Here is a 57671-nt window from a genome sequence, read left to right as displayed (position 1 = left end):
GGTCCTGCTGTCGTAGGCGGGTGCAGGTGCCCGTTAATTGACTGTTGTCAATTCTGCGCGACAAAATCGTTGTTAGGGGAAGGGCAGATTACCGGAGCTGTCCCATTCGCACCTTACCGAAATTTCCCACCCTTCGTGATTTTCTTGGTTGGAGCGAAAGCACCGGCCAATTCCAGGCGGTGTCCGAACCCGTCTCTTTGCGCCACCAGATGACGGCCGTGCATCGCGCTGTTTTGGAAGCACAAGGGCCGGTTCTGCGGTTTGATTACTCGATAACGGCGCAGGGCGACCGATTGGATATTCCCGTCGTAGTCAACCTGTTCGGCACAGCCCGGCGTGTCGCCGCCGGGCTGGGCGTTGCGCCAGATGGCCTGGACGAATTGGGATCCTTTCTGGCGGCGCTGCGCAGCCCCGCGCCGCCGGATGGGTTGCGCGATGCCCTGTCACGCTGGCCGATGCTGAAAGCGGCGTTGGCAGCGCGTCCAAAAACCGTTCGGTCGGCGGCGGTTCAGGATGTTGTCCTCACCGGGACAGATGTCGACCTGTCTGCATTGCCGGTTCAGACCCATTGGCCGGGCGATGCCGGGCCACTGATCACATGGCCCGTGGTGGTGACCCGCCCGTATGACAGCGATGCCGGGGATGTCAGCCGCTACAATGCCGGCATCTACCGTGTGCAGGTTCTGGACCGGAGCCGATTGATCATGCGCTGGCTGCCTCATCGCGGCGGGGCGGGGCATCATCGCAGCTGGGTTCAGCGTGGTGAAAAAATGCCTGTGGTCATCGTTTTGGGTGCTGATCCGGCAACGCTGTTGTCAGCGGCGTTGCCGCTGCCGGAAACCGTGTCAGAGTTGAGTTTTGCAGGTGCCTTGAACAGCACACGACCCCGGATGATACCAGCCAAATCTGTGCCACTGTTGGTGCCGGCCGACGCCGAGATTGTGTTGGAAGGCTGGGTTTCCCCAACCGATACCGCCCCCGAAGGACCGTTTGGCGACCACACCGGATACTACAACCCGGCCGAGCCGTTTCCTGTGATGCATGTCACCGCCGTGACCCATCGTGAAGCACCAGTCTACCTGTCCACTTATACCGGTCGCCCCCCGGATGAACCTGCCATCATCGGCGAAGTGTTCACCCGGCTGTCATTGCCGACCATCCGCGCGCAGATTCCCGAAGTGCGTGACCTCTGGCTGCCACCTGCCGCTTGTTCGTATCGCATGGCGATTGTCAGTATAGACAAACGCTATCCCGGACAGGCGCGGCGGGTGATGATGGCGCTTTGGGGGATGTTGCCGCAATTCAGCTATACCAAGATGATCGTGGTCGTGGATGACGATATCGATCCGTCCAACTGGGACGACATCGCCTGGGCGCTGGCCACCCGAATGGACCCTGTGCGCGATGTGATGTTGCTGGAGAATACTGCCATGGATTACCTCGACTTTGCCTCGCCCCAACCCGGATTGGCGGGTAAGATGGGCATCGATGCCACCACCAAGATCGGCTCGGAAACCTCGCGCGAATGGGGTGAGGTCATGCGAACTTCGGATGCCGATGCGGCCTTTGCTGCTGATCTGTTGGGCCGGATCATGCCGGGGCTGAGCCAATGAGCGCTGCCCGTGTCATATTGGGGGTGTCCGGTGCATCGGGCGCAGCGCTAAGCCTTGCTGTGGCGGGCAATTTGTCGGGGTTGGGAGTTGAGATTGATCTGGTCGTCAGCCCGGCGGCCAATCTTACGTTGGCGCAGGAATGCGGCGCGGATGCGTTGGACGATCTGTGCAAGCTGGCGACCCGGCACCATGCCACCGGCGATGTGGGGGCAAGTATCGCTTCCGGCTCAGTCCCGGTTGCGGGCATGATTGTAGCGCCTTGTTCGATGCGCACGCTTGCAGCGATTTCGTTGGGTCTGGACGACAACCTGCTGACTCGGGCAGCCAGCGTGCAGCTTAAGGAACGCCGCCCTTTGATCCTGCTCACCCGCGAAGCGCCGTTGACGTTAGCGCATCTGCGCAACATGACCTCTGCAACGGAAATGGGGGCCGTAATCATGCCGCCTGTGCCCGCCTTTTACCTCAAGCCGCAAAATTTGAATGACGTGATCGATCAGATTGCTGCGCGGGCTGTTGATTCCCTGCGATTGAGTGCCCCCACCGCCGCGCGCTGGAATGCGAGTGCCTGAACAGGGCGCGATTTGGACGTTACGGAATCCATAATTCTGCCACTATGGTGCAATCTATTGGCGAGTATTGGATTTTTGGGATTCTCTTATTGTGAACGCTCTTTTTCCTGACATTTCGGCAGCACCAGTCAAAACACCCATTTTTAACGTTGAAACCGAATTGAATGGCGCCGTTCGGGCAGAGCTGCGCCAATTGGAGGCGCGCAAGCAGTTTGCGCTGAACCTGCTTTTTGCCCTGGCCTTGAGTGTCTGGGCTGCCATTTTCCTTGCTGAATCCGTGGGCACTTTCTTTGTTTCATGGCATTCGAATCTGGGCCTTTCGGCGGCTGGTGAACAACCTTGGACCGCGTTGTTCGTCGGGCTGCTATGCTTGTTCTTTGCGCGGTCGATCGCGTTGAAAGCAGGCAGTTTCTGGGCGATCTGGACGGGCCGCGCGCCTGTTATTCTTACCCCAACTGAGCGTGTGCCCGAGGCAGTGACTTATTCGATTGAGCAAGACCACGTCATCGCACAAGAGAAGGATTTCACCGAATCTTGGCATTTTGCGCATATCTCTAAACTTGAACGCAATGGGCGGTTCGTGATGTGGCGCAGCCCCGATATGCGGTTGCTTTTTATCCCCTTACCGACCGAGCAAGATGCCCAGCACCTGCTGCGCAAACTCAAACAGGAAAGCCGTTCGGGCAAAGGCAGTTTTGCGCTGCAAGACGCACCGGATGCGGCGTTGGTGCAGAATTTCTCGGCCCGGGACGCGTTTGAGGCGCTTGAAGGAGTCGCAAGGAAAACAGGAACCAAATGCCCCAATAGGTTGGATTCTGTTTTCAACTATTTGACCTTCTTGATCCTCACCGGGTTTGCTGCGCTTGGCCTGTGGTCCCTTGTTTAGGGTAATACCGTGCAGGCAGGTTTTCCGCTGTTCAATCAGCTGTGCGTCGTGCTGTTGGTCACCGCACTGATGGCGCATGCATCGTTTTTTCAAAGGCATCTGCCCCGTCTGCGGCATCTGCACTTTGCTCGGTACGGGCTTGTGCGCGGCATCGCCTGGGGACCGACCGCCGTGACCTGCGACACGTCAGGATTAGAGATCTGGCGGGAAGGCAGGGTTTTGCGCATCGGCTGGAACATGGTGCGCGCGGTACACTGCGAAAATTATCTGACTGTTGTTGAGCTGACCGACGATCAGGTTTTCGTCATCCCTGAAATCCCCTCGGCGACAAATCTGTTGGCTGCCCACCGTACATCGCGAGGATTGGGCCCATGGGATGGCGCCAGACACGCCACGGTACCGAAACAGGGAAAAAAGAAACGGTGGTGGTCGTTCCTGATCAGCAGTGTGGTCTGGTTGATTGTTTTCGTGACGATCTTGGGATTCATCGGCTGGCTTCAATCCAAACCCGCCGCAGCCGAGATGCTGCGAAATCCAACCCTGCCTGCATGGTACGAAGAGGTTTCGCCACAGGATCGAGGGGCCGCTTTGGCAGCAGACAGATCCGTGAGCCAACCCCTGTTTGATGAGAAAATGCGGGTCGAAGAGGCCGGGTATGAAATCGTCAGACAGAGATTTTTTGTTGTTCACGACCGGTCCAGTCTTGAGGATTTCGGTGAGGTTCGCCTGACGGTGGATCCGATTTTCGAACGCGCCACATTGCATCGGCTGCGGATACATCGGAACGGAAAGACATTTGACCAACTCGACTTGCCGTTTCGAGAATTGAGTCTGGAGCGTGAACTCAAATCCGGCGTGATGCAGGGCGATATTGAATATTTCGGCCAGATCGCCGATCTGCGCGTGGGGGATGGCCTTGAGATCATCTGGTCGAAAAAAGCGACAACACCGGTTTTTCCTGATCAGTTCCACTATTGGGCAGACAAGCCCAGAGTCAGCAGTTGGACGGAGAGGCGGATAAGTATCGACCTGCCAGCGTCGACCCGTTTTGGTCTGAATCATACCGAAGACTTCTCGATCAACCGTTACGAAGCCAATGGGCGCACGGTCTTGTCGTGGGCTTTTGGCGAGATTGAGGAGGAAGACGGAAACCTGCATGCGGCAGAGGCCTGGGATGTCTCGAATGACGGGATGCAGCTGTCCACGTTTCTCGATTGGGGACAGATCGCACAGCGCTTTGCGACAGATTACCGACCTCGTCCTGATCTTTTGCCCGATGATCTGATCGCGATACTTGAAGAGATCGCGGCGCAATCGGACGACCCCGAATGGCGCGCGACCCAGGCCCTGCGGCTGGTTCAGGACCGTGTGCGGTATTTCAGTGTTTCCATCGGGGAAGGCGGTTGGATACCCCGTACGCCGAATACGGTCTGGTCCACTGCTTACGGGGATTGCAAGGATAAGGCGCTGTTGCTGATTTCGATGCTGGCGCATCTGGGTATTCAAGCCGATGCGGTCATCGTGGATCATGAAATCGGACCTGCCTTGCCACGCATGTTGCCGTCGCCCTTTGTTTTTGATCATGCGATTGTTCGCATTCGCGATGTACAGGGCGATTGGTTTGTTGACCCCACCGACTTGTTGCAGGGCGGAGTCGGCCGGGCCATTTCGCTGACCGAATTCACCTGGGGGCTGCCGCTGTCACCGGACAGCACCGAACTGGTCGAGATTGTGCGGCATCTTCCAGCTGAGCCCACGTCCGAAGTTCTACAAGAGTACACTTTGTTGGATGAAGGTCCGGTGGCTGCCATTCTGGATGTGACCGAAACCTGGCGCGGTGTGAACGCAGATTACAGGCGGTGGCTTTTTGATCGTCAGGATGAGGAAAAGCGGCACAAGAATTACGAAGATTGGTATGCGGATCGCTTTCCCGGTGCCACGCATCCCGATGCGATGGTTGTTGAGGATGATCTTGACGCCAACGTCATTCGGCTGGTGCAGCGATATTCCCTGCCGCGCGACGGGTTCGAAGAAGATGGCCTTTGGGCGGACCTGAGCCATTTTGGCTATGTGGTTTCGGATCAGCTTTACGAGCTTGATGATGACGCGGCGTTGGCAGGGCAATCGCAGGTTAATAATCCGATTCACGCTGTACACACAGTGGTCATGCGCAATGTGCCGGCATCCTTGAACCAACCGGTCGGTCACAGCTTTGAAAACCGCTTTGTCGATTTTGAAACCAAGGGCGAGTGGAACGAAGCTGAGGCGTCCTTGCGCTATGAGTGGGTCCTGAAAACCAAGAAAACCACACTAAAACCCGGAGATGAAGACGCCTGGCGCGAGGCGGCTGATTACGTTGAAGATCATGACATTTACAACGTCAACCTGCTTCAAAACCTGTTCGGCCGAGTATTGGATAAGCCGGCCTATCTGGGGATGAACGCAATCCAGCTGATGGTTCTTCCCCTGCTTGTGTTGGTGGCCATGATGATGTTTTTGATGTTCCGCAGCGGTGTCCGAGCTGAAGTGGCAGCCAGCCGCGCAATGAGGGACGCGGAGCGGCGTTAAAGCCCGCCCCGCCCTTGTTATCCCTCTTGCCGGGAAGACAGGATCCAATCCCGCACAATCTCGGCCTTTGGTGTCAGGGGGCGAGTTTTGGACCACACCAGATAAAACCCTTTGCCCGTTTTCCAGGCCCATTCAGGACGCGCCGCCAGCATGCCCTGCCGCACCAGCGGAGCTACGACATGATGCCAGCCAAAGGCAAAGCCCTCACCCGCCATCGCGGCCTGCAAAACCAAGGCATAATCGTTCAGCCGCAGACCGGTACGAGGGGTGACCTCGGTGATGCCAAAGGTGCGAAACCACTGTTCCCATGTGGGGCGTTCACGGACCGGCTCCTCTAGGTGAATAAGCCGTTGATTCAGAAGGCCGGGCACATTCTTGAGCGTGACGGCGGCGGCCATGACGCGAGGTGAAGCGACGGGATAGATCACCTCATCCGATATCAAATGCGCGTCGCAATCGGGCCAATTGCCATCGCCCAACCGCACGGCAAGGCTGATGGTTTCCACATTCAGGTCCGGCTCGCGATCGCTGGATTGCAGGCGCAGCTCAATATCGGGATGATTTTGCTGAAACGATGCTATTCGAGGCATAAGCCAGTAGTTGTTGAATGCCGAGGAAGCGCTGAGTGTCACGTGATCATTGCTGGCAAATTGCCGGATCGAAGCTGCAGAATGCGACAGCAGCTCGAACGCGCGGGTGACATCTGAAAACAGACGGTTTCCTGCATTGGTCAAAGTGATCCTGCGATGGCTGCGCCGAAACAAAACGACGCCAAGTGAGGTTTCCAATTGCTTGATCGAGGCACTGACGGCGGGTTGCTGCACATTCAACTCCTCTGCCGCTTTGGTGAATGATCCCGTGCGTGCGGCAGCTTCGAAGACGACCAGATGGCGAGGTGAGGAGAGGAGGGACCAGGGTTTTTGCATAACTTCAGATTATGCTAAACATCAATATTTTCAACCGTCACAGAGATGTGGTTGAGCGCTATGGTTCTTGAAGAAACATGGCGATGAGGGTTTCAATGGCACGGCGCGCTCGGACATCCAGAAAACGGCAGGACACACATATCGCTGTGCCCGCCTCACCCTTTATTCAGCGCCAGGCCCCGTTTTACGATCTGCTTGACGAGGAGCAGGTCGTTCGTCTGGAACGTCAGGTGGATTGGTTTTTGCAGGACGTGGGCATCGCCTTTCGTGACGACCCCGAGGCGCTTGCGCTATGGAAGTGCGAAGGGGCACAGGTCGACGGTGATATCGTGCGCGCCCCTGCAGATTGGATTCGCGCCCTTTGTGCCAAGGCACCGCGTGAGTTTACTCAGTTGGCCCGCAATCGGGATCGATCGGTTGTCATCGGCGGTCGAAATCAGGTTTTCGCCCCGGTCTATGGCGCCCCTTTTGTGCGTGATCTGAAAGGTGGGCGGCGTTATGGCGATCTGAACTCCTTTGAGGACCTGGTGCGCCTTACCTACCTGCACCCAAACCTGCATCACGGGGGCTTTGTGACCTGCGAGCCGTGTGATGTTCCAGTCAGCAAGCGGCATCTGGATATGTTGCTGGCCCACATGACGCTAAGCGACAAACCGCATCTGGGCGCAATTACCGAGATGAGCCGCGCTCAGGACAGTGTCGACATGGCCGAGATCGTATTTGGCGCGGATGTGATGGCGGAAAACTGTGTCATCATGGGCAACGTGAACACCAATTCACCGCTGCTGGTTGATCGGGTGGTGACGGAATCCGCGCGGGTCTACAGCAGCCGGGGTCAAGGTATGATGGTGGTGCCGTTCATCCTGTCCGGGGCGATGGGGCCGGTATCGACCGCTGCCTCGGTGGCCCAGGCATTGGCCGAGGCGATGATGGTCTGTGCATATATTCAGCTTATCCGTCCCGGTGCGCCTTTCATACTGGGGAACTTCCTGTCTTCGATGTCGCTGAAATCCGGCGCGCCGACTTTTGGCATGCCCGAGCCGGTGATCTCGAATTATGCGATCGGGCAACTCGCGCGACGCGTGGGCCTGCCTCTGCGCTGTGGCGGATCGCTGACAGCGTCCAAGATCGAGGATGCGCAAGCCGCGTATGAAAGCGCGGATTCGATGCATTCGACCATGTTGGCCGGGGCGAATTTCGTGCTGCAATCGGCGGGTTGGCTGGAAGGTGGACTGTGCGCCGGATTCGAAAAGCTGATCATGGATGCGGACCGGCTTGGGTCTTATCAAAAGGTTCTGGATCTGGGGCTGGACACATCAGACGAAGCGCTGGCCAGTGACGCCTATGAGGAGGTTGGTCCCGGCGGCCATTTCCTGGGCTGCGGTCACACCATTCGAAATTATCAGGATGCGTTCTATGAACCCGCGCTCAGCCACAGCGAAAACGTCGAAAGCTGGGAGGATGAAGGGGCCAAGGACATGCGCACGCGGGCTTATGAACGTTGGAACCAGATGCTGAAAGATTATGAGGCACCTCCCATCGACGTGGCGTTGAAAGAAGAGTTGGAGGCTTTTGTTGCCAAACGCAAAGAAAGCTTGCCCGACGCCTGGTACTAAGTTCCCCGACCTTTCACTTATGCCGGTCAACCAAGGAAAACACGTATGCCCGAGATTCAAAAAGACGAAACAGCCACCGGTAAACCGTTGCCGTCCCACGCCAAGGTCGTTGTCATTGGTGGCGGTGTCGTTGGCTGCTCGATCCTGTTTCATCTGGCCAAATTCGGTTGGAAGGACGTGGTGCTTCTGGAACGAGATGAGTTGACCTCGGGTTCAAGCTGGCATGCGGCGGGGCAGATTCACACGATCAGCTCGGACCCGAATATCAGCCGTCTGCAAAGCTATACCATTGATCTGTATAAAGAGATCGAGGAGACCTCGGGCCATTCGGTTGGATTGCATATCACTGGAGGGTTCTACGCGGCCTCGACCAAGGAGTGGTACGACTATCTGAAACGCGAGCGGTCGAAGGCGCGCTATATGGGCCTGCATCAGGAGTTCATTTCTCCGTCCGAGTTGGCCGAACGGCACCCGCTGGTCGATCCGAAACATTACTATGCAGCGCTGTGGGATGATCAAGACGGCGATCTGGACCCGTCGGGAGCGACCTATGCATTTGCCAAATCTGCGCGCGTTCATGGTGCGCAGTATTTCACCCATTGCGGTGTCACCTCGATGTCGCAGCGACCCGATGGCTCGTGGGATTTGACCACGCCCAAAGGTCAGATCAATGCCGAACACGTGGTGAATTGTGGAGGGCTGTGGGCGCGCGAGGTCGGGCATATGTCTGGCATTCACCTGCCGGTTCAGCCAATGGAACACCATTATCTGATCACCGAAAAAATCCCTCAGATTGCTGAGCGGATGGAGATCATGGGGGAGGCGGGGCGCCTGCCCGCCGGGATCGACTATGAGGCCAACATCTATTTCCGGCAGGAACGGCAGGGGATGCTGCTGGGCACGTATGAACCGAAATCGACCCCTTGGAAGGTGAACGGCACGCCGTGGGATTTTGGGCATGAGCTGCTGCAACCTGACCTTGACCGCATTGCCGACCGTTTGGAGATGTCGTTTGAACGCATTCCCACCATTGGTGAGGCTGGGATCAAGGACATGATCAATGGTCCCTTCACCTTTGGCCCTGATGGCAACCCAATGATCGGCCCGGTGCCGGGGATGAAGAACTATTGGGTCGCAGTGGGCGTCATGGCGGGCTTTTGCCAGGGTGGCGGCGTCGGCCTGACCATGGCTGAATGGATGATCGACGGAGAGCCTTCGATCGACGTCTGGGCCATGGATGTGGCGCGGTTTGGCGAGTTCGCAACGCCAGACTGGGGCACGATCAAATCCTCGGAAAACTACGAACGCCGTTTCGTGATGACGTTTCCGAACGAAACGCTACCCAAGGGACGGATGCAGAAAACCACCGCGCTTTATGATCGTTTGGTCGCAAAAGGCGCGCGGATGGGGCAGGGCTTTGGGTTGGAAAACGCGCTGTGGTTCGCCGATGGCCCTGAGGACGCGCATGAAGACCCGACTTTTGAGCGCAATCGCAGTCACGACTATGTCGCGCGTGAGGTGAAAGCGGTGCAAGAGGCTGTTGGTGGGATCGAGATTGCCAATTTCGCCAAACATGAATTCAAAGGCGCGGGTGCGCGGGCCTATCTGGATTACGTGCTGGCCGGGTATGTACCCAAACCGAGGCGCCTGACGCTGACACCGATGTTGACGCCCAAGGGTAAGCTCTTTGGTGATTTGACCGTGGCCTGCTTGGCCGACGATCACTTTATCCTGTTTGGTTCAGGCGCCATGCAAGAGGCGCATCGCCGCTGGTTCGAAAAGGACCTGCCGGATGATGTGAGCTATGCCAACGTGTCGGACGATTGGCACGGAATCGCATTGTCTGGCCCCAAATCTCGCCAGTTGTTGGCGCGGCTGACGCGAGAGGATGTCTCGGCCGAGGCCTTCAAGTTCCGCGATCTTCGCCAGACCTTTGTGGCCGGTGTACCGGTGATCCTGAATCGCATCTCGTTCAGCGGCGAACTGGGCTATGAGATTTATTGCAAGCCGCAATACCTGTTGCGTCTGGCCGAAGCGATTGAAGAGGCCGGGGCCGATCTGGGCTATCGCTGGTATGGGGCCCGCGCGTTGATGTCGATGCGGCTGGAGAAAGGGTGGGGTGTCTGGACGCTTGAATTCCGCCCGGATTTCAATGCAGTCGAAAGCGGCATGGAAGCCTTCATCAATTGGAACAAAGAGTTTGTCGGCAAGACGGCGACTGAGGCGGCCCGCGCGGAAGGCATCAAACAGAAGCTAGTGACCATGACAATCGACGTCGACGGAATTGATGTGTCGAATGATGAGGCGATCGTGAAAGACGGAACTGCCGTCGGTTATGTCTCGTCCGGTGGCTATGCGCATCGGGTCGGGGCGTCGATGGCGATGGGGTATGTTACCGCGGACCATGCCGCGCCGGGAACAATCCTGCAGGTGGAAATCCTTGGCGCGTTCTATGACGCCACGGTTCTGGGTGCGCCAATTTACGATGCCATTGGAGCCAATATGCGCACCTGAGTAGTTGGTTGAAAAGCCATCCGCGCACAGGTTACAAAACCGTCATCATTTTGTTGGCTTGTAACTTGGTCTGCCATCAGCGTTCGCCAAAAGCGTTGTTCACTGTCTGATGCACCGGCTTCAGCATACTGATATGGCATGGGATGATGTGTCGGAACATGACGAGTCTGGGAATTCGCAATCTGACGTGCTGGCCGAACCTGTCTCGATCCAGAACGTTCCTGAGGTCACCCAAATCGGAACTGAAACCCACGAGCGGCTGGACTGGTGAAGGAGCGGTTGGCGCTGGGTGGGCGTGCCTTTTGTCTTGGCCCATCCACCAACCGCCCTCAAAGTTTCATTTGGTCCTAACCGCGCCCGCGATAGGGGGGGACGCCCTGATCGGGTATCCAGACATGTTCGGGTGTCGCCCCGGTTTGCCAGAACACGTCGATCGGGATGCCGCCACGCGGATACCAATACCCGCCGATCCGCAACCATCGGGGCGACAGGAATTCGACCAGACGGCGGGCGATGGAGACGGTGCAATCCTCGTGAAACGCGCCGTGGTTCCGGAAGGAGCCAAGAAACAGTTTCAGGGATTTCGATTCGACCAGCCAGTCACCCGGCACGTAATCTATTACCAGATGTGCAAAATCAGGTTGCCCGGTCATCGGGCAGAGCGAGGTGAATTCGGGCGCGGTAAACCGCACGCAATAATCGATATCGGCCTGCGGGTTCTGGACCCGCTCCAGCTCGGCTGCTTCGGGTGAGGTGGGTAGTTCGGTTTTGCCGCCCAGCTGGGTCAGATCGCTGTAAATGGTTTCCATTGTATACTCCTTTTTGGGGTCAGACCCCGCGTTTGTTGCCCCATAGCAGGACGTGCAGCTGCGGCAGAACCCGAGGTGAGAACCAGCCGTCGGCGGTTACCTTCTCCACCAGCCACAACAATCTGTCCGACAGGGTTTGCGGATCGACGGGTAGATCGGGGTCGACCTCGGCGTTGCCCGGTTGCAGATAGAGGGGCAGTGCTGGATGTCGGTCGGCCGCGGCGCGGGCCCAGCCATAGTCGGCCTCATCAAAGATCACGATTTTCATCACCACCTTCGGGCCGGTTTGAGCCGCGTCGAGGCAGGCCGCAAACGTATTCCAATCCACGGTTTCGCCGCTTGAGGGCGGTTTCGGGCTCAGAACCAACGTATCCAGATCGCCGAACCAAGGTTTCGCAATTGAACCCTGGGTTTCGCAGGCAAACCGATACCCCTCGGCTTGGCCCTGCGCGATCAGGGGACCAAAGTCTTGAATGGCAGGGTTCCCACCAGACAGCGAAACTGTCAGGGGCCGCCCGCCCGACAAGGCATGCACCCGCGTCCAAACCGCATCCGTGGACATGGCTGCCCACTCATGGCGAAAGGCTGTGTCGACCGCGTGCATGCTGTCACACCAGCTGCACCGATAATCGCAGCCACCGGTGCGTACAAACACGGTGGGTTCGCCGATCAGCGCGCCTTCGCCCTGAATCGTGGGGCCGAAAATCTCGGCAATGCGCAGACGGTTCATGGGCGGTACTCGGCCCAGGTTTTTGGCGTCTCGCTGACCCGGACGGCCGCGGTTTCCGGCCAGCGAGCGGCACACCAGTCATAGAAATGTCGTGCCATGTTTTCCGCCGTGGTCAGGATGTTCATCACGTCGTTCAGATGCCGGTGGTCGAACGTCTCGTCAATATAAGTCTTGAGCGGCTTAAGCTCACCATAGTCTCGCACGAAGCCATCGGCGTTCAGGTCGAATGCGGCCAGCTCGACTTCGACGATGTAGTTATGCCCATGCATCCGGGCGCATTGATGATCGTGGGGCAGGTGGGCCAATTGATGCGAAGCGGAAAAGTGGAATTCCTTGGTGATCCGGTACATCAGGCGATTTCCTTTTGTGCCGTTGCCGCGACCCAGAATTCCGGGTCCCCATAAGTGGTTGGGTCTTCGACATTGGCCAGGTGAAACGCTTCGCGCCGCTCGACACAGGTGCCGCAGCGGCCGCAATGATGCGCGCCGCCTTTGTAACAAGACCATGTCTGCGCAAAAGGTGTTTCGCACCGCTCTCCCTCGGTGACGATATCGGCCTTGTTGCGATGGACAAACGGGGTGAACAGGGACACATCGGCATAACCATCCAGCGCGTGCTTCTGCATGGTCTCAAAGGCTTGCGTGAATTCCGGTCGGCAATCGGGATAGATAAAGTGATCCCCGCCATGCACCGCCGTGGCCACCGCATCAGCCCCGCGCGCTGCCGCCGCGCCAAACGCGACGGTTAGCATGATGGCGTTTCGGTTGGGCACCACGGTTACACGCATGCTGTCTTCGGCATAATGCCCGTCTGGGACGTCTAGATCATCGGTCAGCGCCGATCCGGTCAGAACGGCTCCGACGGGGCGTAGATCGATGATGTCATGGGGGACATTCAACCTACTCGCGCACAGCGTGGCAAAGTCCAGCTCTTTCCAGTGGCGTTGTCCGTAGTCAAAGGAAATCAAGCCCGTCAGCTGGTGATCGCGGGCAACCATATGCGCCAGCGACACCGAATCCAGCCCGCCCGAGCAGATTACAATCGTTTTCATTTTTTGAACCCTTGTTTTGTTACCCGGGTAGGCTGCGACCGGGATGCGTCCTGTTACACATGGGGGCTGGGCATGCCAACCCCCCATCACCGCAATCACGCGCTTGTGGTAAAGGACCTGCGGGCCTTACTGCGGTGCCATGTTTTTACTTGCCGAGTTCAACACCGGGTAAACAAATCGGCATGTTTCTTGAAACCATCTGGAAACAAGGAATTGCGCCCTTTAACCTTCAACTCACATTTGGCCGATCAACCCCAGGCTTTTGCCACCAACAGCCGTTTGGACCACAAGTGCGAGTCAGCGTAGGAATTGCCGTATCAATACTTGTCGCGCTTTCAATCGGCGCGTCGACTTTTGTGGTGCATTCGCTGTGGTGGACGACCGCGAGGGAAAACAGTCGGATGTTGGCGGCCGAGATCAACAGTCAAATCGCCAACACTGTTCGGATCGAAGTGGGATTGACCCTAAGATCCGCCGAAGCGGCCTGGGCCGCGGTCCGGACAATATTTGTCCAGAATGTGATTCAGACACAGCAAGCCGACAAGCGAGAGTTTGTGTTCCTGTCGCAATTGCAGGCGCAGCCCAACATATCGTGGATTACCTTCGGCTGGCCTGACGGGGACTTCTTCGCCGCCCACCGTTTAGGCGACAGCGGGCTGGAGATGATCGAAATCAACGACGAGATCCGGGATCGGAGCCTGCGCAAGGACCGCTACATTTTTATTCCCGGGGACATCCAATTCGAAGACCGCTCGTTTTCGCCAACCCAATATGATCCGCGCGATCACGCCTGGTACGGTAATTTCATTGATCGCGATACGCCGGACTGGATCGAGGTGCGCGACCTGCCGGGTAGCGACAAAACGGTCTACGCCTTTGCCGGGGCAATCGACGTGAACCGCAGACGCCAAGGCGTGTTGACGGTGGCCATTGAAACGGATCGCCTGTCGCGCTTTCTGGGATCATTGCGGCCGGGTGAGTTTGGCGCGGCCTATATTCTGAGCGCGGATGGCAAGGTGATCGCCGTACCGGACCCGGATGCAGATGAGGTCACCCCGGCGCGGATGGGTGAAGGTGAGCTGTACGAAGTTGCCAAGATGTCTGGGGAAACCCTTTTGGCGACCTCTGGTCCGAATGTCGCCGGCAGTTTGACGACCCGTGTGGTGTATGACGACGTGCCCTATGCCGTGGCACTGACCCCGCTTGGATTTTACGGGTGGCGCGTGGCCACGGTCATCCCCGAAGCCGCCTTCCTGTCAGGTATCGACCGGACGCTTGTCAATCTGATTTATGCGCTGCTTGGGGTGGTTGTTGTGGCGACCGGTCTTGCCATTTGGTTAATGCGCAAGGTTGTGGCAAACCCTTTGTCGCGCGTTGCCGAAGACCTCAGCCGAATTGAACGTTTCGATGTCGAGCAAGTCTCGCGGCGTCCCTCGCGCCTGAAAGAGCTAAATAACCTGTCCGCAGCGACGGCCAACATGGCGGCGGGTCTGTCGGCGTTTCGAAAGTATGTGCCGACCGATCTTGTGCGAATGCTGGTGGCGGCAGGTATCAAGACGCAGCCCGGAGGGGAAACAAAAACGATATCTGTGCTGTTTTGTGATGTGTCGGGTTTCACCGGCCTGACCGAAAAGCATGGCCCGAAGATTGTCGAGTTGATGGCACCATTCTTCAGCGCTGCGTCATCGACCATTGAACGGCATCATGGAACAATCGATAAGTTCATCGGGGATGCGGTGATGGCGTTCTGGGGTGCCCCGCGAGAAAATCTCAACCACGCTGAAGATGCCTGTCGTGCTGCGCTGGAACTCGTGGACGTGGTCGAAAGTGCTGGCCTGCGAAGTGACTCTGACGATTCCCTGCGCGTCAGGGTCGGTCTGAACAGTGGTGAAGCTCTGGTTGGGAATATCGGATCGGAACAGCGGCTGAACTACACTGCAATTGGGGACGTCGTAAACGTAGCAAGCCGCCTAGAAGTGGCCAACAAGGCCTATGGCAGCGCGATCCTCATTGGACCCGAAACACGGCGAGAAGCAGGTGATGTGATCATCGTCCGGGAACTGGATACGCTTGAAATTGCCGGCCGGTCCGGAGAACTGGTCGTTTTCGAACTGATTGCCATGGCTGACAGTGTCGCTGAGACCCCACCGTGGATCGAGGCTTATGAAACAGGTCTTGCCCATTACCGGGCCAGACGCATGTCCGAGGCGGTCGCGTCCTTTGAGACCGCAGATAATTTGCGCGGGGGCGATCCTGCGTCCGTTTTGATGATCAAGCGAGCAAAAGCGTTGCTGGCGGACCCTCCGCCAGGCGATTGGACGGGCGTTGCATTCATGGATGATAAGTAGTGTTTCGTTAGGATGTTTGAGGCGTGAGGCGCTCGTCACTCTGTTTTCTGGCGTCATCGCCTTGAAATTTTGTTTCGTTCTGCCGGTAAATACTGAAACATCATGACAGCGCAAGCTTGATAGTTTAGTTGTTCAATTTAAAGCAAAATTGACAATGTCTCGGTGAATATAGTGGAACACGTAACCTTCACGTTCGAGATGGGAGTGGTGTGCGCTTTGTTGGCCTTCACCGTTTTCCTTTTCGTATCGGAAATTGTCAGAATAGACCTTTCTGCGATACTGGTTTTGGTTCTGGTCGGCCTTCTTAGCTACGCTCCGGGGCTTGAGAACCTTGCCAATGTTTCGCAACTGTTCGACGGATTTGCGTCCAATGCGGTGATATCCATCATCGCGGTTATGATCGTGGGGGCGGGTCTGGATAAAACCGGCATCATGAACAAAGTTGCGGCGGTCATATTGAAATATGGCGGCACCGCCGAGAACCGGGTGCTGCCAATTGTTTCGGGCACGGTCGGCGTTATTTCATCCTTTATGCAGAACGTCGGTGCGGCCGCATTGTTCTTGCCCGTGGTCAGCCGAATTTCCTCTAGGTCCGGAATTCCGCTGTCCCGCTTGCTGATGCCCATGGGGTTTTGCGCAATTTTGGGCGGCACGATGACAATGGTGGGCTCATCACCGCTGATTTTGCTTAACGATCTCGTCATCACTGCAAACAAGGGTCTGCCCGCTGATCAGCAGATTGAACCATTTGGTCTTTTTTCGGTTACACCAATCGGAGCGGTCCTGATCTTAACTGGGATCGCGTATTTTCTGCTGCTTGGGCGGTGGGTATTACCGGGCGATACCGGATCTGACAGTACCGGCACAGGGCAGGGTACGCAGGAATATTTGCAACGGGTGTACGGGCTGCAGGCAGATGTTTTCGAGGTGATCGTGCCCGAGGATAGCCCATTGGTGGGGCGCATTCTGGCTGATATCAACCACGAAGAACACCTATACATAATCTCTACGTTTTATCGCGGCAAAACGTCGATGGTTCAGGTCCTGACCGCCGAGATTGCAGCACCTTGCAGATTGGCCATCATCGGAAACCGCTGGGATGTAGAACAATTTGCACTGAAATTTGGTCTAACGGTTCTGCCGGATTTGGATATCTTCGTTGAAGAATTTGCGCCGACCAATGCCGGCATAGCCGAAGTCGTTGTGACGCCCGATAGCAAACTGATCGGAAAATGCCCGCGCGAACTATTGTTTCGCAAGACCTATGGCATGTCGTTGCTTGCAATTCACCGCGGTGAAGAAACGCTTAGCCATGTTGAAACCGACACGCACGATTCCACTCAGATCGGGCTCGAGGATTTTCACGCAGGGGACATGCTTGTTGCACATACCCGGTGGGACAACCTGATGCGCATTAAGCGGGATCCTGATTTTGTCGTCGTGACAACGGATTTCCCACAGGATGAATTGAGGCCGCAGAAGGTTGGTTGGGCCTTGGCCTTTTTCGCAATTTCCCTATCGCTGATTTTGTTCACCGACGTTCGTTTGTCGTTGTGCCTGCTGACCGGAGCCGCGGGAATGATGCTCACACGTGTACTGAGTGTGGATGAGGCCTATCGCGCAGTCGGATGGAACACCGTATTCCTGCTGGCCTGTCTCATACCGCTTGGGCAGGCGGTGCAAAACACCGGAACGGCGGCATGGATTGCCCAGCAAATCATGATCATTCTAAACGGCTGGCCGATATGGGCGCTGCAGGCTGGTGTCGCGATATTGGCCACAGCCTTTTCGTTGGTCATGTCGAATGTCGGGGCCACTGTCTTGCTTGTGCCGCTTGCCATTTCGATTGCGGTGGCGGCAGGAGGCAACCCAGCTGTCTTTGCACTGACCGTAGCAATCTCGACCTCGAACAGCTTTATTATTCCAACCCATCAGGTCAACGCGCTGATTATGGGCCCTGCAGGTTACAAGGTTATGGATTTTGTGCGCTCGGGTGGGGTTATGACAATTCTGTTCCTGGTTGTTTCCTTGTTGATGCTTAACATCATCTACTGAACTGCCCGGGCGCAGCCCGATCAGAGGTGCTTTTTTCTGAAAAAGGCGCTTGGTGACTAGGTAACTTGTCGGCGGACGTTTCGGTTCAGTCTGCTATTTCTTTCACGACGGAAAAACGAAAAAAGTGTTGAGAAATCATGCTTTTGAATTCTGACTTATCATTAATCAACGCAGCGCTTCTTTTTGATCGCCAGTGTTATAGGGCCAGAATGTCGTTTGTGGGTTTCACATCCGCGATTTCACCGTCAAGCGTTGCCATGCTAACCGAATGAACTTGAGCGGCATTGTGGGATTTTCCGTCCGGGCCGGTAAGCCCATAAGTCCAAACAGCATCGGCCGCATAGATTGGCTGAAAGCCAAGATCAGCTGCACTGCGCGTGGTCGATTCTACACAATGATTGGCGGTCGCACCGCACAGGATAACACGCTCGACGCCAGCGTCCTGCAGAATTGCCAGCAATGCAGTTCCCACAAAACCGCTGCTGCCGGTCTTGACGACGATAGGCTCATTGGTGGCCGGGGCCGCGAACGGTTGAACTGCACACCCTGGGGCGTCAGAGTGAAACGGGTCCTCGGGATCCGTACCATGGTGGTGAATATGAACGACCGTGCTGCCGTCGCCGCGAAACTTGTCCAGCAGCTGGGTAATATTGCTTTCTGCCTCAGGACATGACCGTTCCGTGCCCAAAGCATCCTCGTGCGCCAGGGCCATTTGAACATCAATCACCAAAAGTGCGGTTTTCATTCTTTTCCGTCCTTAGCCCGTGGTTTCAGCCTTGCGGCTGGCCAGTATGTTTTCCACCCGCTTGCCGTATATGCGAATGTTGATCTCATCCCCGATTTCGCGGTCGGGCTGTTCGTCATAAGTCATCGTGGCCGTAATACGGGGGCGGTCACCTTCAACCTTGGTCACGCCATGTAACGAGTACCCGCCACGGAACAACGTCAGCGTTCCCGCCCCGCGCGCGAAGGTCTGGGCATGAGACAAGTCCCCATCCAACAAGCGGTCCACCGCCTCTCGGTCTTCATCCGAGTCTGTCCGGGAATTTGGAATAAAGGTGAACTCGCCACCTTTTTCGGCAGCCTGCAATAACAGCGTGACAGTGCATTCGGTCGTATCATAGTGCCAGGCATGTCCGCTTCCGGGTTGCAGGGCGACGACGTTGAGCGCCTGAAACTCATCCGCGCATCGATACAGTTGGTCTTTCATCTGCACCCGCCGCACAAACTCGGTCAAAATTTCTGACTGGTACAGCTGCTTGAGGCCGGACTCTGCCGGTATTTGATCATCTGCAAGCTGCACGGCGCTATGGATGAATTCTTTTCGGCGTGGATCATCGTCAGGCAGCGAAGGGTCAATCGCCCCCTGATAGATGTTTCGCTTCACGTGCAAAATCTCCGCCGTCGGAAGCAGGGCGTTTGCCTCTGAATTCACCTGTTTCAAAGCCTTAGAATGCAGAAAGCCATCCAGATTGCACCAGCCGTTGGTGTCGATTCTGAGCTGACATTGGGCTAATAATTCTGCACCCGGGCCATTGTCCAGATCGGCAATCGGGTACCGGTCGAGGTCGACAAAATCCAGAGCGACATCCCGTTTGGATTGGCTGGTGTCAGTCATGATGATCTCCTTCAGGAAAACTCAACCGGTCAGTGCGTGGTCGCACATCCCGATACTATGCAGAGCAGTCTTGATCAGATAAAACGAAACAAAACGGGCCCATGAACAAAAAATTTTTATGGAAAGCTGATGCGCCACAATCTGAACCTCAACTGGTTGCGGAGTTTCGAAGCCGCAGCGCGATTGCTGAGCTTCACATCTGCGAGTCAAGAAATCGGCCTGACACAGACTGCCGTAAGCCAGCATATCAAAGCCCTTGAGGCGCAGCTGGGCGATAAGCTATTCGTGCGCCGCCCCAAAAGTCTGCAATTGACCGATGTGGGCAAAGCTTACTTACTGCCTGTCCGCGAAGCACTGGGCACGATTGAGATGTCGACGACCGGCCTATTTGGTCCCCGCGGGGCAGCAACGATCACAATACGAGCCTCGATGGCCTTCATCATGTGGTTGTCTCCAAGGTTGGATGGCTTTCTGCGCGACCATCCCGACACCAGCGTCAAACTTTTAACCTCGATCTGGAAGGATTCCTCGGAACAACACCCGGTCGACGTTGATATCGTCTTAGCGTCTAAAGACTATGCAGGCCCTAATTTGGAGCCGCTTTCGGACGAGGCGATTGTCCCGATTGTCAGTGCCGTGTCCCATGAAATGATAAAAGGGCCCAAGGACTTACTGCAGCACCCCTCAATTCATATCTTGGGTTTTGACGATCATTGGGCGCGCTACCTTTCCGCCTTTTCGCTGGAATCAACGCAACCTGGCGCGCGGCTGGTGACCGACACCTCAACCGCCGCGATCGAAATGGTTGGTGCTGGTTTAGGGTGTGCCGTGGTCATTGAACGTTTTGTGGCACGGGCGATGACGGCCGGACAGAACATTCGTATCGCTGGCGAAGCGGTAGCATTGGAGCAATCTCATTACCTCATTAGAACAGATCACCGCGCTGCTGTTCGCCCACAAATCGAAGCGTTCAATTCTTGGCTTCGGCAGCAGTTCTGAGTTCAGCACCCTGATGTTGCCAGATGAGGTGAACTAAGCCACAGCTGACGAATAAAGAGGCCCCGCACCGTTTTTCTTAAGAAACATGGGGAAAACCCCCATGTTAACCCGCGAATCTTCACGTGAACGAATCTTGCGTAGTCAGTGATAGGGTGAGACCATCGCAGTACAGTCCGAGCAAACATGCGATAAAAGGGGTGTTTATGGAACCAGGCAATCTCAGGCTATTGCCAGTTTACAACGGGAATACACTGGCCGACCTGTCTCTGGCTTGTTCAAGCCCTTCTTTATCGACGGCGATTTGCGGTTTGTGGGGCAATTCAGACTTTAAGCTGGGCAATCACATCATTGATCAGCCTGAACAGAGTTCGATTGACCTTTCACAATGCTTTGGCAAGGCGCTACCCTTTGTCGGATGTCGGTTTTGAGAATGGAAAGCCCAGAGGCTTTCTATATTCCGGGATACGTACACAATTCGCGTAGCCCCCAAAACTCGGATGCAGGATCACAATAATCATGCGTCTTGTGTTTTATCAAATGGCCAGTTCACGATGAGCAAAAATCTCTCTTGCAAAAATCAACCAGAGGCATCCGATGCACAGCGTTCGGCGTCAAATCTGGTCAATGTGATGAACATCGACCGCGATGACGCATTAGGTATACGCGATCAGATACGCGCAGAGTTGGCTTATTTGATTTCAAGCGGCGTACTGCAAAATGGAGCGAAATTGCCCTCCTGCAGAGCACTTGCGCGCGATCTCAAGGTGTCTGTGAACTCGGTTTTGGGTGCATATTCCAGGCTTGTTGACGAAGGTACAATCATTTCGAAGCCAAAATCTGGCTACTATGTCTCTCTCAATCTGAACCGGATGCAGGCCAAGGCAGATCAAGAGATCAACGCGAATTTCCCGAACATCGTCGAAAGAATAACCAGAAGGCGTTTGCCATCCAAAGCAGGCTGTATCACGCGGCCTGCGGATTGGCCGGACTATCAGTTCCCGTTCGTGTGCAACCAGGCGGCCTCGAACAGGTTTCCTTTGGCTGAATGGCGTGAATGTTCCCGACTGGCGTTAAACATGCGCGACCTCAGCAATTGGACAGGTGACAACCAGTATCGTGATTCCGACACCTTTGTTGAACAAATCTGTAGCCGGTTGTTGCCGCATAGAGGTATCGTCGCCAAGCCTGAAAACGTGCTGATTACCATGGGTGCGCAGCAGGCCATCTATATCGTGGCGGCTTTGCTGCGTGGCTTTGGCCGCGTCGTTGCAATTGAGGATCCAGGATATGCCGACGCGCGCAACATATTCGAGCAGACCTTTGATGAGGTCCGGTTCATCCCCGTCGACAGTGAGGGTCTTGTTGTCGATGAAAGACTAGCCGGATGCGATCTGGTCTATGTGACGCCAAACCGTCAGATGCCAACAGTTCTGTCTATGTCGCAGACCCGAAAACGTCAGCTGCTGGACATGGCAAAGAAGGAAGATTTCCTGATTATCGAAGACGATTACGAAGGTGACATGGACTTTGATGAGAACAGTCTTCTTCCTTTGTATAGTGGGCATTCTCAGGGACGGGTGATCTATACTGGCAGCCTTTCAAAAAGCTTGGCTCCGGGTCTGCGGCTGGGCTATCTGGTCGCCCAGGAATCTCTGGTGCAAGAAGCGCGCGCCCTACGCGGAATGATGATCCGCCATCCACCGCACGTCATTCAACACACCGCATCTCTGTTCCTGCGTTTTGGTCATCATGAGACGCACCGGGCAAAGATGCACCAGATTTTCAACGAACGCTGGCACGTCGCATCGCAGGTCATCCAAGAGCTGTTTCCCGATTTCGAGCTGCAATACGAATATGGCAGCACGAACTTTTTCTTCCGCAGCACCCAAGGGCACAGCGCCTATCAAATCGCGGAAGCTGCACGTCAAAGGGGCGTGATTATCGAGCCGTCAAGCGTTTGTTTTTCTGATGAAAGGAAGGGCGAGATAACCTTCAGGCTTGGCATTTCCGCCGTTCCGGCAGGCAATATCGAACAGGGTCTTCGCACCTTGCGCAGCGCCATTGATGCGCTCTAGCTGTGCCCACACTTAAACTCATCTGTGTCTATCCAACGGGCCAGCAAACCTACCTTTATTGATGGGCAAGGCCAATCGGGCTGGTCTGATCGAGTCACTTGCCCACGCGAAAGCAAGTTATTTTATTATTGATTCACCGCGCCCATAGGTCCGTCAGGTCGAATGTAGCGAGGTGAGAGATGAATATTCTGGGGCACTTTGTATCCAACGAATTTTGGCCAGGTGCGAGCAACAGGATTTCTGAAATTGTAAACCCGGCCACCGGGGCGGTGACTGGAAAGGCAACGCTGGCCTCTGTCGAAGACGTAGACACCATCGTTAGAACAGCGGCTGAGGCGGCGCCGGGCTGGGCTGCAACACCGCCTGCTAAACGCGCGATGGTTATGTTTGAGTTTCGCGATCATCTCAAAAAACATACCAATGAACTGGCTGAACTGCTGTCGTCAGAACATGGAAAAACTCTGCCGGACGCAAAAGGCGAGATTGCGCGCGGTATCGAGGTTGTCGAATTCGCGTGTGGGATTCCTCAGCTTCTTAAAGGCGAGTATTCAGAGGCCGTTGCAGCAAACGTAGATTGTTTTTCTGTCAGACAGCCTTTGGGCGTTGTTGCAGGTGTAACACCCTTCAATTTTCCCGCCATGGTCCCGCTTTGGATGTATCCTGTGGCCATTGCCTGTGGAAATACGTTCGTGCTGAAGCCTTCCGAAAAAGACCCCTCGGTCGTGATGCGCATCGCGGAATTACTGGCGCAGGCCGGGTTGCCACCGGGCGTTTTCAACGTCGTGAGTGGGGACAAAGTGGCCGTGGATGCGCTTTTGGATCATCCATTGGTTGAAGCGGTCAGCTTTGTCGGCTCAACGGCAATTGGGCGTTACATATACTCGCGTGGCTCTGCGAACGGGAAACGCGTGCAGGCGTTGTGCGGCGCAAAAAATCATCTGGTCGTTATGCCGGATGCGGATTTGGAACAAGTTTCGGACGCGCTCATTGGGTCGGCCTATGGCTCTGCGGGTGAGCGATGTATGGCCATTTCCATTGCCGTAACCGTTGGTGAAGACACAGCAGACCGGCTGATCGACGTACTGGCACCCAGGGTGCGGGCTTTGAAAGTTGCGCCATTTACCGACCCGTCCTCAGAACTTGGTCCCGTGATCAGCAAGCAAAGCTACGACCGCATCTATTCCTATATTGAACAGGGCCTTGAAAAGGGTGCCGAGCTTGTTGTCGACGGGCGCGAAATCTCGTTACAGGGGTACGAAGACGGCTATTTCATCGGCGGGTGCCTGTTTGATCGAGTGACGCCTGATATGTCCATCTACAAGGATGAAATCTTTGGACCGGTCCTTTCCGTGGTGCGAGCTGCCAGTTACGAAGACGCAGTTGGTCTGATAAACGATCATGAATATGGAAACGGCACGGCGATTTTCACCCGCGACGGTGACGCTGCGCGTGATTTCTGGGCGCGCGTGCGCATAGGTATGGTCGGAGTAAACGTGCCAATCCCGGTTCCGGTCGCTTATCACTCTTTCGGAGGGTGGAAGCGGTCCTTGTTCGGCGACCATCACATCCACGGCATGGAGGGGGTGCGATTCAATACCCGACTCAAAACCATGACAACCAGATGGCCATCCGGAATTCGCACGGGGGCTGAATTCGATATTACCGGCGGAAAAGTTGTCTGAGCCAAGGCTGAGATTGAGCGGCCATTCTTAAAATTCTCGCATTGAGACATTGAAGCGCCACGTCATATTCCGGCGAGGTTCTATTATTTGAAGTTGATCCCAAAGGCCTCGCGAAAACACTAACACGTGCCTACGCAAAATCTGTGTAGCATCCTAGTGCTTTTCTGAATCTCATCTTTGGAATGCATCATGACGACGAAGAACCACGGTCTGGTCGCTCCATTGAAGCGATGTGCGTTGGACGGGCGCTAACTGTTCCCATCGTCATTGAAATTATCCGCTTAATTTCAAGTCGATATCGACTAATATTGTTATTTTACAATGTGATAAGCATTGGATTGATCTGTGCCCATATTTTCATCGATCTGTGCCTTTCGCTTATTAGCCTGCATAATCTTAACTTGACCCGAGGAGGACGATGCAAGCCTTCTGCGAAATGAGGGGTTGCGCCTGCTCGCGTATGGAACGCATCATATTCCTCTAGGGAAGACAGAGCTGGGTCTGCAAAGTTATTGCAACGCCTTGTTCAAAATAGGCATTTTCACGGGGAGGACAAAGCGTGCTGATGCGAGGACTTGAAGCTCTTACAGGGGCCATATCCGAATTCGCAGGTTGGATCGGATGGTTTCTGATTTTGTACTGCATGGCGTTTGGTGTTTCCGACGTTTTCATGCGTTACCTGCTCAACAACCCATCGCAATGGATCGGCACCACCTTGCAGGCCGCAATGGTGCTTTTGGCATGTGTGGGTGGTATCTATTCGCTGCAGCATGATAGCTTTGTGAAGCTTGATCTTTTCTACGCGAATGCGACAACGCGAAAGAAGGCGATCCTAGATGTGTTGACCGCGCCCATCGCGATCCTCTTTCTGGTTACACTGATCTGGAAAGGATACGAAGCGGGTTCGCTTTCACTGATGCTCAACCAGTGGACGCCGACATCGGTGCCGATTCCGATCTACCCAATCAAATTTGCAATCCCACTCGCCGGGTTCTTTGTTCTGCTGATCGTCATCAAGAAGCTTCTTGTGGATTTGCAAACAATCTTCGGCGGCGAACCTGATGAGGCGTAAGCCGAAACCCGGCGACGTCCTAATCTGAACAAGATCAAAACGAAAAAAATCATCTCTACAAACAAGGAGGATACAAATGAAACTTGAAAAATCCATAAAGACAGCCTTTTGGGCCGGTGCTCTTGCCACCAGCGCAAGCGTTGCTTTCGCTGCCGACGGCCCGCCGGATGAGGTAACAGAATGGGTTTTCCAGCCGGCATTTGACCAAACTGACGCTGGTTGGGACAACGGCCTGATCCCTTGGGTTGAAGCCGTTGAGGAAGCAACACAAGGTACCGTTAAAATCCGTGTCGAGCCTGCTGGCGCACTGGTAAGCGGCGCCGAGGCCTTCTCTGCAGCCGCAGCCGGTCAAACAGACGGCTATGCCGGCTGGGGATCCGTCTATGGTGGTGATATGCCGGAAGGCATGCTGGCTTTCGGTATGGCAATGGGCGCCAACAACACCGAAGAAGCATGGGAAGTGATGTGGGGAAATCCTGATTATCGCGTCGGCGATATCGTTCAGGAAGCTGCACACGCGCGTAACCTGCACTGGGCTGGTTGGACCAACCAGGGTCCAAACGCGATGTTCACCAAATTCCGGGTTGAAAAAATGGAAGACCTGGAAGGCCACAAAATGCGCGCAGGTGGTCCTCAGGCGATCTTCCACTCGACAATGGGCGGTGCACCCGTTTCCATGAACGGTGGCGAAATCTATACTGCCATCAAGCTGGGAACGATCGAAGGCACCTACTGGGATACCGGTGGGATCGACGACATGTCCTTCCAGGAAGTGATCGACTACGCGATCATGCCGGGTTGGAACCCCGCACAGCACCAGGAAATCTTCATCAACCTGCAAAGCTGGAATGCCCTGACGGACTGGCAGCGTGAGCAAATCGACGGTATTTTCGAAGAAACCTACTTTGAAACCAGCCGTATGCACGCGGAAGGCGTTGAAGAAGCGCTGCAAATCCTGCGCGATGCCGGTGGCGAAGTGATCATGCTGAGCGACGAAGAAGTGGCAAGAATGCGTGAAAAGTCCATCGCAGAAGTTTGGCCCCAAGTTGCTGCAGCATCTAAAGGAAACGCCAAAGGCGTCGAAATCTACAAAAAGTTCCTCGAAGATAAAGCTGCAGGGAACTAATCCACCGAAAATTCGTCATACGTGACGCACAAAATGACCGCTGGCTTGTTAAACGAGCCAGCGGTGCCCCGGAAAATGCCGCCAACAATACGGCATTTGGAACCGCGCATTAGCCGACGTTCCTAGGCTGCCACGTGCTAAGGAAAGACAAAAAATGAGCCTTGAACTTATCACAGCGCTGTACTTCATAGTGCTATTCGCCATTCTTTTCATGGGTTTGCCGGTCTCATTTGGCCTTGGCGGTACAGCCGTACTGTTCGCGATGATCATAGAACCGCGAGCGCTCTTGTCGGTGCCAAGTGCCTTTTATTCGACTCCGTGGAGTTCGATTCTGGTGACCGTGCCGCTCTTCCTGTTCATGGGATCCTTGATACGATTTTCCGGAATAGCCGAGGCCGCCTATGACGCTGTCTATAAGCTGATTGGACATGTTCATGGCGGACTGGCGATGGGAACGGTTCAGGTCTGTACCGTTTTCGCAGCTATCACTGGCATCACGCCACCTGCGACGACAACCATGGGGCAGATCGCATACCCCTCGATGATGCGATACAATTATGACCGTAGGATCGCCATCGGATGTATCGCGGCAGGTGGCGCTCTGGGCGCGCTGATCCCGCCGAGCGTTCCGTTCATCTTCTATGGTCTTTTGGCAAAAGTATCCATCGGTGACCTGTTCATGGCCGGTCTGATGCCGGGTCTGATGCTTGCCATGTTCTATACCATCTACATCGGTGTCCGTTGCCGCATTCAACCGGAACTTGGGCCCGCTCTGCCGGCAGATCAGAAATTCACGGTGAGTGAAAAACTCAGCGCCGTGCTCAGCATCTGGCCCTTTGCCCTTTTGATCGTGATCGTTTTGGGCGTTATCTGGGGCGGCATCGCAACGCCTGCCGAGGCTGCTGCGTTTGGTGCTGCGGGCGCATTCGTCATCAACTTCATCTATGGCAAACTGACCAAGGAAGTTCTGGTTGAATCGCTGGTGTCGACAGTAAAGCTCAGCGGTATGGGCCTGTGGATCCTGATTGGCGCAACTGTCTATCTCAACGTGTTCAATACCTTGGGCAGCCAGGACCTTCTGACCAATCTGGTTCTATCCATGCCAGGCGGAAGCACAGGCATCCTGTTGATGATGATGCTGATCATCTTGATCCTGGGTATGGTCATGGATGACTGGGCCATCATTCTGCTTTGTACCCCACTGTTCATCCCGATCATTGATGAACTGGGGATCGACAAACTGTGGTTCGGCGCTTTGTTCATCGTAAACATTCAGATCGCCTATCTGACCCCTCCATTCGGCTTCGTTCTGTTCTGGATCAAGGGCGTTTTGCCCAAGGACGTGAGTATGGGCGATGTTTACAACTCGGTTGGACCCTTTGTTGTGCTTCAATTCGTTGGCCTCACGTTGATTTTCATCTTCCCGGAAATCGCCACCTGGCTGCCCAACGCGCTGAAATAGAGGATATCAGATGTTCAAACATATACTTGTCCCCGTAGCTCCCGGACATGAGAAAGAGTATACGGCATCCATAGAAGCAGCGAAAAAACTGTTGGCGGACGGTGGTCGGATTTCGGTCTTGTCCATTATGGAAGAGCTGCCATCCTACATGGCGTCATATTTTCCGAAGGATCAGCTTAAGAAAGCAATTGATGAGCTTGCGGATACTTTGACGGCAGAGCTGGGATCGGACGTGATCGATGTTCATGTTGTGTCAGGACATTCGACCAATGCAATCCTCAGTTGGCAGGAAAAGCACAAGGCAGATTGTGTCGTCGTGTCCTCACACCGACCCGGTCTTTCTGACCTGCTACTGGGATCTACGGCCGCCAGGGTTGTACGGCATTCCAATTGCAGCGTCGTGGTCCTAAGGTAAGGTCAAGCAAAACCATTTGGTTGCAAAAAGATGGGGTTTCCGGTTCCTCTTGGGGAGGGGCCGGAAACTTTTTTCATTCAAAGTACTGTATTGAAAAATGTAAAACTCTCAGGCGCTTGGTTTCATATTATTGAAAGCCAACAATTCTTGTCGGATCGCTTAATTACTGAGACTGCGCATGCAACAGATTCAGTTACTTAGGTTTTCGAGTCTTTGAGACTCGGAAACGGGCCAAAATTTCCAAAACTTAAGAACGCGATTTTCGGTTGACAGGTAGGGAATGCTTGGAAAGAGACCAAGAGAGCTTCCTTTGTGGCGCTCACGGCACGGAGATTTCTGCGGATCTACGTTTTCGTGTATTCTGCGCAGCGAATAGACCGATCATTGATCCAAGCTGAAGACTGGAGTTTCAGGAGCGCACAGATAGTGCCTATGCAAGCCATGCTGAAAGGCGGGCACTGATCCCTCGGTTTTCAATCAACCAAAGCAGCCTCATCTGACTGGTTTAAGTTGATTGTTAGTACATGATTGAACTTGGCTCTATCGGTATGATTGCTTCTGGCACGGGTGGGCTAAGTTATCATAGAAAGAAGCCCAATGACCTAGCCCAAAGGAAATGAAGTGTGGCGAGCAGGGTAACTCCAATCGCGAAGTAAGCTAGCAGCAGGCGAACTGCCTGCGCTGACGAAATTCGACCGATTGACATTGTCAGAAGCAAAGGCGGAACCAGGTATGGAAACGGCACGAGAATCCATGTTGGAACTTGCGCCGTTAAGACCCACTCAACTGGCCAGCCAGTGGTTTCTGCCAATTGTCCTGCCAGTGGCGTCATTACACCTGGCGCAGTCGGAACCGTTGTACACACCGCCACCAGTGATCCGATGGCGGCCAGAGAGGCAAATATTGCCGTATTGCTGGAAAGGTTTGCTTCATGAACATGGTCACCAGATACACTCCGGCCCAGGCATTTATTCCGGAGTGAAAAACCACGGCTCCGAAGCCAATGACCCCGGACACAAAGAAGATTGGCGCAATGTTTACTTTCTGAGGAAGATCACTGAAGGGGATGACACCGACTACAGGTAATGCACAGATCAAAGCGGCCCTAAGTGCGACCCACGCAGGTGCGATTCCATGCCAGCTGTCTGTAACCCAAAGTAAAATGGTAACTCCGAGTATGCCGGATATGGCGACTGGGCCGAACGCGACATCCGCCATCTGGGGCATCAATTTGCCGAAATCGTTTGCCATCCAAGCCTGGCCGCCTCGCTCAGTCGCAACCTGTGCCTGAAAAAATTGGCCGAACGGGCTGTCCAGATCATCGGCTCAGAGGCGGACTGGGATCAGATGGCGGGGAATGCTGGCATAGAGTTGCGGGACCACACTGCCATGAAGGTGGATTCTTCACTGATTGCCTTGCAGATCGTTTCCCGCGGCCAAGGCGCGGCGACTATCTCGGAGGATTTTTTGCGCAACTACATCAAATAGGGACTGCTGGTCTCTCCACTCGATGATCGGCTGCCTACGCCCGCAGTGTTTTTTGGTCGTTCAGGTCACCTCGGAAAAACGAAACGAGGTGAACTAGTTCTGCAGGTGGCTTCAAGACTACTATAAAGCAGCGCAAAGTTGAGGAGTGAGGCTAACAGTTGGAGCGTAACCCCGCCGCATGGCGTCCAAGAGGTGCAACTACTCGGCTAATGAATTGCTACAGTCTGTGTGAATCATAACTTTTCTACTGCGCGGAAGCGAACTATCCGGCGCTCATGCAGCAGTTTTCACACCGCAAGCACTTAAAGCGAGAAAATTGCCAATCTGCTATCAGTTCATCGCAACCAGCAGGGGCGTTCACACCTTCACACCCGTAAACGCTCAATACGAGAATTTTCCGGGGTCAAAAAATATTGCCTTGTATAGCCGCTAAATCGTCACTGGACCCGTTGTTCCTCTGACGATGCACTCCAATTCGCAGCAGACTCTGAATGGCTCCGGATCGTCTGAGGTAATGTAGTCGGTGAACTTTTCCCCCGCCAGCGTTCCGATGGTTTCTGCCGGAATACGAATGGTCGTTAGACCCGGCTCGACGTCTGACGACCCTTTGAAATCGCCGATGCCGATAATCGACAGGTCTTCGGGCACGGTCAGGCCCAGTCTCTGCGCGGCAAACAAGGCACCCTGTGCAATAACATCGTTTCCGCACAACAATGCCGTAGGGCGCGGATGTTCCGTCAAAAGGTAAGTGGCAGCCTGCTTTGCCTGCGAGACACTGTAGGGCGCTTCGGAAACTCGCTTGTCCGGAAGGCAAATATCCCTTTCCGCGAGCGTATCATGCACGGCTGTGAACCGGTGCTGCGCTCGATCATTGCCATTGGTTTTGGGAAAAATCAGTCCGATGTCCCGATGCCCCAAGGCCAGAAGATGCTCGGTCGCAAGTCGCCCGGCCAGAAGATTGTCTGCCCCGACACAGGGCAAGTCTGAATCTTCGGAGTAGTTCCATATCGCCAGCCCCGGAATTTTCTGCTGTTCGATCAGGCGGGCGGTTGCCTCGGCGTGTTCCAAACCGACAAGCGCGACGCCATCCACGCGATGCTCGAGCAGTTTGCGGACCATGGCGTATTCCCGGTCAAGATCGTATCCGTGCGACGCCAGCAACAGGCTGAACCCGGCCTTGTCGATCGAATCCGAGAATGCCTGAATAACCTCGGCGAAAATGGCATGGTTGATCGTGGGCACCACAAGGCCGATGGTACCGGACCGTTTGCCATGCATCGTCTGCGCGGCCCGATTGCGGATATACCCCAGTCTCTGAACCGCTCGATTGATCTTTTTGCGAGTCGCTGGGTTCACCAGATCCGGGTGATTAAAGGTGCGCGACACTGTGGATGGTGACACTTTTGCGGCCTTTGCGACCGCCACAATATCCACCTTACCCTTCTGAAAACTTGACATAATATTCTCCCGTTTGGTCGAATTTATGAAAACATTTGCAATACTATTTTCATCGCCTAACCTGATTTGTCAACAAAAGTAAGAAACATGAACCGACGGGTTGGGAGGCCCTGAATGGAATTCATTTATTACTTCGGAGACGTGTTTACCCCGTTGTCATTCATGCTGTTGCTCGGCGGCACGATCGGTGGTCTCATCCTGGGTGCGACGCCCGGGCTTTCACCGACCATGGCTGTCGCGCTGTTGATCCCGTTTACCTTCCAGCTTGAGGCGGCGCAGGGTCTGATCTTGCTGGGAGCCGCCTATACATCGACCGTGGCCGGAGGGGCAGTCAGCGCAATTCTCCTCAAGATCCCCGGCGCGCCTGCCAATATCGCCACAACACTGGACGGGCATACGATGGCCAAACAAGGCCAAGGTGCGCGCGCTTTGCAGCTTTCGTTTTTGGCTTCGGCGGTGGGGGGAATATTCGGGGTTCTGCTTTTGATCTTCCTAACCCCCGTTTTGGCCAAATGGGCTCTGGCGTTCGGTCCTTCGCATTTATTTTGGTTGGCCATTCTGGGCGTGACGGTGATCGGCACTCTGGACTCCGCGTCGGTGGTAAAGGGGCTACTGTCAGGCTGCATCGGCTTGTGGCTGGCCACTATCGGCTTTGATGACATCATGGGGGCGCAGCGTTTCATCTTTCACCCCGCTTTGGGTGGTGGAATCAACATCATTGCCGCGCTGATCGGCCTGTTCGCAATCCCACAGGTGCTGACGATGTTCGCCAAGGGTCGCCATAGCGCAGGGGCCGAGGTCATTGAAGTGCAGCGCCATTCGATCGTCGCGGCATTCCGAGAGTTGTTCAGCCGCACCCGCGCGCTGGGTATCGGCACGATGACAGGCTCGATCATCGGCCTGATCCCGGGTGTCGGCGGACAAATCGCGGGTCTTGTCGCCTACGATCAGACCAAAAAGTTCTCGGCTGAAAAAGACAAGTTCGGCACGGGTCATTCCGAAGGCGTGATCGCTGCGGAATCCGCCAACAATGCCATGGTCGGCCCATCTCTGGTACCTTTGCTGACGCTGTCCATTCCCGGCAGCCCCACCGCCGCTGTTCTGTTGGGCGGCTTGCTGATTCACGGTATTTTCCCCGGCTCAGACCTGTTCGACAATCACCCCGATGTCGCCTGGACCTTCATCAACTCGATGCTGATCGGGCAGATACTGATGTGCATCTTTGGCCTTTATGTCGCAGGGCTAGCAGCCCGCGTGGCGCAGGTGCCGCAATCGGTCATGGCCGCCATCGTTCTGGCGCTGTCGGTCTTTGGGGCCTATTCGGTGCAGGGATCGATGGGCGACGTCTATGTCATGGCCTGTCTTGGCATCGGCATGTTCTTTCTGGAACGTTTCGGATTCTCTGCCGCACCCCTGGTGCTGGGGCTGATCCTTGGACCCATCGCCGAGGCCAACTTCATTCAGGGCGGAATGATCGCCGACGCCACCGTTGGCAAGGCTTCGTATTTCCTGACCGGCGGTTTGAACCTGTTGCTGATTGTCATTGTGCTGGCCTCGATCGCCTATTCGGTCTGGATGGAGCTGCGCAGCCGTCGCTACACCACCAAAGAGGAGGCGCAGGCATGAACCGCTCGCAGCACATATTCGGGTCGGGTCTGGTTTTTGCAGTTGGTCTCTGGGTGACGTGGGTCAGCTATACCCAGCAACCGGCCGAAGCCTTTCTGTTCCCGCGCCTTATCGCGTCTGTTTTCGTGGTTCTGGCCGGCTGGACATTTGGCAAAGCCCTGATGGGCTTGTCCAAGGTCGGAAACGGCGTGACGCGCGCCATGTTCATCAACATGCTGCCCGGCCTGATCATCACGCTGATCTACGTGTTCTGGGCGGCAAAAACGCTTGGGTTCTATACCGCTACGACCATTGCCTTTTTTGTCCTGCTGTCGATCTACGATCCCGCGCCTCATGCCGAAGCAAAAAGCTGGATCAAACGCGGGGTCATCACAGTGGTGTTTGTGACGGTGATGTACGGGCTCTTCGCCATGCTTCTGAACGTCTACACCCCAAGGGAAATTCTGTTCTGACCGCACCAATTTGCGGGTGAACCAAATCAGGGAGGAAACGCAAAATGAAACGATTGATCGCAGGGGCCGCACTGGTTCTGGCTGGCCTGACAGGCCAGGCAATGGCCGAGGAATACCCGGAACGACCACTGATGATGATGGTCAGCTATGGGGCCGGAGGTGCAACCGACTTTCAGGCGCGGATCGTCACCATGACGGCCGGGAACGAGGATGCGCTGGGAATGCCCATTGCCATCATCAACAAACCCGGCGCAGGTGGTCGCGTTGGCTGGAACTGGTTTGCCACGCAGGCCGACCCGGACGGTTATACTTTGGCCGCCTACAACGTTCCCCACTTCATCGCCCAATCGATCAAGGGCGGCGTCGAATACTCGACCGACAGCTTTGAGCCCATCGCCAATTGGGGGGCCGATCCTGCTGTGTTCGTGGTTGGTGCGGACAGTGAATTTAATTCAATGCAGGATGTTGTCGCCTTTGCGAAGGAAAACCCCGGCAAACTGACCGTTTCGGGTGCAGGATTGTTTGTAGGCCACCACATTGCTGCACTGCAACTCGACAAGGCCGCCGGGACCAAAATGGCCTATATCCCGACCAAAGGTGGCGGGGCCGCAGCAATGAAAGCGGTGATCGCGGGCGAAGTCATGGGCGGCATCAACAACCTGTCTGACGCGTTCCGCGCCCAAGAGGCGGGTAACGTCAAAATCCTGGGCGTCGCCGATCTGGAACGCAACGCCTTCCTGCCGGATGTTCCGACGATGATGGAACAGGGGCTCGAGGTCGACAATTCGTCGGTCAACTTCCGGGGTGTGATGGTGCCCAAAGGAACTCCGCCGGAGGTGATCGAGAAACTGGCCGCCACCGTGCCCGAGATGTTCGCCAATTCCCGCGTCGCCAAAAAGATGGAGGCAGGCGGTTCGCCAATGCACATCATGACACGGGACGAAGTGATCGAAATGTGGGCTCAACGCCAACAGACACTGAACGAATTGCTGGCCGGCCTCTGATCCGGCGATCATAGCGGGGCGGAACGGGTCCGCCCCGAACAACCATTCGAGGACCAAGATGAACGCTCAGGACGGGATTTCCCCCGAAATTGCTGAAATAGATCGTATTGTCGCACGCGCGCGAAAAGCTCAGGCGGCTTTTGAAGCCGGTGCTAGCCAGTCGCTTTACGACAAAGCGGCACTGGCGGCGGGCTGGGCCATCATGGAACCGACGCGCAATCGGGCGCTTGCCGAGGTAGCCGTCGAAACCACCGGACTGGGCAATGTGCCCGACAAGATCACAAAGAACCACCGCAAGACACTTGGCCTGTTGCGGGATATCGCGAGCGTTAAAACCCAGGGCATTATCAGCGACGATCCGGCCACCGGAATTACCGAGATTGCCCGGCCGATCGGGGTCATTGGCGCGGTCGTCCCTTCGACCAACCCTGCCGCCACGCCCGCGAACAACATCATCAATGCGCTCAAGGGTGGCAATTCCATCGTGGTGGCACCGTCGCCCAAGGGCGTGGCCTCTTGTGAGCTGCTGGTGGGTTACATCCACGCTGAGTTTGACAAACTGGGGCTGGATTGTGATCTGGTCCAGATGATCGCAGCGCCCGGGTCAAAGGCGAAAACCCAGCGGTTGATGGAGACCGTTGATCGGGTGATCTGCACTGGCAGTCAAAACAACGTCCAGCGCGCGCAGTCCTGCGGCACGCCTGCGGTGGCGGTTGGCGCTGGCAACGTAACTGTGATTGTCGACGAAACCGCCGACCTGCAAGATGCCGCAGCCAAGATCGCGGCGTCTAAATGTTTCGACAATGCAACGTCCTGCTCTTCCGAGAATGCTTTGGTCGTGGTGGATGCGGTTTATGACGCATTCGTCGCCGCGATGGCGACCGAAGGCGGCGTTCTGGTACCGTCTTCGGAAACAGACGGTATCATCGCGCGGCTCTGGCCTGACGGTCACCTCAACCGGTCCGTTATCGCGCAGGACGCCGACAAGATGCTAGACGCCTTGGGGATGGCAGGCAAAGTCCCTGAAGGAACCAAGTTTCTTGCGGTTGAGACCGACGGTATCGGCGCGGATCATCCTTTGTCGGGCGAAAAACTCAGCCGGGTTCTGGCACTCTATCACGCGGCGGATTTCGACGACGCTAGGGAAATTGCAACCCGAATTCTGGCGCATCAAGGGGCGGGGCATTCGGTTGGCATTCATACGAATGACGATGCGCGTGCCATCGGTATGGGGCGTGATCTGCCCACCTGCCGGGTGATCGTTAATCAAGCACATACCTTTGCCACTGGCGGCAGCTTTACCAACGGGATGCCTTTTTCGCTGTCGATGGGCTGCGGCAGCTGGGGCGAGAACTCAATCGACACCAATCTGCACTGGCGTCACTTCGTCCAGACCACGAAAATTGTGCGTGAAACGCCGCCGCGCGAACCCGGGCTTGATGAGATTTTCGGCGCCTACTGGTCGGAGGTCGGACAATGACCAACCCACCCGAAGGCACCATCCGTGATTGGCTGGACTACCGTGCGATCCAAGGTGGGACCGGCTTCGTCTTCCCGGACGGCGCGGCGGACCTGACTTGGAGCGAGTTGCGCGAAACCGCGCGTCGTGTTGCCGTCATGTTGACCGATCTGGGCGTGGAAAAAGGCGAAAGTGTCGCCATCCTCTACCCAAATTGTCGCGAAGCGTTGGAGGTTTTGTTCGGCGTTCTCTATGGCGGATTTCGGGCAACGATGATCAACCTCGTCGCCGGAGACAGCGCCGTTACCTATGCTCTGGAGCACAGCGATGCACGTTATGGGTTCGTGCATTCCGACCAAACGGACCTGTTTGCGCGAACAGCCGATCCGGCAGCGATTACAGCGCTGCATGTATCAAACGCCAAAGACACCGGCAGCAACCTGCATGGCATCTCATCAAGTAGTCATGCGCTGTTGATGTACACTTCGGGGACGACCGGGCGTCCCAAGGGGGTGGTTCACACTCACGCCAGCTTGTTGGCGGGCGGTTGGACAACTGCGGTCGCGCACCAATTGACTGACGCTGACCGCGGGTTTTGCGTCTTACCGATCTACCACATAAACGGGCTGTGCGTGACGGTGATGGGAACATTGGTATCGGGCGGTTCGCTGGCCATGTGCGAAAAGTTTTCGACCAGCAGATTCTGGGACAATCTTGGCAAGGTCGGCGCAACTTGGTTCTCGGTGGTACCAACCATCATTTCTCATCTGCTGCACTCGGACACCAGTCCGGATGCCAATACCCGACAGCGCGTACGCTTCGGACGATCCGCATCTTCAGCATTGGCGCCGGACGTTCAGCGCAGTTTTGAAAACCGCTTCGAAATTCCGATCATAGAAACGATGGGCCTGACTGAGACGGCGGCGCAGATTCTGTCGAACCCGCTGCCTCCGGGTGTTCGTAAGATCGGGTCGCCCGGGGTTGCCTTTGGAAACGAAGCGGCAATCCTGGACGCCAGTCTTCAACCTGTGCCGCGCGGAACCGAAGGCGAATTGGTCATTCGTGGTCCCAATGTGATGCTGGAATACCTCAAGGACTCCCGCGCGACGTCGGGAACGTTTACGGTTGATGGCTGGTTGCGCACCGGCGACCTCGCGCGCATGGACAAGGACGGATATGTTTTTGTAACAGGACGCTTGAAAGAGTTGATCATCAAAGGCGGTGAGAACATTGCGCCGCGTGAGATCGATGAAGCGCTTTATTCCCACCCAGACGTTGTCGAAGCGGCAGCTTTCGCACGCCCCTGCGCCAGCTATGGTGAAACCGTAGAAGCCGCTGTTGCAATTCGCGAGGGGTCTCAAGTGACCTCTATGGATCTATCGAAAATTTGCGAAGCGCAGGTCGGCCGGTTCAAATCGCCCGATCGCGTTCATTTTCTGCTGGAACTGCCAAAAGGGCCATCTGGGAAAATCCAACGAAACCGCATACTTGAGATCGTTAACGAGAGCGCTGGTGACCCAACTACCTGAACATCCGCGACATCGTTAATTAGATTACCCAGTGTTCGCGTTGGCGAAGCCGCGCTGCGGCACCAACAGAGTTGTCACTTGACCACATTGAACCTCAGTCCCAGCTTGTAATCAGTGACTTCGTTTCGATTGGCTGATACCGAAGATGGCAACTCATTTTATTTTTCGCGTAAGAATGTGTGAATTGTTTCTGTGGCTTCGAAAGGGGACCTGATCCAGAAACTTCTCAAGGGCATCGAAACCGGTGATGCGGCAGCTGCGGCTGTCGCAAACGAGGTACGCAATATGACCCGAGGCTGCGGCCGACAAGTCGCTGTCGAAACATTCAAAAAGCGCAAAATTCTTAAGGTGTTGAATTCAATGGGAGGCGAGTCTCAATAATTCGGTTCCATTATTTACGTACTCCGACAATTCTTGTCGGACCACCTGATTGGTGAGACAATGGTCGGAGCAATATCAAATACTTAGCGACTCTTATTTTTGAGATTCTGGAATTCGCGAGATTCTGGCTAAACTATTGGGAAACAGCTTTTCGATTACCTTGCAGAGAATGGTCGGCGAACCACCAATATCTCGATCAGTACGAACGCAATACTAGCTGTCTGGCTTTGTAGCTTTTTGTTCCGCTGTCATGAACTGACCTTTCATTGGGCCATAACCATCGGCCAATGATTAGGTCACGTCGCTTTGTAACACGGGTAATCGGTTAAATAGCCGCAACGCGTATCTGTAGCAGGTCGCAAATGGGATGATGTTAATTGAACTAAAAAACGCCAGGACGAGTTAGTATCAACGGATCGCTTCTGCGTCGGTTGAGCCGGATCAAAACGCGTAACGCATACCGAATTCGGTGTAATTCTGGTTCAATGTCAGATCGGCTTTCCTGCTCTCTCTGATGACAAGTTCAGCATTGGGCAGATCATTCGTTGTGGCGCGTTGCAGCGCGGATTTTGGGTCAAAGCCATGCTTGATCCAGCGGCTTTGCAGCCTGCATTTAAGCTCCTCTAAAGTTGGGCTGACAAATACTGTTGCGGCATAGACATCTGCCAATGTTCTCCACGGGTCGCTATTCATCAGAAGGTAGTTTCCCTCAACGACGATAGTCGGAGTTTCTGGGTGAACAGCAATCGCGCCTGCAATGGCCAGATCCATTTGGCGGTCGAATTTGGGGTGAAAGGACTCATGTCGCGCCGACTGCAGTCCTCTGATTGCCTTGCAAAACCCAACTCCGTCGAAGGTTTCTGGTGTCCCTTTTTTATCCAACAAACTACGCGTCTCAAGTACCCGATTGTCCAGATGATAGCCGTCCATGGGTACCAGCGTGGCTAACGGAACCGCAGAACTCTGATGTGCATTCAGTGATTGCACAACGTTATCTGCCAGCGTCGACTTGCCGGATGCAGGGGGGCCGGCGATTGCGACAATCGTCCGAACCCCAACTTGCCTCCGGGACGAGATCAGGTCGCAAACGCGCATTATGTCCTGCCCGATCACGCGGCGTCCTCTTTCGGGGGCTCTTTGGCACCAGTCATGAAGGCCACGGCATCGGACATTGTGTAGTCCTTGGGATCGATTGTGCAGAGCCTTTTGCCCAGCCGGTGCACATGGATGCGATCGGCGACTTCGAAGACATGCGGCATGTTGTGGCTGATAAGTATGATCGGAATGCCACGCGCGCGCACATCCTGGATGAGTTCGAGAACTTTCCGGCTCTCTTTCACCCCCAGTGCAGCCGTTGGTTCGTCCATGATGATGAACTTGGTCGCAAAAGCTGCGGCGCGCGCAACGGCAACACCTTGGCGCTGACCGCCCGACAGTGTCTCAACCGCTTGATTGATCGACTGAACGGTCATGAGGCCAAGCTCGGTCAGTTTTTCACGGGCGAACTTTTCCATGGCGGGTCGGTCAAGTTGACGCAGATATTGTCCCATGAAGCCCTGTTTGCGGATCTCACGACCCATGAACATATTGTCCGCGATTGACAGAGCGGGCGACATGGCAAGTTGTTGATAGACGATCTCGATCCCCATGTTCCGGGCGTCGATCGGAGAGGTAAAGTTAACCTTCTTGCCTTCGATGAGGATTTCGCCCTCATCCGGGATCGTGGCTCCGCAGATCGCTTTGACGATGGATGATTTTCCGGCGCCGTTGTCCCCAATGACCGCAAGGATTTCTCCCTGACGCAATTCAAAATCGGAATGGTCGATGGCGGTGACGTGGCCATAGCGCTTCACGATTCCGCGGCCTTGGACGATTGGTGTTGTGTCTGACATTAGCCCGAAACCTTTCTAATCCACTGGTCGACTGCGACCGCTGCGATGATGAGGAGACCGATGAGCAGGAAGGTCCACTGCGCATCTGCGCCCAAGAGCCTCAGCCCAAGAGTAAACACGCCAACGATCAGTGCTCCGAACAACGATCCCAGAATGGATCCCCGCCCGCCGAACAGTGAGATGCCACCGATCACAACCGCGGTGATACTTTCGATGTTGGCCAGTTGGCCAGAAGTTGGAGAGACTGAGCCGATGCGGCCGATCAGAGCCCAGCCGGCGAAGGCGCAGATCAGTCCGGAGAGCATATAAACTGACATCAAGGTCTTGTGGACATTGACACCGGACAGTTCGGCCGCTTCTGGATCGTCGCCCACCGCATAGACATGACGGCCCCAAGCTGTGTGTTTGAGTGCATAGGCCAGCACAAAAATCAAGACGAGCATGAATATGACGCCAACTGTAAAAGTCGCTCCACCGATGCTAAATTTTGTGCCGAAAAACTGAAGGAAGGGGGCGTTTGCCTCTATGTCCTGACTACGAATGGTCTCGTTTGCGGAATACAGGAAATTGGTTGCCAGAACGATCTGCCACATTCCAAGTGTGACAATAAAAGGGGGGAGTTTAACGCGGCTGACAAGCCAACCGTTGAGGGCTCCGATCATCGTTCCGACAGCCAGACCGCACATGACGGCTAATGGCACAGGAATGCCATATCGGAAGGTGAACTGACCCATGATAACTGAAGAAAAAACCATGATCGCACCGACACTCAGATCGATGCCAGCGGTCAGAATAACAAGGCTCTGTGCTGCTGCCACGATGCCGACGATCTGAACCTGTTGAAGGATCAAGGTCATAGCGAAAGGCGAGAAAAATTTTGAACCCAATAGCAGCCCAAAAACCAACATCGCTCCGACTAAGACAATAAGTGGCACAAAGGACGGATTGACATGGAGAAGGTGCTGCAACTTCCCCAGTGCGCCGCGCCGGTGATCCTCAAACTCCGCGACGGTTTCCGCCCTGCTTGCTGCGGCTTCAAATTCCGGGGTGCCTTGGTTTGTTTCAGACATATCTCACCCTTTCGTGGCTTGCATTGGGGTCACGAGATCAGTTTACAGGAAGTATCGGATTGCTGGTTAAAGCAATGGTGAGGCGCTCATATGAGCGCCTCACCAAATGGGCTTGTACTTAGCCCCAGCAGAGTTCCAGGCCCTCTGCGACTGAAATCGATTCAACACCATCGGCGGGTTGATCAGTAATCAGCGCCACACCGGTATCATAGAAGTCTTTTCCAGGTGTGTTTTCAGGCTTCACGCCTTCGTCTGCCCATTTCTTTACGGCTTCAACACCAAGCGAAGCCATCAGCAAGGGGTATTGCTGGCTTGTGGCGCCGATTACACCGGCCTGAACGTTTTGTACGCCGGGACACCCGCCATCGACTGAAACGATCAGAACATCGTTTTCACGTCCAATGGATTTCAGGGCCTCGTAAGCGCCCGCCGCTGCCGGTTCATTGATCGTATGCACAACGTTGATCGTCGAGTCCTTGGCCAGAAGATTTTCCATGGCGCGGCGCCCGCCTTCTTCGTTGCCGTCGGTCACGTCACTACCAACCAGCCGCGCGTCCGTTTCGTCGCCAATGACATTGGGATCAGCCAAGTCCACTCCGAATCCGTCAAGGAAGCCCTGATTGCGCAGAACGTCTACTGTTGGCTGGCTGACATTCAGATCAAGCGTCGCGATTTTTGCGTCCGCTGCAGCGTCACCCATTTTGGCCTTTGCCCATTGCCCGATCAACAGTCCGGCCTTGTAGTTATCCGTTGCGAAAGTTGCATCAGCTGAATCGATCGGGCTGAGCGGTGTGTCCAGCGCAATAACCAAAAGTCCTGCATCCCGCGCTTGTTGGACCGCTGGAACAATCGAGCTCGTGTCCGATGCCGTTAGTAGAATTCCCTTTGCACCGTCGAGGATGCAAGTTTCAATGGCCTGAACCTGAGTTTCGTGGTCGCCGTCAATTTTACCAGCAAAGGCTTTCAACGTCATGCCAAGCTCTTCAGCCTTGGCCGTCGCGCCTTCTTTCATTTTTACAAAGAAGGGATTGGTGTCAGTCTTCGTGATCAGGCAGACGGTTTCTCCGGCTGCCTGAGCAGAGGCCGCTGCCATCGTGAGCACAGTCGCAGATGCGGCAATCTTGAATAGATTTCTCATATTTGTCCTCCCAGAAATATTTGTTGCCCCGAGCGGCGTACCAACGAGGCCTACCTCCATCCTCTAATGAAGGTCTCATTCAAGAAACTGTGATTCTGGTCTCTCTGTCAATAAATAAATAAAGTTTATTTATTAATTTGATCGACCGCCTTTCCATAGTAAAACAAGGTGGTTATGTTTTGAGTTATGGAGAAAGACGCGCTGAGAATGCTGACAGGAGGCGTAAGTCAAAGCGGTGTTCGAGACCACAACGAACGTCTGATTTTGACAGTTTTACAACGGCATGGGCCTACGGCGGGTGCTGACGTTGCGCGGTTGACAGGTCTGTCTCCACAGACCGTTTCAATCATTTTGCGCAAGCTCGAAAAAGACCAGATTCTCAAACGCGGAGCCCCGTTGCGAGGAAAAGTTGGGAAGCCCTCGATCCCAATGGAGTTAAACCCGGAAGGCATCTTGTCAGTCGGGATGAAGATAGGGCGACGCAGTGCCGATCTGCTTTTGATCGACTTTACAGGCAGGCCGCGCCGCCAACTTTCCACAACCTATGATTATCCGTTGCCAGAGGCCGTTTTCGGGTTTTTGGATTCTGGCTTAGAAACGCTACTGGCTCACGAACCGCAAAGGCTTCGTGATCGCGTATGCGGGATTGGAATCGGCACACCGTTCGAACTTTGGAAATGGCACGACCTGTCTGGGCTTGCCGCCAAGAAGTTTAGTTCTTGGAAAAACGTTAACTTCTTCTCGGAGGTCGCCAAGTTCAGCGACTTGCCGGTTTTTGTAGTCAACGACGCGACCGCTGCGTGTCACGCGGAGCATCTATATGGTCGTGGGGCTGAGTATCGCGATTATTTTTATTTCTTCATTGGGTCAATGATCGGCGGCGGAGTCGCGTTGAACGGCACCGTGTTTGAGGGCAACCAAGGCAATGCTGGTGCCTTGGGCGCGATGCGCACGACGGGCCCATTGGGTGAAAGCCAGCAACTGATCGACACCGCCTCACTGTTTCTGCTTGAGGACAGGTTGATCGAAGGGGGCGTCGACCCCGCGATTCTCTGGAAGAAGCCGCAGGACTGGACCAGCATCACAAGGTATGTCGAGCCGTGGATTGGAGCGACTGCGCAGGAGTTGGCCAAGGCTTCTCTTTCAATTTGTGCCGTCATCGACTTCGAGGCCATTTTCATCGACGGGGCGTTTCCGCCGGACGTAAGAGAAGAGTTGGTGGCAAGGGTTCGGCGCTATCTGGTCAACCAGGACAAACGCGGTCTTATCCCTCCGGTCGTGGAAGCCGCAGCAGTCGGAGAAAACGCCCGTGGCATTGGGGCGGCAAGCAGCCCAATTTTTCGCCAGTTCCTACTAAACACCAATGCAGGCCTTTCTGGGATGTAGCAGCAGTTCGTCGTCAAATTTCCTAATCAGGAAAGAGTCGCGGATTCTGCTCAGGGTGACGGCTTTTGAGCGGCCGCTTTGGCGCAGCTGTAGTGCAGCATCAAATATAGTAGCGGAGGACCTTTATGGGCCGAACCCAGTCCCTTTTTTCAATTGATTTGAGTAGCGCTTTTCATTTCTTGAACAAGGCTCTCCATCAGATGCGCTGCACTCATTTCTCTATTCAAAGAAGCGGCTTGTCCGTAGAGCAGGAACTAATTGTTCAAATCGTCAAGGGCGATGCCGTGTTTCTTGATCGGGCTACTGTAATTGTACATCAGCGGAAATTCGGGGAGTATTGGTCGCCCTTCAGCCATTTGGATTGAAAACGGCGTTTTACGAGCGCGACAGGGGCGACCGGAGAAAGCACGGGACAAGTGCGTGTCCGTATCTTTGGCAGACAACAACGCTTTTCGATGCACTTTTGTGATGGGTGCCTTTGTGCAAGTCAGAAATGCGGTTCCCATCCATACCGCATCTGCACCCAATACTCGGCAGGCCGCAATTCCTCGACCGTCACCGATACCTCCTGCGGCTGCGACCAAACAATCGACCGAGTCACAAATCTGCGGAACCAGTGCAAATGTACCAACTCCGACCTCTTCGAAATTAGTTTCGAAAGAACCTCTATGTCCTCCGGCCGCCCAACCTTGGGCAACAACCACATCGACACCGGTTTTTTCCAATGCGATTGCTTCGCTCACCATCGTGGCGGTGGCTGCCACGACAATACCAGCGCCTTTCAAGGCCTCAACAACCTGGGTCGGCGGGCACCCGAAGTGAAAGCTAACCATGGCAGGCGTTTCGGAAACGAGGAGCGCAAGCTTGTCGGTGTCAAAGGTTTCTGCCTCAGTATCTGAAGTGTTTGTGGGCATCTCCAAACCGAGCCGCTGATAAAACGGCAAAACGAGTGAACGCGCTGTTCGTCGAGCACAGGATCAAAGGTTGGAGCCTCATGTAGAAAGAAATTGAGGTTGAACGGTTTATCGGTCGCCGCCTTCATCTCAGATATTCTTTGCTCCAGTTCGTTGATCGACATTTCGGCACACCCCAGCGAACCCAGCCCGCCAGCATTGCTTACGGCCGACGCCAGAGGGACCAGCGGTTTTTGAAGGATCATCGGGGCCTGAACGATTGGATATTCGATACCAAGAAGTTCGGTGAATCTCGACTCAGTCTGTATACGGATCTCCTCTGTTTACAGATGAGTATCATGGAGTGGACTTCATCGAAGCGCTTTTCAGTGGCACTATGATTTCGAGAAATCTTTTTTCTTCTGCCAGTTGAATATGTTGCGCCGCTTTTGACGTCGACTCCCAACCCAATTAAATGAGCCGAGTGTGCCTTATGTCATAGGCGCGCAAATATCTGCCGCTTTTAGCCGGAACCTTCAAACCTGCAGGTTGATTTCAGTTTCGATTCCGGAGTCCGTTTCAACAAAAAACATCGAAACACTTTCAGCTTGTTCGTCTGAAAGGCGTCGGTAAAGGCTATCGCGTTTGTTTTCGGGCTCATCGGCCACATAGAATTGCGTTGTGAGCAGTTCGGTATCGCCATCAAGGACTTTTACGTGGATATGGGGCGTACGGCCCGGATACTTACCGGGCTTGATCGTGCGGAAACTGTAGCGGCCATCCTCGTCAGTGAGATCATGACCAAAACCCTGAAAGCCCCGATCATAGACCACATTGCGGCCGTCTCCTGGATGGAGGTATTTTCCGTTGAGATCGCATTGCCAGATTTCAATCCTGTGTCCTGACCGAGGCGCGCCATTTCTGTCTGTGATGCGACCCTTCAGTGTGATCACTTCTCCGCCGGCTTCTTCCACGAGCCCCATGACCTTGACCAGATCGTTGTCCACATCCGGCATCCGCATGGAAGGCGTTGGATAGAATGGCCCTTCGGTGGCGCGGGGCGTCATTCCTGTTGCGTCAGCCCGGCGCAAAAAGAAGACCCCTCCGGTTACAGCGGCAAATCCGGTCAAAAGGTTGCGACGCGTGGATTTACTGGCTTTCATGTCTGGCTCCTCTCGGACTAATTCAGTCAGTATTCGGCCACCTGCCTTATCAGAACATACTGTTCCCGTGGGCGAAGTCCTCGGCAGCCGGAATCTCTTGTACAATATCCCAATGCTCCACGATCTTGCCTTCGTCATCGTGATACTCAATCTGGATCACCGCATTGCCCCAATCGGCATATTCCACCAGCGCCATGGTCAGATCACTGTCAGAGATTGTCTGATGCACAGTAACATTGCCAGCGCTTGTCACAGTGAATGACGCGGACACAGTGCATCATCTAATCCAAGAAGGGTTCGGGATTGGACAAGCGCCGAAATATCGTTTTCTAGACGACTTGGAAGATGGTCGTCTTGTGGAAGTTTTACCGGATACACCGCCATCCCCAACCCCGCTGGCTGCATTTTACCCACAAAATCGACAACTCTCCCCGCGCGTCCGGGTTTTCCTCGATTGGGTTATTCGCATTTTCGACAAGGTCGCGCTTTGACCAAGTGTCCAGGGCCGTCCTCTCGACATTGCAAAGTCAGCTTTCTGCGCATCGCAAACCTTCGCGAAAATCCAAGAATCCTTAGGAAGGCCCTTTGCGGGATTGAGTAACGCAAAGGGCCATAGCCGCAACGGCTACGTTAAAAACTGATTGAATTCATCGCTAAGGCAGACAATCGCGCTGCGCAAAACTATGGGCAAACTACGTAAACTTATGGGGTGCGCGAAGCGTTATGCGAAAACCTACAGAGACTTTGTAGGTCTGTGCATGGTCCAGTCTGGTAAAGCGATTCCGGAGGGGCATTTTCGAATAACAGCGCCAGTTGATTACGGCACGCTGCATCTCGCTCCGCTATTGGCGCAGTTTGTTTCAGGACAACTCAGGTGTCACGATTGATCTTCACCTCAGCGATGATCGACTTGACCCGGTTGAACACCACTTTGACCATGGCTTCCATGTCGGATGGCCGAGTGACTCGTCAAATCAAATGCGCAAAGTCGGGACGTTTGAGGAATGGGTGGTTGCGTCACCCGGATTGGCTCAAAGTGCCACTGAGCCAAATGACCTTGCTGGACTTTCTTTCATTGCTTCCGCCGCGCTCAAAAATGCGACCACGTGGCGATTTTCGAAAGGTAGCAAGGTTCAGGGCATTACCGTCACCTCGTCTTTCAAACTCAACACATCCCCAGCGATAAGCAGAGCCATCGCCGCTGGCGCGTGTTTCTCGATATTGCCGAATTTTCTTGTCTATGACGATGTGGCCGCGGGCCGACTGGTCCGCCTCCTGCCGGATTGGTCGCTCCGCTCAGGCGGCATCTACGCAATGACGCCCCCAACAAAGCACAAGCCACTCGCCATACGGACCATCATTGAAGTGGTTGCGACTTATCATCAGGCAGGACTTGGTCAAACCTCCGGATAAGTATCCTCAGTGGTTGCAGACCTTGAGGTGATTGCCTTCAACAGCAGGTCTAGTTGAGTAATCCGCGTGTTCGCGTGCCCTTTTTTGCAATTGTGGCGAATGGCTGGTTTGGAGAGGCCGCACCGCAGTGTTGGAGACAGCGATAAATGTCTCTTATGGGTCGCGAACGCCTAGCTGTTGCTATCTATTGAAGACTGGCGCGGTTGTGTCGGAAGGAGGCGCGCACGGCTTTGAGATATTCGCGGCGCAGCAAGGTTGTAACAGTGCCCGTCTCACCGTCACCTATTTGTCGGCCATCGACTTCGGGCACCGGCTGAACATAGCTGGAAGCGCCTGTGGCAAAAGCTTCATCCGCCCTGAAGACGTCGTCTAGCGTATAGGTGGCATCGACCACTTTCAGCCCCAGGTCGTCGGCAACGCGTAGTATGGTCTGGCGGGTGATCCCTGGCAGAATATCACGGCTGAGGGGGCGGGCGTAGATGCAGCCATTTCTTACGATGAAAAACGACATTGCCCCGCATTCTGTCACTGTGCCATCGGGAGCAATCATCAGCGCCTCATCCGCACCGGCCTTGCGGGCAATTTCTTTCGCCAGAACCTGACCTAACAAGTTGCTGGTCTTGATATCTCGTCGTGCCCAGCGAATATCCGGTGCGCTGGCCAGTCGCAGAGGTTGCGGCGGATCGGTGGCCAGCCCCCCGTGCAGCGGCTGGGTGAAGGCAAAAACGTTGGGTGACAGGCCGCCGGGGTAAAGATAATCGCGATCATGCGCGCCACGGGTGACGTGCAGATAGAGAAACGCTTCCTCCACCCCGTTGCGCGCAATCAGCCCCATCAGCCCGTCATATAACGCACCCTCGCTCATCGGTGGCCGCATTTCCAACTCGCCCAACGACCGGTTCAGACGCTGCATATGGTAATGGAAATCGATGATCTGCCCGTCCAGAATGCCAAAGCCTTCATATACAGCGTCAGCAAACAGCAGGCCCCGATCAAAGATAGGCAATTGCGCTTTTTCCTCGGGCATATATGTCCCATTCAGCCAGACTGTTCTGCTCATGTTTTTCCCCGTTATTGTTTGTGGTTGTTCAGGAAGCGACCTGCGCGCGTGTGGGTCTGGTGCCCCTGAGAAAGGGTGACCTGCCCGTTTACAAAAACGTAATGAATGCCTTTGGCGGGCTGCTCTGGAGCGTCGAAAACAGCCAGATCCGAGATTGTCTCTGCATCAAACAGTACAAGGTCGGCCTTTTTCCCGACTGCAATTTCTCCGCGATTGGTCAGGCCGAACTTTGCTGCAGTCAGGCCGGTCATCTTGTGCACTGCCTGTGCCAGCGAGAACAATTTCAGATCCCGGGTGTAATGCCCTAAGACCCGTGGAAACGTGCCCCAAAGCCGAGGATGCGGTTTTTCAGTGCCAGGCAGCCCGTCCGATCCGATCATTGACGCCGGGTGTTGTAGGATCCGCTGTACATCCTCTTCGTCCATGTCGAAATAGATAGCGCCAGCGGGTTTCAACTTTGTACAGGCTTCTTCCCGCGACACTCCCCATTCTGCAGCAATGTCATCAAGCATCCGCCCTCCAACCTCCGGGTGCGGGGCGGACCAGATGACAATCACATCTTTGGCGGCATCAATGAATCGCTCCATCAGTGCAGAAGACGAGGCGGTATAGGGGTAGACATCCATGGCGACCTCTGCTTTCGCGCGGGCCGCGTCGATCATGGCAAGAGTTGTTTTGCTTTTACCGAAATTGCGAGAGCCTGCGCATTTGTGGTGCGACAGGATCAGGGGAACATCGGCGCGTTGCCCGGTGGTCAGGGCTTCTTTGATGGCTTCGATCACGCCGTCACCTTCATCCCGAACATGGGTTGTGTAAACGGTGTTCGGGTGGTGACGTAGCACCCGTGCCAACGTCACAACTTCTTCCATCGGGGCCGCCAGCGCGGCGGGATAGTCCAATCCACTGGAAAGCCCGGCCGCGCCCTCGGACAGCGCCTTATCAAGCAATTCTGCCATTCGGTTGATTTCTGCATTGGTCGCGGCACGCTCCAAATCCGGCCCCATTACGGTGGCACGTAGTGATGAATGCCCGGCCAGCAGTCGCACATTGACGGCGGGCGCTTCATCTTTGATCGCGCGTCGATACTCGGTGACGGTTTCAAAGCTGATTGACTGCACGTCCGGAGTGGCATTGAACGGGTCTGGCAGATCTTCCTGCACCCTGAATGGAGCGGCGCTGATCCCGCAATTCCCGGCAACAACAGTGGTAACACCCTGTGTCACCTTGAATGGCATATCCGGGGTGCGTAGAAGCGCCCAGTCGTCATGAGTATGTGCGTCAATGAAACCTGGGGCGAGGCACAGGCCTGTCGAGTCAATTTCCACCTGCGCACGAATACCGTCCAGTGGCCCGACACCGACAATTTCGTCTCCTGATACTGCCACATCTGCATTGCGGATGGGGCCACCGGTACCGTCAATTACCGAGGCATTGCGGATCAGAAGGTCACATTCTTCCAACGTAGTTTTTCGAGTACTTCCTGGCATGGCGACCCGTCCCAGTTTTCCCCAGACTATTGCCAATCGCGCCGCAAAGGTGGTTTCAAATGAACAATTTCTGGTCGCAAATAAGCAAATACCTCTGACAATACACCATCCAACCTCGACAATTTTTGAGAGGTTGCAAGTGGTTCTGGTTCTGATCCAAGGATTTACTATAGCCAATCCGACGTTGCACTGGGTCTGGTTGCGAAGAATACGATCGACAAGCTGTGGTAAGATCCCTCTATGTTTTGGCGCATGACTAAAGCGGTACTTATCCTTCCGGGTACAGCACTGATCTACATCCCGATTTTGATCCAATGTTTCAGCGACCAATGGCCATTTGGTGTGAGTGTGGGAACGCGTCTGCATTGGGCTGTGGCAGCGATGTTGGCTGTCCCCGCGCTTGCCTTGGCCGCGAACACGATGAAACTGTTTGTTCTTGAGGGATACGGAACTCCTGCACCGTGGGATCCACCTCAAAGATTTGTGGTCAGTGGACCTTACCGCTATGTGCGCAACCCCATGCTTTCATCGGTTATTCTAATGATACTGGCGGAAGCAGTGGCAATTAGCAGCCCATTTCTGTTGGGTTGGGCGATAGTGTTCTTTCTCCTCAACACACTTTACTTCAAATTCGTAGAGGAGCCGGGGCTGGAACGACGCTTTGGCGAGGACTACCTGCGGTACAAGGCGAAGGTGCCGCGATGGGTTCCCATGTTTAGGCCGTATGAGCCCTCAGGCGCGAACGACAATTGAATAGCAGGTTTTCCCGCGACGTGTGAGTTTGCTTATGACTTGATTTCGCTGTTTCCGCGAATGACTGCAACGATGAGCCGCACCGCGGCATCACGACACCTGAGCGCGTGCCCGCTTTGGGCCGATGTAGTCATCCTAGTCAGATAGGCCGCCATTGATGGGAGTGTGTCCGTCGAAAGACAGATGACGAGTCTTTTCTGGATTACGCACGACGTAGATCGCTGTGATCATCCCACTTTCTATCTCTAACGACGTGGTTTGCAAAATGTCCCCCGTTTCGTGGCTGAGGATCGAAGGCAGATTGTTCAGGTGGCAGAATTGCCATTGCTGGGCAGGTTGATCAGTGTATTTACGCGCCAGTCCAGACAATAACCGCATCACTTTGTCTCGGCCCAAAATCGGATTGAGTGTCGCCAATACTTTGCCGCCGCCATCCGAAACAAATCTTACGTCTTGCGCAAGTAATTTGGCGAGAACGTCGGTGTCGCCGCTTTTGGCGGCCATGAAAAATGCCTTCGCGATGGCTTCGCCTTGTTGCGGCTCAACCTGCGTTCGAGGTTTGTTGCGCTGCACATGTTTCCGAGCTCTGCTAACAAGCTGGCGGCAGGATTCAGGTGTGCGTTCCAATGCCTGTGCCAATTCGTCATATGATTGCTCGAATACATCGTGGAGCAGAAAGGCTGCCCGCTCGAGAGGTGTCAGCCGCTCCAGCGCCAGAAGGAGTGCCACCGAGACGTCACGATCCAGTCGCTCGGTGGCATCATCTGTGATCAGTGGTTCCGGCAACCATTCACCGGGATATGTTTCGCGTCGAGTATGCGCGGCCCGCATGTGATCCAAACATAGCCGCGTAACCGTTCGGATCAGAAACCCAGTCGCGTCCCGCACGCTAGCATGATCAACCTTCTGCCAACGCAAAAATGCATCCTGTACTACATCCTCTGCGTCACTAACAGTGCCCAGCATTCGATAGGCGACCGCGAACAAGCGCGGTCGCAGATCGACAAATGTTTGGTCGTTTTCGAGTGAAGTTATATGACTCATTCGACCGTGGCCTCCTTGGCGGCAGGATGTGGCGTTGCAAACCCAATAGCAATGCGGTTCCAGGCGTTGATCGTTGTCACTACCAGCGTCAGGGCGATTTTTTCCTGATCTGAAAACTGAGCGGCCATCTCATCATAGGTGTGATCCGGTGCACCATTCTGCTCGATGCGGGTCAGCGTTTCAGCCCAGGCAAGAGCGGCGCGTTCACGCTCGGAATAAAGAGACGACTCTCGCCACGCATTCAGCAAGTGAAGCCTGTCTTCACTCTCGTCCTGCGCACGCGCGTCATGGGTGTGCATATGAATGCAGAAAGCGCAGCCATTGATCTGCGACACGCGCAATTTTACTAATTCGATGAGACTGTGCTCAAGGCCCGCTGTTTTGAGGCATTCCTCCATGTCGAGCATTGGCTGCATCAGTTGCGGGGCAACGGCGAAATGGTTGAGACGGGATTGCATGAGGTGCTCCTGTATTCGGGTGTATAGAAACAGGACGCGGCAGGTGTGGAGTTTGTGACATGGGTGCGCAATTTTCACTAGCATTTCGCGAAAGTTTTTCTCGAGAGGTTACGCAGTCCGACGAGATCAACCAACAAAACCGGCAAATGCAGAGGTAACCGCGTGGAAGAGGTAGCAAGTATCGAGACAACTTCAAATTGTTAGGCCAACTAGGCAAATTCCGACCGTTTGGAAACACAAAGTCAGCTTGATATCGGCAGTTGGAGACTCTGTGGCTGACTGGTGAGCGCCGTCAGCAAGACATCGCTCTGTTCATCAGACGGGAAGAACAATTCAATTTTTAGATCGTCGAGTGTTTCGTCGGCTACAGTGCTGAACTGCGCTATCGTTCCGAACATCGAAAGGCGATGTCCTGCAAATCGATAGACCGTGGGAATGGATGGCCCCACTATTGCGTCACTTGGTGCATGCGCGTGCGCCGCCAGTTCTCTTATCGCAACCTCCAAATCAGGTATGCCACCTGCCGCTGCACTTTCCGCGCGAAGGCGAAGCATAGTGTAATGCGCCACTTCAGGCCAGTTTTCAACGACCTGTGCCATCGTAGGGCCAGTCAGCAATTCGAGGAGGCTATTGCCTGCAGCCAATCCGAGAGGTGCAAACAGCACCGCAGCGGGACCGTTTAATTCTACAACCCGCCAAAGACGATCAAGCACCAGACCCGGGTAGGGGGCATGTCTTTCCAACGTCCATGTGACAGCGTTCCGAATGGGTTCCATCGCCGCATTGTCAAGCGGCGTCGCCGCATATCTCGGTGCGAAGCCGACGGCCCGCATCATCTGATTTCTGGCGTCAACGGGTACTTCCATAACCTCAGAAAGATGAACGATCATCTCGGGGCTGGGTCGGGAACGCCCGGTCTCCAGAAACGATATGTGTCGCGCACTGACGTCGGCCTCAACAGCTAGATCGAGCTGGCTCATCCGACGGCGCTTGCGCCATTCTTTCAATAGAACTGGGTAAGAAGTCATAAGGTAACCTTAAACAATCAATTGTCAGAGATCACTTACCTCTGAGGTAATTGCTTTGAATACTCCTGACCGCGCATGACAGATCAAGTGAATTAGGAGGAAAACATGACATCACAACAATCTGCCATGCGTCGTTCAGGATGGATCCTGATTGGAGCGGGAGCGCTTTTTGCTTTGGCAGGGTTATCGATACTGCATCCCGTCGCCCACCTTTTCCTTAAGGTTGCCTATTGGCCGATGCAGGAGGTTGCGCCCGACATGGCGATACCGTCGCCATTGCTATTGGCCATCACCGGTGGGCTGACCGCCGGGCTCGGCGGAATGTCATGGGCATTAGGTACATATGTTGCGCCAATTTCCCCGGATGCGGCTCAAAGAGTAACCTGGGTTGCAACATGGTCCTGGTTTTGCACCGATAGCACTTTCTCAATCCTGGTTGGTGCGCCGTTCAATGCGGTGCTTAACCTGACATTTCTGGTCCTACTTCTGGCTTCTTGTCGAAACCGTCGTTGATTGAACTGAATACGGTATGGTGGTTTGTAGCGGCTTTGAGGGAGTCGAAGCCGCTTATCTGTACCACCATCAATCCCTCTAGAGCCCTGAAATATCCACGTAGACTACGTAGTCAGCCACTTTTCCCTCTTGCAGGCCAAGTCGTGTGGCGAAGGGGACTTCATGCTCGCTGCTGTCCTTGCGTGTATAGTGGACCGTGCCGTCGCAAAACACAGTGCTACCACTGGACCATATGCCGGTTATCGTATGACGCATGGCGGCGATGGTCTGAAAGAAACATTCGTTGGCATGTTCAACAGGCCCGCGCCCGTTGATCGGGTCGAAATTCCCGAGGCAAAATGTAACGTCCTCTGTCAAATAGCTAACGACGTCGCAGGCGTTCATTGCGTCGACGGCCGCATAGAGTCCGGCAACCAGTGGTGCATGGGGCGAATTGTGTTCATTGGCAATCTGCATCTTTGTTCTCCTTGGCGGGTGATTGAAAACTTGTGACGTTCAGCGGCGCTTCGGCCTGCGTTTTGGACGGAAGGCGCAGGAAGTGGGCGAGGCGGATGTGCCCATTGGTTATGGCCAACCCAAGAAACAGCACCGCGAGCACCGCGACCAATGTGAGGTGTATTGGTTCGTCAAAGGCCAGAGCCCCGAAGCCAATGCCGAAAAGAGTGGCGAAATATCCGACCTGAGCAAATCCGACGCCATCGGTGCGCCGCTGGACTTCGAAAGTCAGCACATAGCTGAGTGCGGTGATCAGTCCGATCCCGGTTAACGCGGCAATCGGTCCAGGACCTGGCATCGAACCGGGCGCGATCTGACCACTTACAATGATCGGAAGACCGATCAGCAACAGTTGAAGCCCCAGTGTTCCGGCCGCCAGCGCTATGGGATCAGCACCCTGCGGGTAGGCCCGACTGCGAAAGACATTGCCCATTGCCAGCAGGATAGGACCCGCCAGCGCAGCGGTGATCCAGCGCGGCGCAACGCCCGACAGGTCAAAGCCGCTATGGGTGGCAAAGCTGATGCCGACCAACCCGATCAGGATTCCGATCAGCCGGTATGACGGTAACATTCTCTTTTCGACCAAGGCCGTGATCGCGAAAGTGAAAAGCGGCGACAGTGTAACCAGCGCAGAGTAGAAGCCGGTCGAGACGTAGCCTAGTACTGTAAAGCCGATCAATGCAGGACCGCTGATGCCCAAAATCCCCGCCCCCAAGTAGTAGAACAGGTACTTGCGATGCAGTGGCGGGCGGTTACCGGTGATCGCAACGATGGTGAATAGAACAACGCTCGCGACCAGAAGTTGCCAGAACAAAGCTTGCTGTGGCGCGCTACCTGCTATGGCCACATATTTGGACAATGTAAAACTGACCCCAACCAGCGCACCGATCGCGATGATCAGGGCAGTCGGCGGAAGGCCTGTGGCAAAGCGGGGCATCACGCGGCACCCTTTGTCAGATCTGCAATGAAATTCGTCGACTCCGGCCCGATCGGGATGATGCCACTCGGGTTGATGTGGCGGTGGCTGAGAAAATAGTGGGCGCGGATATGCTGCAAATCGATGGTTTCAGCGACGCCCGATATACTTGATACGTCCGTCAGATAACGCGAAAGGGCCGGATAATCCGAGATCCGTTTCCAGTCGATCTTGAAATGAGTCACATAGACAGGATCGAACCGCAGAAGCGTCGGAAAGAGCTTCAGGTCAACCTCTGTCGGCACCGCTCCAGCCAGGTATCGCCGCGTCATCAGCACTGCTTCTACGGTATCCAGCCCTGCATAAAGCTGATGGATCGCCTCGTCATATGCTTCCTGCGTGGTGGCAAAACCGACGCGATAGACACCGTTGCGAATGGGGGCCTGGATCAATTCAGCCAGCCGATTGATCTCAGCGGCGAACTCGGTTGGATAGAGGTCCGGAATGGCCGCGTCGACGAAGGCAGTGTCGATCATCCGCATGATGTCGGCGGATTCGGCGCTGATGATCTGACCGCTTTGCTTGTCTAACAGCACCGGGACCGAAATCGCGCCGGTATAAGAGGGCACAGCGCGTTGGTAGACCTGATAGAGGTAATGATCACGTGGCACACCGGCGGACTCGTCAAAGTCGGATTGGTTGATGACCCAACCGTCCTCAGACATCACCGAGTCCATCCAGGTTATGCTAATTACCTCGCGCAGCCCCTTGAGTGCCAATACCAGGTCGACACCATGACACCATGGGCAGGCCTTGGACAAATAGAGGTGATAGCGGCCAGACGCGGTCGGAAAGTCTGCCTCAGCGTCCGAACTGATCCAGCCACGAAAGGAACTGGGCAACCGGTGAAAGCGCCCGTCGGATTGCGTTGGCTTGTCGCGCAGAATTCCGTTGATGAGCATTTTGGGCATGGCCGTCTCCATCCAACATGTGTTGAGGACGACCTAATGTGTTTCCAAGGACATGATAATTGGCTATCAGGTTTACATTAGGGTGAGAAAAAGTTGACTATACGAGAGAAAAATGATCGAAATCGGCGCTATCCCCGTATTTGTAGCTGTGGCTGAATGCGGTGGTTTTGCTGCAGCTGCGCGGCGATTGGGGATCACCAAATCAGCCGTCAGCAAACGGATTGGCGTACTGGAAGCGCATCTTGGCACCCAACTGTTTCATCGCTCGACGCGCAGCATCTCACTGACCGAAGCCGGTGAAATCTACCTGACGCATGCAATACAGGCGCTTGGATCGGCGCAGGAGGCGGAAGACGCGGTTGCGGCCGTTCAGGGTCACCCGGTCGGACACCTGAAGATCAGTGCGCCCATGTCCTTTGGACGGCTGCATATTGCTCCGATGCTCACCGAGTTTCTGACCACTTATCCTGATATCACACTGGACCTGACTATGGATGACCGGGTCGTTGATCTGGTCGATGCGGGGTTGGACATGGCCGTTCGGGCCGGCACCCTGCCTGACTCTGCCATGATCGCGCGTCGGCTGGCGCCTATCCACAGTGTTCTTGTCGCCGCGCCGGATTATCTATTGCGGCGGGGTAATCCACAGCAACCTGAAGACTTACTGACGCACAACTGCCTTCACTATGCCTATTCACGCGATCCGATGGAGTGGGTGCTGCATGGACCACATGGTGAACTGCGGGTACGCACCAAAGGCACTCTGCGCATCAACAATAGCGAGACGCTTTGCGCTGCCTTGCTTGACGGACTTGGTATTGGGCGGTTGCCGACCTTTGTGGCGGGTGCTCATTTGGCCACCAGCGATCTGGTCCGGGTCTTGCCGGATTACGCATTTCCGGAACAGGCGCTTTATGCCGTATTCCCCGAGCGACGCCATATGCCAATGAAAGTTCGCGCCTTTGTGGACTTCCTCGCCAAACGGATCGGGAAGGACAGACCGTTCTGGGATGCCGAAGCGAGGCTTGATGCCTAAAGTTGCCGTCATTGATTATCGCGATCGTTACGCTTGGCGCAAAAAGCGACTTAGCACGCGCGGTAATTTACTTCTATTGCGGTTCAGGAGGCATCGGCCCGTGAGCCTGATCAAAAAGTGATAGGCGCGTGTTATTGGCCAACACTGATGAGGCCAGAGATCGCACGGGAAGGGGGGGATTGGCATCGTTTAGAGCAAAACACCGAATGCTGCGGGACCCGCAAATGACAATTTCCGTTTGAAGGTTGTCTGCCGACCCGATTCTTGCTCATTCAATATTGGCCGCCCAACAAGCACAGGAAACGGATCGCTCAGCACGGATGTTCTTTCTTAACTGACTGGCATGCAGAAACTGAAAGGCATGACCATGGAACTGAAAGACAAAACAATCATCATCAGCGGGGCGAGCAGCGGAATCGGTGCAGCCGCAGCGCTTTTGTTTGCATCAGAAGGGGCAAACGTCGTTTTGGGCGCGCGTAGAGAGGCGCGGCTGAAATCAATTGTTGGGCATATAGAGCAAAGCAATGGGCGCGCCGTTTATCTGGCAGGTGATGTTCGCGATGAGGCATTTGCCAAGGGCCTGGTTGACTTGGCAGAACAACGGTTTGGTGGCCTCGATGGCGCATTCAACAATGCAGGCATTGTGGGTGATATGAGTCCAATTCCGGAAATGGAACTAAGCAACTGGCAGTCTGTCCTTGCAACCAACCTTACCAGTGCGTTCCTTGCGGCCAATGCCCAACTTCCCGCTTTGCAAAGACGTGGCCGTGGGTCAATCGTCTTTACGGGAACATTTGTTGGCTTCAGCAACGGCGGCATGCCGGGCATGGCGGCCTATGCTGCATCGAAAGCAGGACTGATAGGATTTACTCAATCGTTGGCATCGGATCATGCGGCGCAAGGCATTCGCGTCAATACAATTCTGCCGGGTGGAACAAAGACAGACATGGCCGGTGATGATCCAACGGCGCATAAATTGATTGCTGGTTTGCATCCCCTTAAACGCATGGCCGAACCGAACGAGATTGCTCAATCTGCTTTGTTCTTGCTGTCGGACCGAGCAAGCTTTGTGACCGGCTCTCCGTTAGCTGTTGATGGTGGTATGGCGATACGATTGCTTTGAATATCTGCTGTTGGTCGCTTCATGGCCAACGGCAGTTTCGTCCACGTCTCGGTCTTTTGATTCTTTGAAATGCTGCGTGGTCGATCAAAACCAGCTTCAGGGAAATGTGTCGCAGCAATAGACGATGACGTCGAAGTCGGCAATTGGCCGTCCACAACATCGGCTTTTCGGGCGGGCGGATCAAATGCCTGGCCGTCGCATGATTACTCCGAGCCCGTCTGTTCAATTCGTCGAATTGCATTAAAAGACCTGCCTGCTATCAGGCTACGCAGGCACTTGGATCACTGGCGAGTGGCGACGG

Annotated in this window: 52 protein-coding genes and 1 pseudogene; 28 read left to right on the top strand and 25 right to left on the bottom strand. The window is 54.9% G+C overall.

The features are described from left to right. The first annotated feature begins 104 nt into the window (after window positions 1-104). The 4 genes from ACR0JB_RS07930 (at window position 105) to ACR0JB_RS07915 (ending at window position 5636) form a co-directional block, all read left to right on the top strand. Window positions 105-1613, top strand: coding sequence for a UbiD family decarboxylase (locus ACR0JB_RS07930; RefSeq protein ID WP_480789865.1), 1509 nt, complete (start codon window positions 105-107; stop codon window positions 1611-1613). Then, window positions 1610-2182, top strand: coding sequence for a UbiX family flavin prenyltransferase (locus tag ACR0JB_RS07925; protein WP_480789809.1), 573 nt, complete (start codon window positions 1610-1612; stop codon window positions 2180-2182). Before ACR0JB_RS07930 ends, ACR0JB_RS07925 begins: the two co-directional genes overlap by 4 nt. 91 nt (window positions 2183-2273) lie before the next feature. Then, window positions 2274-3068 (top strand): hypothetical protein, encoded by a 795-nt coding sequence (locus tag ACR0JB_RS07920; protein ID WP_480789808.1) that lies wholly within the window; start codon window positions 2274-2276, stop codon window positions 3066-3068. Between the two features lie 9 nt (window positions 3069-3077). Beyond that, a complete protein-coding gene (locus tag ACR0JB_RS07915) occupies window positions 3078-5636 on the top strand; it encodes a DUF3857 domain-containing transglutaminase family protein (protein WP_480789807.1) in 2559 nt (852 codons plus the stop codon). A 17-nt stretch (window positions 5637-5653) separates the two neighbouring features. On the opposite strand, the gene ACR0JB_RS07910 is transcribed toward ACR0JB_RS07915, so the two are convergent. Then, entirely contained in the window at window positions 5654-6562 is a 909-nt protein-coding gene (locus ACR0JB_RS07910; RefSeq protein WP_170362673.1) for a LysR substrate-binding domain-containing protein, read from the bottom strand. 95 nt (window positions 6563-6657) lie between these two features. Between ACR0JB_RS07910 and ACR0JB_RS07905 the strand changes: the two genes are divergently transcribed. From ACR0JB_RS07905 to ACR0JB_RS07895, 3 genes are all read left to right on the top strand, one after another. Beyond that, window positions 6658-8178 carry a trimethylamine methyltransferase family protein gene (locus ACR0JB_RS07905; protein ID WP_170362674.1) on the top strand — a complete coding sequence of 507 codons (1521 nt, stop codon included), beginning with the start codon at window positions 6658-6660 and terminating at the stop codon, window positions 8176-8178. A gap of 45 nt (window positions 8179-8223) precedes the next feature. Further along, complete coding sequence (locus tag ACR0JB_RS07900) at window positions 8224-10692, top strand: GcvT family protein (RefSeq protein WP_170394538.1); 2469 nt, start codon at window positions 8224-8226, stop codon at window positions 10690-10692. Between the two features lie 133 nt (window positions 10693-10825). Further along, window positions 10826-10963 (top strand): hypothetical protein, encoded by a 138-nt coding sequence (locus tag ACR0JB_RS07895; protein ID WP_170414754.1) that lies wholly within the window; start codon window positions 10826-10828, stop codon window positions 10961-10963. A gap of 76 nt (window positions 10964-11039) precedes the next feature. Here ACR0JB_RS07895 and queF read toward each other — a convergent pair whose 3' ends face one another. Genes queF through queC form a run of 4 tightly spaced genes read right to left on the bottom strand, consistent with a single transcriptional unit; the run spans window position 11040 to window position 13282 of the window. Continuing rightward, entirely contained in the window at window positions 11040-11501 is a 462-nt protein-coding gene (queF, locus tag ACR0JB_RS07890; RefSeq protein ID WP_170394532.1) for a preQ(1) synthase, read from the bottom strand. A gap of 19 nt (window positions 11502-11520) precedes the next feature. After that, window positions 11521-12231: a 7-carboxy-7-deazaguanine synthase QueE gene (gene queE, locus ACR0JB_RS07885; protein ID WP_170394529.1), complete on the bottom strand. Its 711-nt coding sequence runs from the start codon at window positions 12229-12231 to the stop codon at window positions 11521-11523. After that, window positions 12228-12581: a 6-carboxytetrahydropterin synthase QueD gene (gene queD / locus ACR0JB_RS07880; protein ID WP_170394526.1), complete on the bottom strand. Its 354-nt coding sequence runs from the start codon at window positions 12579-12581 to the stop codon at window positions 12228-12230. The genes queE and queD overlap by 4 nt, the downstream gene beginning before the upstream one ends. Continuing rightward, window positions 12581-13282, bottom strand: a complete 702-nt coding sequence (gene queC / locus ACR0JB_RS07875; RefSeq protein WP_170394522.1) for a 7-cyano-7-deazaguanine synthase QueC — start codon at window positions 13280-13282, stop codon at window positions 12581-12583. Before queC ends, queD begins: the two co-directional genes overlap by 1 nt. 290 nt (window positions 13283-13572) lie before the next feature. Between queC and ACR0JB_RS07870 the strand changes: the two genes are divergently transcribed. Further along, window positions 13573-15630, top strand: a complete 2058-nt coding sequence (locus ACR0JB_RS07870; protein WP_480644267.1) for an adenylate/guanylate cyclase domain-containing protein — start codon at window positions 13573-13575, stop codon at window positions 15628-15630. Window positions 15631-15801: 171 nt separating this feature from the next. Beyond that, window positions 15802-17685 (top strand): SLC13 family permease, encoded by a 1884-nt coding sequence (locus tag ACR0JB_RS07865; protein ID WP_480789806.1) that lies wholly within the window; start codon window positions 15802-15804, stop codon window positions 17683-17685. Between the two features lie 196 nt (window positions 17686-17881). Here ACR0JB_RS07865 and ACR0JB_RS07860 read toward each other — a convergent pair whose 3' ends face one another. Further along, window positions 17882-18430, bottom strand: a complete 549-nt coding sequence (locus ACR0JB_RS07860; protein WP_480789805.1) for an isochorismatase family protein — start codon at window positions 18428-18430, stop codon at window positions 17882-17884. 12 nt (window positions 18431-18442) lie between these two features. Beyond that, the gene (locus tag ACR0JB_RS07855) at window positions 18443-19303 is read right to left on the bottom strand and encodes a HalD/BesD family halogenase (RefSeq protein ID WP_480789804.1); all 861 of its coding nucleotides are present in this window, start codon (window positions 19301-19303) and stop codon (window positions 18443-18445) included. A gap of 129 nt (window positions 19304-19432) precedes the next feature. Here ACR0JB_RS07855 and ACR0JB_RS07850 point away from each other — a divergent pair, with 129 nt between their 5' ends. The 7 genes from ACR0JB_RS07850 (at window position 19433) to ACR0JB_RS07820 (ending at window position 28134) form a co-directional block, all read left to right on the top strand. Further along, window positions 19433-20302 (top strand): LysR family transcriptional regulator, encoded by an 870-nt coding sequence (locus ACR0JB_RS07850; protein ID WP_480789803.1) that lies wholly within the window; start codon window positions 19433-19435, stop codon window positions 20300-20302. Window positions 20303-20799: 497 nt separating this feature from the next. After that, window positions 20800-22377, top strand: a complete 1578-nt coding sequence (gene pdxR / locus ACR0JB_RS07845) for a MocR-like pyridoxine biosynthesis transcription factor PdxR (protein ID WP_170394510.1) — start codon at window positions 20800-20802, stop codon at window positions 22375-22377. Window positions 22378-22556: 179 nt separating this feature from the next. Further along, complete coding sequence (locus tag ACR0JB_RS07840; protein ID WP_480789802.1) at window positions 22557-24059, top strand: CoA-acylating methylmalonate-semialdehyde dehydrogenase; 1503 nt, start codon at window positions 22557-22559, stop codon at window positions 24057-24059. A 565-nt stretch (window positions 24060-24624) separates the two neighbouring features. Next, on the top strand, window positions 24625-25131 hold the full coding sequence (locus ACR0JB_RS07835) for a TRAP transporter small permease subunit (protein ID WP_170351235.1): 507 nt from the start codon (window positions 24625-24627) through the stop codon (window positions 25129-25131). 76 nt (window positions 25132-25207) lie between these two features. After that, entirely contained in the window at window positions 25208-26257 is a 1050-nt protein-coding gene (locus tag ACR0JB_RS07830; protein WP_170351236.1) for a TRAP transporter substrate-binding protein, read from the top strand. Between the two features lie 154 nt (window positions 26258-26411). Next, the gene (locus ACR0JB_RS07825) at window positions 26412-27719 is read left to right on the top strand and encodes a TRAP transporter large permease (RefSeq protein WP_170379673.1); all 1308 of its coding nucleotides are present in this window, start codon (window positions 26412-26414) and stop codon (window positions 27717-27719) included. A gap of 10 nt (window positions 27720-27729) precedes the next feature. Then, complete coding sequence (locus tag ACR0JB_RS07820; protein WP_170379675.1) at window positions 27730-28134, top strand: universal stress protein; 405 nt, start codon at window positions 27730-27732, stop codon at window positions 28132-28134. An 831-nt stretch (window positions 28135-28965) separates the two neighbouring features. Here ACR0JB_RS07820 and ACR0JB_RS07815 read toward each other — a convergent pair. Continuing rightward, window positions 28966-29385 (bottom strand): hypothetical protein, encoded by a 420-nt coding sequence (locus tag ACR0JB_RS07815; protein WP_170394502.1) that lies wholly within the window; start codon window positions 29383-29385, stop codon window positions 28966-28968. A 666-nt stretch (window positions 29386-30051) separates the two neighbouring features. Continuing rightward, entirely contained in the window at window positions 30052-31080 is a 1029-nt protein-coding gene (locus ACR0JB_RS07810) for a LacI family DNA-binding transcriptional regulator (RefSeq protein WP_170394499.1), read from the bottom strand. A 114-nt stretch (window positions 31081-31194) separates the two neighbouring features. On the opposite strand from ACR0JB_RS07810, the gene ACR0JB_RS07805 reads away from it, so the two are divergent. The 5 genes from ACR0JB_RS07805 to ACR0JB_RS07785 are packed head-to-tail and all read left to right on the top strand — an operon-like array spanning window position 31195 to window position 37150. Next, entirely contained in the window at window positions 31195-32706 is a 1512-nt protein-coding gene (locus ACR0JB_RS07805) for a tripartite tricarboxylate transporter permease (RefSeq protein WP_170394496.1), read from the top strand. Continuing rightward, on the top strand, window positions 32703-33158 hold the full coding sequence (locus ACR0JB_RS07800; RefSeq protein WP_170351242.1) for a tripartite tricarboxylate transporter TctB family protein: 456 nt from the start codon (window positions 32703-32705) through the stop codon (window positions 33156-33158). Before ACR0JB_RS07805 ends, ACR0JB_RS07800 begins: the two co-directional genes overlap by 4 nt. Before the next feature lie 44 nt (window positions 33159-33202). Beyond that, complete coding sequence (locus ACR0JB_RS07795; RefSeq protein WP_170351243.1) at window positions 33203-34162, top strand: Bug family tripartite tricarboxylate transporter substrate binding protein; 960 nt, start codon at window positions 33203-33205, stop codon at window positions 34160-34162. A gap of 58 nt (window positions 34163-34220) precedes the next feature. Continuing rightward, window positions 34221-35642 carry an acylating sulfoacetaldehyde dehydrogenase gene (gene sauS / locus ACR0JB_RS07790; RefSeq protein ID WP_170351244.1) on the top strand — a complete coding sequence of 474 codons (1422 nt, stop codon included), beginning with the start codon at window positions 34221-34223 and terminating at the stop codon, window positions 35640-35642. Beyond that, window positions 35639-37150, top strand: coding sequence for an AMP-binding protein (locus ACR0JB_RS07785; protein ID WP_170394494.1), 1512 nt, complete (start codon window positions 35639-35641; stop codon window positions 37148-37150). The genes sauS and ACR0JB_RS07785 overlap by 4 nt, the downstream gene beginning before the upstream one ends. Before the next feature lie 822 nt (window positions 37151-37972). Here ACR0JB_RS07785 and ACR0JB_RS07780 read toward each other — a convergent pair. From ACR0JB_RS07780 to ACR0JB_RS07765, 4 genes are all read right to left on the bottom strand, one after another. After that, entirely contained in the window at window positions 37973-38644 is a 672-nt protein-coding gene (locus tag ACR0JB_RS07780) for a nucleoside/nucleotide kinase family protein (RefSeq protein WP_170394491.1), read from the bottom strand. Beyond that, window positions 38641-39423 (bottom strand): ATP-binding cassette domain-containing protein, encoded by a 783-nt coding sequence (locus tag ACR0JB_RS07775; protein WP_170351257.1) that lies wholly within the window; start codon window positions 39421-39423, stop codon window positions 38641-38643. The genes ACR0JB_RS07780 and ACR0JB_RS07775 overlap by 4 nt, the downstream gene beginning before the upstream one ends. Then, window positions 39423-40493 carry an ABC transporter permease gene (locus ACR0JB_RS07770; protein WP_170351258.1) on the bottom strand — a complete coding sequence of 357 codons (1071 nt, stop codon included), beginning with the start codon at window positions 40491-40493 and terminating at the stop codon, window positions 39423-39425. The genes ACR0JB_RS07775 and ACR0JB_RS07770 overlap by 1 nt, the downstream gene beginning before the upstream one ends. A 118-nt stretch (window positions 40494-40611) precedes the next feature. Beyond that, the gene (locus tag ACR0JB_RS07765) at window positions 40612-41586 is read right to left on the bottom strand and encodes a sugar ABC transporter substrate-binding protein (protein WP_254428641.1); all 975 of its coding nucleotides are present in this window, start codon (window positions 41584-41586) and stop codon (window positions 40612-40614) included. A 231-nt stretch (window positions 41587-41817) separates the two neighbouring features. Between ACR0JB_RS07765 and ACR0JB_RS07760 the strand changes: the two genes are divergently transcribed. After that, window positions 41818-43017, top strand: coding sequence for an ROK family transcriptional regulator (locus tag ACR0JB_RS07760; protein WP_170351260.1), 1200 nt, complete (start codon window positions 41818-41820; stop codon window positions 43015-43017). A gap of 254 nt (window positions 43018-43271) precedes the next feature. Here the strand turns inward: ACR0JB_RS07760 and ACR0JB_RS07755 are convergent, their stop codons facing one another. The 4 genes and pseudogenes from ACR0JB_RS07755 to ACR0JB_RS07740 all read right to left on the bottom strand — a co-directional run bounded on the left by ACR0JB_RS07755 (window position 43272) and on the right by ACR0JB_RS07740 (window position 45302). Further along, window positions 43272-43961 carry an NAD(P)H-dependent flavin oxidoreductase gene (locus ACR0JB_RS07755; protein WP_170506114.1) on the bottom strand — a complete coding sequence of 230 codons (690 nt, stop codon included), beginning with the start codon at window positions 43959-43961 and terminating at the stop codon, window positions 43272-43274. A gap of 38 nt (window positions 43962-43999) precedes the next feature. Continuing rightward, window positions 44000-44239, bottom strand: a pseudogene (locus tag ACR0JB_RS07750) (nitronate monooxygenase); the annotation flags it as partial. A 207-nt stretch (window positions 44240-44446) separates the two neighbouring features. After that, window positions 44447-45073 (bottom strand): dioxygenase family protein, encoded by a 627-nt coding sequence (locus tag ACR0JB_RS07745; RefSeq protein ID WP_170394486.1) that lies wholly within the window; start codon window positions 45071-45073, stop codon window positions 44447-44449. A gap of 49 nt (window positions 45074-45122) precedes the next feature. Then, window positions 45123-45302, bottom strand: coding sequence for a hypothetical protein (locus ACR0JB_RS07740; protein ID WP_170394483.1), 180 nt, complete (start codon window positions 45300-45302; stop codon window positions 45123-45125). A gap of 7 nt (window positions 45303-45309) precedes the next feature. Between ACR0JB_RS07740 and ACR0JB_RS07735 the strand changes: the two genes are divergently transcribed. Both ACR0JB_RS07735 and ACR0JB_RS07730 read left to right on the top strand, forming a co-directional pair. Continuing rightward, window positions 45310-45564, top strand: coding sequence for a LysR substrate-binding domain-containing protein (locus ACR0JB_RS07735; protein ID WP_170394481.1), 255 nt, complete (start codon window positions 45310-45312; stop codon window positions 45562-45564). Window positions 45565-45886: 322 nt separating this feature from the next. Beyond that, window positions 45887-46486, top strand: coding sequence for a substrate binding domain-containing protein (locus ACR0JB_RS07730; RefSeq protein WP_170394478.1), 600 nt, complete (start codon window positions 45887-45889; stop codon window positions 46484-46486). Window positions 46487-46670: 184 nt separating this feature from the next. Here the strand turns inward: ACR0JB_RS07730 and ACR0JB_RS07725 are convergent, their stop codons facing one another. Beyond that, window positions 46671-47546: an aminotransferase class IV gene (locus ACR0JB_RS07725; RefSeq protein ID WP_480789801.1), complete on the bottom strand. Its 876-nt coding sequence runs from the start codon at window positions 47544-47546 to the stop codon at window positions 46671-46673. A gap of 11 nt (window positions 47547-47557) precedes the next feature. Further along, window positions 47558-49033, bottom strand: coding sequence for an N-acyl-D-amino-acid deacylase family protein (locus ACR0JB_RS07720; RefSeq protein WP_480789800.1), 1476 nt, complete (start codon window positions 49031-49033; stop codon window positions 47558-47560). A gap of 252 nt (window positions 49034-49285) precedes the next feature. Between ACR0JB_RS07720 and ACR0JB_RS07715 the strand changes: the two genes are divergently transcribed. Further along, window positions 49286-49786, top strand: coding sequence for a methyltransferase family protein (locus tag ACR0JB_RS07715; protein ID WP_170394469.1), 501 nt, complete (start codon window positions 49286-49288; stop codon window positions 49784-49786). Window positions 49787-49921: 135 nt separating this feature from the next. On the opposite strand, the gene ACR0JB_RS07710 is transcribed toward ACR0JB_RS07715, so the two are convergent. The 3 genes from ACR0JB_RS07710 to ACR0JB_RS07700 all read right to left on the bottom strand — a co-directional run bounded on the left by ACR0JB_RS07710 (window position 49922) and on the right by ACR0JB_RS07700 (window position 52316). Next, complete coding sequence (locus ACR0JB_RS07710) at window positions 49922-50830, bottom strand: sigma-70 family RNA polymerase sigma factor (RefSeq protein ID WP_170506120.1); 909 nt, start codon at window positions 50828-50830, stop codon at window positions 49922-49924. After that, window positions 50827-51288: a carboxymuconolactone decarboxylase family protein gene (locus ACR0JB_RS07705; RefSeq protein ID WP_170506123.1), complete on the bottom strand. Its 462-nt coding sequence runs from the start codon at window positions 51286-51288 to the stop codon at window positions 50827-50829. The genes ACR0JB_RS07710 and ACR0JB_RS07705 overlap by 4 nt, the downstream gene beginning before the upstream one ends. A 242-nt stretch (window positions 51289-51530) precedes the next feature. Beyond that, window positions 51531-52316, bottom strand: coding sequence for a helix-turn-helix domain-containing protein (locus tag ACR0JB_RS07700; RefSeq protein WP_170506126.1), 786 nt, complete (start codon window positions 52314-52316; stop codon window positions 51531-51533). 105 nt (window positions 52317-52421) lie between these two features. On the opposite strand from ACR0JB_RS07700, the gene ACR0JB_RS07695 reads away from it, so the two are divergent. Beyond that, window positions 52422-52829, top strand: a complete 408-nt coding sequence (locus ACR0JB_RS07695) for a hypothetical protein (RefSeq protein ID WP_170394460.1) — start codon at window positions 52422-52424, stop codon at window positions 52827-52829. Window positions 52830-52907: 78 nt separating this feature from the next. On the opposite strand, the gene ACR0JB_RS07690 is transcribed toward ACR0JB_RS07695, so the two are convergent. The 3 genes from ACR0JB_RS07690 to ACR0JB_RS07680 are packed head-to-tail and all read right to left on the bottom strand — an operon-like array spanning window position 52908 to window position 55211. After that, the gene (locus ACR0JB_RS07690) at window positions 52908-53285 is read right to left on the bottom strand and encodes a nuclear transport factor 2 family protein (protein WP_170394457.1); all 378 of its coding nucleotides are present in this window, start codon (window positions 53283-53285) and stop codon (window positions 52908-52910) included. Further along, window positions 53269-54261, bottom strand: a complete 993-nt coding sequence (locus tag ACR0JB_RS07685) for a DMT family transporter (protein WP_170394454.1) — start codon at window positions 54259-54261, stop codon at window positions 53269-53271. Before ACR0JB_RS07685 ends, ACR0JB_RS07690 begins: the two co-directional genes overlap by 17 nt. Next, the gene (locus ACR0JB_RS07680) at window positions 54261-55211 is read right to left on the bottom strand and encodes a glutathione S-transferase family protein (protein ID WP_170577854.1); all 951 of its coding nucleotides are present in this window, start codon (window positions 55209-55211) and stop codon (window positions 54261-54263) included. The genes ACR0JB_RS07685 and ACR0JB_RS07680 overlap by 1 nt, the downstream gene beginning before the upstream one ends. 112 nt (window positions 55212-55323) lie before the next feature. Between ACR0JB_RS07680 and ACR0JB_RS07675 the strand changes: the two genes are divergently transcribed. Both ACR0JB_RS07675 and ACR0JB_RS07670 read left to right on the top strand, forming a co-directional pair. Continuing rightward, the gene (locus ACR0JB_RS07675; protein WP_170394447.1) at window positions 55324-56247 is read left to right on the top strand and encodes a LysR family transcriptional regulator; all 924 of its coding nucleotides are present in this window, start codon (window positions 55324-55326) and stop codon (window positions 56245-56247) included. 367 nt (window positions 56248-56614) lie between these two features. After that, window positions 56615-57370 (top strand): SDR family oxidoreductase, encoded by a 756-nt coding sequence (locus tag ACR0JB_RS07670; protein ID WP_170577872.1) that lies wholly within the window; start codon window positions 56615-56617, stop codon window positions 57368-57370. Window positions 57371-57671 lie beyond the last annotated feature (301 nt).

Source organism: Ruegeria sp. BI7 (genome assembly GCF_056537925.1).
This window is presented reverse-complemented; position numbering and strand designations above follow the sequence as displayed.

What these genes read in the sequence shown, in the direction of transcription:
- ACR0JB_RS07725 (WP_480789801.1), bottom strand. Translation starts at nt 47,546, where the DNA reads ATGAGCAGAACAGTCTGGCTGAATGGGACATATATGCCCGAGGAAAAA.
- ACR0JB_RS07925 (WP_480789809.1), top strand. Translation starts at nt 1,610, where the DNA reads ATGAGCGCTGCCCGTGTCATATTGGGGGTGTCCGGTGCATCGGGCGCA.
- ACR0JB_RS07670 (WP_170577872.1), top strand. Translation starts at nt 56,615, where the DNA reads ATGGAACTGAAAGACAAAACAATCATCATCAGCGGGGCGAGCAGCGGA.
- sauS (WP_170351244.1), top strand. Translation starts at nt 34,221, where the DNA reads ATGAACGCTCAGGACGGGATTTCCCCCGAAATTGCTGAAATAGATCGT.
- ACR0JB_RS07825 (WP_170379673.1), top strand. Translation starts at nt 26,412, where the DNA reads ATGAGCCTTGAACTTATCACAGCGCTGTACTTCATAGTGCTATTCGCC.
- ACR0JB_RS07910 (WP_170362673.1), bottom strand. Translation starts at nt 6,562, where the DNA reads ATGCAAAAACCCTGGTCCCTCCTCTCCTCACCTCGCCATCTGGTCGTC.
- ACR0JB_RS07830 (WP_170351236.1), top strand. Translation starts at nt 25,208, where the DNA reads ATGAAACTTGAAAAATCCATAAAGACAGCCTTTTGGGCCGGTGCTCTT.
- ACR0JB_RS07690 (WP_170394457.1), bottom strand. Translation starts at nt 53,285, where the DNA reads ATGCAGATTGCCAATGAACACAATTCGCCCCATGCACCACTGGTTGCC.
- ACR0JB_RS07680 (WP_170577854.1), bottom strand. Translation starts at nt 55,211, where the DNA reads ATGCCCAAAATGCTCATCAACGGAATTCTGCGCGACAAGCCAACGCAA.
- ACR0JB_RS07685 (WP_170394454.1), bottom strand. Translation starts at nt 54,261, where the DNA reads ATGCCCCGCTTTGCCACAGGCCTTCCGCCGACTGCCCTGATCATCGCG.
- queF (WP_170394532.1), bottom strand. Translation starts at nt 11,501, where the DNA reads ATGGAAACCATTTACAGCGATCTGACCCAGCTGGGCGGCAAAACCGAA.
- ACR0JB_RS07710 (WP_170506120.1), bottom strand. Translation starts at nt 50,830, where the DNA reads ATGAGTCATATAACTTCACTCGAAAACGACCAAACATTTGTCGATCTG.
- ACR0JB_RS07805 (WP_170394496.1), top strand. Translation starts at nt 31,195, where the DNA reads ATGGAATTCATTTATTACTTCGGAGACGTGTTTACCCCGTTGTCATTC.
- ACR0JB_RS07770 (WP_170351258.1), bottom strand. Translation starts at nt 40,493, where the DNA reads ATGTCTGAAACAAACCAAGGCACCCCGGAATTTGAAGCCGCAGCAAGC.
- ACR0JB_RS07775 (WP_170351257.1), bottom strand. Translation starts at nt 39,423, where the DNA reads ATGTCAGACACAACACCAATCGTCCAAGGCCGCGGAATCGTGAAGCGC.
- ACR0JB_RS07720 (WP_480789800.1), bottom strand. Translation starts at nt 49,033, where the DNA reads ATGCCAGGAAGTACTCGAAAAACTACGTTGGAAGAATGTGACCTTCTG.
- ACR0JB_RS07695 (WP_170394460.1), top strand. Translation starts at nt 52,422, where the DNA reads ATGACATCACAACAATCTGCCATGCGTCGTTCAGGATGGATCCTGATT.
- ACR0JB_RS07815 (WP_170394502.1), bottom strand. Translation starts at nt 29,385, where the DNA reads ATGGCAAACGATTTCGGCAAATTGATGCCCCAGATGGCGGATGTCGCG.
- ACR0JB_RS07905 (WP_170362674.1), top strand. Translation starts at nt 6,658, where the DNA reads ATGGCACGGCGCGCTCGGACATCCAGAAAACGGCAGGACACACATATC.
- queC (WP_170394522.1), bottom strand. Translation starts at nt 13,282, where the DNA reads ATGAAAACGATTGTAATCTGCTCGGGCGGGCTGGATTCGGTGTCGCTG.
- ACR0JB_RS07745 (WP_170394486.1), bottom strand. Translation starts at nt 45,073, where the DNA reads ATGAAAGCCAGTAAATCCACGCGTCGCAACCTTTTGACCGGATTTGCC.
- ACR0JB_RS07785 (WP_170394494.1), top strand. Translation starts at nt 35,639, where the DNA reads ATGACCAACCCACCCGAAGGCACCATCCGTGATTGGCTGGACTACCGT.
- ACR0JB_RS07810 (WP_170394499.1), bottom strand. Translation starts at nt 31,080, where the DNA reads ATGTCAAGTTTTCAGAAGGGTAAGGTGGATATTGTGGCGGTCGCAAAG.
- ACR0JB_RS07900 (WP_170394538.1), top strand. Translation starts at nt 8,224, where the DNA reads ATGCCCGAGATTCAAAAAGACGAAACAGCCACCGGTAAACCGTTGCCG.
- ACR0JB_RS07795 (WP_170351243.1), top strand. Translation starts at nt 33,203, where the DNA reads ATGAAACGATTGATCGCAGGGGCCGCACTGGTTCTGGCTGGCCTGACA.
- ACR0JB_RS07800 (WP_170351242.1), top strand. Translation starts at nt 32,703, where the DNA reads ATGAACCGCTCGCAGCACATATTCGGGTCGGGTCTGGTTTTTGCAGTT.
- ACR0JB_RS07850 (WP_480789803.1), top strand. Translation starts at nt 19,433, where the DNA reads ATGCGCCACAATCTGAACCTCAACTGGTTGCGGAGTTTCGAAGCCGCA.
- queD (WP_170394526.1), bottom strand. Translation starts at nt 12,581, where the DNA reads ATGTACCGGATCACCAAGGAATTCCACTTTTCCGCTTCGCATCAATTG.
- ACR0JB_RS07700 (WP_170506126.1), bottom strand. Translation starts at nt 52,316, where the DNA reads ATGACTTCTTACCCAGTTCTATTGAAAGAATGGCGCAAGCGCCGTCGG.
- ACR0JB_RS07675 (WP_170394447.1), top strand. Translation starts at nt 55,324, where the DNA reads ATGATCGAAATCGGCGCTATCCCCGTATTTGTAGCTGTGGCTGAATGC.
- ACR0JB_RS07840 (WP_480789802.1), top strand. Translation starts at nt 22,557, where the DNA reads ATGAATATTCTGGGGCACTTTGTATCCAACGAATTTTGGCCAGGTGCG.
- queE (WP_170394529.1), bottom strand. Translation starts at nt 12,231, where the DNA reads ATGAACCGTCTGCGCATTGCCGAGATTTTCGGCCCCACGATTCAGGGC.
- pdxR (WP_170394510.1), top strand. Translation starts at nt 20,800, where the DNA reads ATGCAGGATCACAATAATCATGCGTCTTGTGTTTTATCAAATGGCCAG.
- ACR0JB_RS07855 (WP_480789804.1), bottom strand. Translation starts at nt 19,303, where the DNA reads ATGACTGACACCAGCCAATCCAAACGGGATGTCGCTCTGGATTTTGTC.
- ACR0JB_RS07760 (WP_170351260.1), top strand. Translation starts at nt 41,818, where the DNA reads ATGGAGAAAGACGCGCTGAGAATGCTGACAGGAGGCGTAAGTCAAAGC.
- ACR0JB_RS07715 (WP_170394469.1), top strand. Translation starts at nt 49,286, where the DNA reads ATGACTAAAGCGGTACTTATCCTTCCGGGTACAGCACTGATCTACATC.
- ACR0JB_RS07895 (WP_170414754.1), top strand. Translation starts at nt 10,826, where the DNA reads ATGGCATGGGATGATGTGTCGGAACATGACGAGTCTGGGAATTCGCAA.
- ACR0JB_RS07705 (WP_170506123.1), bottom strand. Translation starts at nt 51,288, where the DNA reads ATGCAATCCCGTCTCAACCATTTCGCCGTTGCCCCGCAACTGATGCAG.
- ACR0JB_RS07820 (WP_170379675.1), top strand. Translation starts at nt 27,730, where the DNA reads ATGTTCAAACATATACTTGTCCCCGTAGCTCCCGGACATGAGAAAGAG.
- ACR0JB_RS07835 (WP_170351235.1), top strand. Translation starts at nt 24,625, where the DNA reads ATGCGAGGACTTGAAGCTCTTACAGGGGCCATATCCGAATTCGCAGGT.
- ACR0JB_RS07860 (WP_480789805.1), bottom strand. Translation starts at nt 18,430, where the DNA reads ATGAAAACCGCACTTTTGGTGATTGATGTTCAAATGGCCCTGGCGCAC.
- ACR0JB_RS07765 (WP_254428641.1), bottom strand. Translation starts at nt 41,586, where the DNA reads ATGGCAGCGGCCTCTGCTCAGGCAGCCGGAGAAACCGTCTGCCTGATC.